The sequence below is a fragment of the Cupriavidus sp. IK-TO18 genome (assembly GCF_015549295.1).
Lineage (GTDB): Bacteria > Pseudomonadota > Gammaproteobacteria > Burkholderiales > Burkholderiaceae > Cupriavidus > Cupriavidus oxalaticus_A.
This window is the reverse complement of record NZ_JADGMP010000046.1, coordinates 1-57,226: the sequence shown is the minus strand read 5'-3', so window position 1 is coordinate 57,226 and position 57,226 is coordinate 1. Positions and strand designations below refer to the sequence as shown.

Below are 57,226 nucleotides of genomic sequence, written 5' to 3'. Positions count from 1 at the left end.
CGAAGTCGGGCTCGACCGCACCGCGCTGGGGCGCTATCCGCACGAGTTCTCCGGCGGCCAGCGCCAGCGCATCGCGATCGCGCGGGTGCTGATCCTCAAGCCCCAGGTGCTGGTGCTGGACGAACCGACCTCGGCGCTGGACGTCTCGATCCAGCAGCAGGTGCTGGCGCTGCTGTCCCAGCTGCAGCACAAGTACAACCTGAGCTATCTCTTTATCAGCCACGACCTGGCGGTGATCCGGGCCATGGCGCACCGCGTCATCGTGATGAAGGCGGGGGAGGTGGTAGAGACCGGGGAAACCGAGGCCGTGCTCGGTGCGCCGCAGCATCCCTATACCCGCAAGCTGATGGCCGCGGCGCAGGTTGGTGCTGCCTGACCGCAGTGCCTCGCAGCATCGCTTTTTGCGCCGCCGGACTGGCGGCGTTTTGATATGCGCAATCCGATAAACAAGATGCAAAATTCGGCCTATATCGTTGATTCGCAAGTCAAATCCGGCGAATTTGTAACGAACTTTGACATGTGAATGACAACCCTTTACCATCCGGCGAGTACTACTTTCGGGGGTGGTGTGTCCGACGCATTGAATCGCGCAGTGCACGTTGACGGTGCGATTGTCGGCGCGGTTTATCGGCGCGGTTTCGGCGCGGTCGTGACGCAATAGCGTCACCTCTGCCTGGCGCGGATGTTGCGTTACGTCCTCCCCGTAGTACCGGCGTGGTGCACACGCTGTACACAGATACCCAGCAGCCCCGGACTTTGTGCCGGGGCTTGCTTTGGAAACGTTCAACGGGAGAACCAATGCAGCGATCGGTGCTTCATTCCCTGGCGCGCGCCGCCGTCGGAATTGCCATTGCCTGCGGTGCGACTGTGTCGAATGGAGTGCTGGCGGACACGGTGTTCAAGGACGCCGACGCCCGTATCGATGCCACGGCCCCGGCCGCGGACTCGCATGCGGAAGGCAAGCGTGGCTTGCTGTCGTCGATGGTGAATTCCACCAGCAACGTTGCCAGCAAGGCTGGCGACCTGGTCATGAACGCGCTGGGCCTGATCGGCGTGCGTTACCGCTTCGGCGGCAACAGCCCCGAATCCGGCCTCGACTGCAGCGGCTTTGTCCGCTACGTGTTCCATGACACCTTCGGCTTCATGCTGCCGCGCCGCTCTGTCGAAATCAGCCGTGTCGGCACCAACGTGGCGACCAGCGACCTGCGTCCGGGCGACCTGGTGTTCTTCAACACCATGCGCCAGACCTTCTCGCACGTCGGCATCTATATCGGCGACAACAAGTTCGTGCACGCCCCCTCGACGGGCAGCAAGATCCGTGTCGACGACATGCGCGCCGCGTACTGGGTGACGCGCTACAACGGCGCGCGCCGTATCGAGGACGATGGCAACAGCCGCAGCGAAAGCCTCGGCGACATGGTCGAGACGCTCAAGCGCTACGATCCCAAGGCCGTACGGGCCACCATGTACGGCGGCTGAGCTTCAACGCAACGCCACAAAGGAAAAGGACTGCCGCGGCAGTCCTTTTTGTTTTCCGCGTCGGGCGCCGCTATGCGTCGCTATTGCGCCGCCAACGTGCCGGCCGGCTGTAGCCGCGCCTGCTCCAGCTTGTGCCGCAGCGTGGCCATCACCGCGGCGGTCGCCTGTTCGCCCGCCAGCACCGCGCGGTTGCGGGCGTTGAAGTCGCTGCCGCTCATGTCGGGCAGTTCGGGGCGGATCACCACGTCGGCGCGCGACAGCGCCATCTTGTTGATCGACTGGCCCATGATCGCGGTGGTCTGCAGCAGTACGCCGCTCTGGCCGGCGTTCTTCTGTGCCGACGGGTCGGCGGAGATATTCACCGCGATGACGAAGTCGGCGCCCATGGCGCGCGCCGAGTCGACCGGCACCGGCTCGACCAGGCCGCCGTCGACGTAGTCATGTCCCTGGATCGACACCGGCTGGAATACGCCCGGCACGCTGCTCGACGCACGCACGGCCTGTCCGGTATTGCCGCGGCGGAACAGGATCTTTTCACCGGTCTTCAGGTCGGTGGCGACGATGCCCAGCGGCAGCTTCATTGCCTCGATCGGCCGGTTCAGCACCTGTCGGTTGACGTAGTTCTGCAGCGCCTCGCCCTTGAGCCAGCCGCCGAAGCGGGTGCCGAAGGGCAGGGCCCAGTCGGCGATCGACGCCTCGTCCATGGTCAGCGCCAGCTTGTTCAGCCTGAAGCCGTCCAGGCCGCTCGCATACAGCGCGGCCACGACCGCGCCGGCGCTGGTGCCGGTCACCAGGTCGGCATGGATCCCCTGTGCCTCGAGCGCCTTGATCACGCCGATATGGGCAAAGCCGCGCGCGGCGCCGCCGCCAAGCGCCAGGCCGATCTTGACCGGACGCGGAGTGGGTGGGACGGCGGGCGTGGTCGCTACCGGCGGCGCAGTGCGCGGGCCGAAGGCGCAGCCCGCCAGCAGGGCGGCCGCGGAGAGGCCGAGGAAATGACGTCGTTGCATGAAGCGGGATCAGTAAATCGGGGGTGGCCGGGACTGCTGTGGCATGTGATGTCAACGCTGCTTTATGCGTCTTGCGCCGGCATGCCTGTCGACCGGCACGATCTCAGACCGGCGCAAGCATAAATGATTCCGCGCACGATTCCGCGCACGCCCGGCGCCATGCGGAGGGCGGCAGGAACGTGCTTGTATAATGCAAAGCCTGCACACACCAGCCCGCGCGCCGCTGCGCGCGGGCTTTCTTGTTTCTGCCCCTGACCATGACCCAACGCGTCCGCACCCGCTTTGCGCCGAGCCCGACCGGCTTTATCCACCTCGGCAATATCCGCTCCGCGCTCTATCCCTGGGCCTTCGCCCGCCGCATGAAGGGCGACTTCATCCTGCGTATCGAAGACACCGACGTCGAGCGTTCGTCGCAGGAAGCGGTCGACGTGATCCTGGAAAGCATGGCCTGGCTGGACATGGACATCGACGAAGGCCCGTTCTACCAGATGCAGCGCATGGACCGCTACCGTGAGGTCGTGGCGCAGATGGTCGACGCCGGCCTGGCCTACCGCTGCTACATGAGCACCGCGGAACTCGACGCACTGCGCGAAGCGCAGCGCGAGCGCGGCGAGAAGCCGCGCTACAACGGCTTCTGGCGTCCGGAAGAGGGCAAGGTCCTGCCCGAGCCGCCGGCCGGCGTGGATCCGGTGATCCGCTTCAGGAACCCGATCGGCGGCAGCGTGGTGTGGGACGACGCGGTCAAGGGCCGCATAGAGATCTCCAACGACGAGCTCGATGACCTGGTGATCGCGCGCCCGGACGGCACGCCCACGTACAACTTCTGCGTGGTGGTGGACGACCTCGACATGAAGATCACGCACGTGATCCGCGGCGACGACCACGTCAACAATACCCCGCGCCAGATCAACATCATCCGCGCGCTCGGCGGCACCGCGCCGGTCTACGCGCACCTGCCGACCGTGCTGAACGAGCAGGGCGAGAAGATGAGCAAGCGCCACGGCGCCATGGCCGTGACCGGCTACCGCGACGAAGGCTATCTGCCCGAAGCCGTGCTGAACTACCTGGCCCGCCTGGGCTGGGCCCACGGCGACGCCGAGATCTTCTCGCGCGAGCAGTTCATCGAATGGTTCGATCTGGAGCACCTGGGCAAATCGCCGGCGCAGTACAACCCGGAAAAACTGGCCTGGCTGAACAACCACTACATCAAGGTCGGCGACAACCAGCGCCTGGCAGGGCTCACGCAGCCGTTCATTGAAGCGCTCGGCGGCAAGGTGGAAGGCGCCGACCTGGTCGGCGTGGTGGCCCTGGTGAAGGACCGCGCCAACACGCTGAAGGAAGTCGCACAGGCCGCGCTGCTGTTCTATCGCGGCGAGCCGCAGGCGGATGCCGCGCTCAAGGCCGAGCACCTGACGCCGGAGATCCAGCCCGCGCTGGCCGCGCTGTCCAGCCAGCTGGGCGCGCTGCCTGAGTGGAAGCGCGAGGCCATCAGCGCGACCTTCAAGGTAGTGCTGGCCGAGTTCGGCCTGAAGATGCCCAAGCTGGCCATGCCGGTGCGCCTGCTGGTGGCGGGCCAGCTGCAAACGCCGAGCATTGACGCGGTGCTCGAACTGTTCGGCCGCGACACGGTGCTGCGCCGTCTGGGCGCCGGTATCGCCGCGTAAAAAATCTCGCAAAAATCCGCGCCTGGGGCTTGCGCTCCGGGCCGGAGTTGCGCATAATCTCGTTCTCCCTGCGGCGCGGTCCCTGACCAAGCGGGCTGACGGATCCGCAAGGGTCTACGCGGTCTCCATGCTTTTTAGAAAGCAAGGAGAAAAGCGAAAAAAGTTAAATAGGGAGCTTGCAAAGATTAGTAGTTGATATATAATCTTGGCTTCGCTTGAAACGGTAGTTAAATCAAGCGAAAATAACGCAAGTTGCAGTAAATGGCAGTACCATGGGGCTATAGCTCAGCTGGGAGAGCGCTTGCATGGCATGCAAGAGGTCAGCGGTTCGATCCCGCTTAGCTCCACCAAGATTTAGGTGGCATCCAGTCAGTATCGGGTGGCGCCAGACGGAACGTGTTGAAAGACAAGTTTCTGTCCCCTTCGTCTAGAGGCCTAGGACATCACCCTTTCACGGTGAGTACAGGGGTTCGAATCCCCTAGGGGACGCCAAAATAGCAGGGCGTAATCAAACGTCCAGCGCGTCGCCAAGAGCTTTGCTCGAGGTGGCAGCCGACTAAGGAGTGGTAGTTCAGTCGGTTAGAATACCGGCCTGTCACGCCGGGGGTCGCGGGTTCGAGTCCCGTCCACTCCGCCAAAACTAAACCCGCATGGTTAATCGCCATGCGGGTTTTTCTTTTAGTGTGAGGGATTATGTTGATAATCGCCGCGGCAACAGTAAAAAATGTTGCAATCGTTGCGGAAATCGATATATAATTCTGACTTCGCTGCAAATACAGCAGTTTGTGAAAGCCGCGAAAGCAGTATCAGGCAGTTATCCGAGGGGGGATTAGCTCAGCTGGGAGAGCACCTGCTTTGCAAGCAGGGGGTCGTCGGTTCGATCCCGTCATCCTCCACCAAGGATTCGGGAGGCGTCAAAAAAGATGCTTCCCAGGCGCGAAAAAGTCTGTTAGAATGGCGGACTTTCCAGCGCAAGACAGAAAAAACGCGTTGTAAAACAAGTTCCTGTCCCCTTCGTCTAGAGGCCTAGGACATCACCCTTTCACGGTGAGTACAGGGGTTCGAATCCCCTAGGGGACGCCAAAATAGCAGGGCGTAATCAAACGTCCAGCGCGTCGCCAAGAGCTTTGCTCGAGGTGGCAGCCGACTAAGGAGTGGTAGTTCAGTCGGTTAGAATACCGGCCTGTCACGCCGGGGGTCGCGGGTTCGAGTCCCGTCCACTCCGCCAAATTAAACGCCCGCGCAAGCGGGCGTTTTTCTTTTCAGCTCCAGGATTTTCACCCCCACATCGGTAGAGTGGCGCGCCTGCGGCAAGCGCAGGCGCTTAGCGCCGGGCTCAGTGCTTCACGTCGGCGCTGCTTACCCGCGCGAAATACCGCACCAGCAATCCGCCGGCAATGGCGAGGCTTATGCTGTTGGCCAGCCAGAACCCGCTGGCCCCGTGCGTGAACGCCGGCAGGCCTTCAATCAGTCCGAACCCGAGCACATAGCCGCCACCCAGCCCGATGCCCCACAGCGATCCCGCATAGATCAGCGTCGGAATCACCGCGATCTTGTAGGCGCGCAGGATAAACGCCGTCAGCACCTGCACGGCATCGAACGCCTGGTAGAAGGCCACGAACAGCACCAGCGGCAGCGCGGCCGCCACCACGGCGGGGTCGCTCGCATAGGCGTGCAGGATCGGTTCGCGCAGCAGCCACAGCAGCGCGCCGGTCAGCATGGCCAGTGCCACGGCTGCGCGGATGCCGCGCCAGGCAATGCGGCTTGCGCCGGCGAGATCGCGTGCGCCGATATGCTGAGCGACCAGTGTCGAGGTGGCGATGCCCAGCGACAGCGGCAGCATGTAGGCAACGGCGCCCAGGTTGGCGATGATCTGGTGCCCCGCCAGCGTGACCGTGCCCAGGCGCGTGATAAAGATCGACATCAGGGTGAACGAGGTGATCTCGATCAGGTAGGTCAGCCCCATCGGCACGCCCAGGCGCAGCAGCGCGCGCAACGGCGCGGTTGCCGGCCAGCTCCATGTCGCAAAGATCCGCAGCGGCTGGTAGGCGGCGCCATAGCGCAGGATCAGCAGCGCGGCGATGCACCATGCCCAGCTGATCAGCGTCGAGGCCAGCCCGCAGCCGGGCCCGCCCATGGCGGTCACGCCCAGGCCGCCGTGGATAAACCAGGCATTGAGCGGAATCTTCAGCGCCAGGCCGCCGACCTGCAGCACCGTGACCATGATCGGGCGCGACATCGCATTGTTGAGCGCCGAATAGATGCGGAAGCCGAGCGCCGCGGGCAGCCCGAACGCGGCGAAATGCAGGTAGGCGGTGGCCTTGTCGACCAGTTCGGGCGGCGCCTTGGCAAAGGCCAGCAGCGGCGCCGGGAAGGCCAGCAGCAGCACGCCGGGGAGCGCCAGCGCGGCGCCGAGCCACGCGGCCTGGCGCACCTCCGCACCAATCGCCTCAAGGCGGCCGGCGCCATAGAGCTGGCCGGCGACGGGCGCCAGCGCCTGCAGCACGCCCATCAGGCTGATATAGACGGTAACGTAGATCGAACCGCCCAGGCCGACGGCGGCGAGGTCGGTGGCGGAGGCGCGGCCGGCCATCACGGTGTCGATGACACCAAAGGCGATCACTGCCAGCTGCCCGGCCAGTACCGGGGCCGCCAGGCTGAAGATGCGGCGAAGGTCTTGGAGCAGGGTCATTCAGGCCTCAGGGGCAATGTCAGGGGCGTTGACCGGGCACGATGCCCGCAGCCGCCTGCGGCCGGAATGGATCGATGGCGCTGCGGTGCGCTGCGGAGGCTCGTGCCGGTGGGGTCAGGGCTGCCGCGGCAGGCGGCGGCGCGGCAGGTCGGGGCGCGGGTGCACCGCGCGCGCGGTATCGACCAGCCGGTACATGCGGAAGCGCTCGTCGCGGTCCGCGGGGCGGCGGCCTTCCCAGATCAGCCGCCATTCGAAATGCGAGATATTGCCGGGCTCGCCATAGTCCACCGCATCGTGGCGCAGCAGCACGTCGCAACCGTCGCTTGGGCCGCCAAAGCGGATATGGCCGAAGTAGGCGAACGACGCGAGCTGCGCGTCGCCCATGCGGATCGGCTGCACGCACCGGTATGCGGGCGGCAGCGCCATCGCGGCGGCCTGGGCCACGTCACGATAGGTCTTGCCGTAGTTGATCGACGGCAGCCACAGCGTCATCGCCATCACCCACATCAGCGTGGTGCCGGCGGCCGAGATCACCACCGGGCGCCAGATCTGCTTGGGCGCGCGCGACAGGCGCCAGCGCACGATCAGCACCCAGGCAATGGTGGCCGCCAGCGCGATCAGCACCGCGGTGATCGTGAACTCATGCTGGTAGCCGGGCAGCTGGCGGAACACATTGCGCGCTACGCGCGGCGGCCAGCCGGTGGTCTTTGCGATCCACATGAACCAGACCGTGCCGCCGAAGATGGTGAAGAACAGCAGCGCGAACCAGTCGATCGCGTTGATCACGCCGCGCGCCAGCGTGGGCAGTGCGAAGGCTGCCAGCACCGCCATCGGCGGCAGCAGCAGGATGAACTGCACGTCGCCGCCGCTGCGTTGCAGAAACAGCAGCACCACGACAGGCAGCAGCACCGCCAGCGGCATGGCCACATGGGCGGCGCGGCGCATTCCGGCCCAGGCAACCCATGCCCATGCCGCGATCGGCCAGACCGGCCACGTGTACAGGAACAGGTTGCGCATGTTGAAGCCGAACGTCTGCATGTTCGGCGAACCATAGTTGCGCCGGTCGTAGCGTGCCCATTCGCGGATAAAGGTGACAGCCTCGGTGCGGTCCGTCGCGCCGAAATAAGTCGAAGCCAGCCAGGCCGCGACGATCAGCAACGCCAGCGGAATGCCGATGGCGGCGAGCCGCTGCCACGGCAAGGGCTTGCACACCAGCGCGCAGACGACGGTGCCGAACAGCAGCGCCAGCGGCAGGATGGGGCCGCTGGCCAGCGCCAGGCCGCCAAGCGCGGCGCCATAGACCAGGCTGCCCATCAGCGGCTTGTCGAGGCTGCGCACCAGCGCGTACAGCGCCAGCGCGATAAAGGCCACCTGGCCGACCTGCGGCGTGGTCTCGTGCCCGCGCATGGCCAGGCCGACGCAGGCCAGGAAGATCAGCAGTGCGCCATCGGCCAGCGTGCGGCCATAGTCGCGCGCATTGGGCTGGCCGCCGAACGCATAGGCGAACGGCTGGACCTCGTCGCGCCGGCCCAGCAGGTAAGTGCTGTACCAGATGCAGGCGCAGGTCGAGAAGAAGAACAGGGCGGTGGCAAGGCGCGCGGCGTCGGTGGGTCCCAGCCAGCCGCCGAAGCCGCGGATCATCAGCGCGCCGATCCAGAACACCAGCGGGCCGTCCTCCGTAAACGGCCGGCCGACGATGTTCGGCATCAGCCAGTCATGCAGGCCGCCGGTGGCCAATTGCCACATCACGCCGAAGCCGGCGGCGTCCTCGTTCTTCCACGGATCGCGGCCGAACAGGCCGACCAGGCCGTAGATGATGCAGATCGCCAGCAGCAGGGCGCGCGGCAGGGCGCCGGTCGCGGCAGCGGTCAACTGGACGGGTGAGGTATTGGCTTGACGCATCGATGCTCAGGTCGGGCCGTGGCGCAATGGCGCGAAGGCCACAGTATCGCGCATGCGGCGGCCGCGAGGGCCGTGACATGCCGTAGAAGCCTCACGCGGGTGAGGGATTCCGGTGGATACAACAGTGCCGGCGCCGCTCGGCCGGTGGCACGCAAACGGCGGGCACAAAAGAAAAGAGGCAGCCGATGCTGCCTCTTTGCTGGTTCGCGCCGGCCTGGAGCATCTGTCCGCAGGCCGCGCGAAGCGGGGTTCGCCGAAAGCGATTACTTCGCGACCTTGCCCAGCTTGCTGCCGAACTTCTGGCGGAACTTCTCGACGCGGCCGGCCGTGTCCATGATCTTCTGGGTGCCGGTGTAGAACGGGTGCGATTCCGACGAGACTTCGATCTTGGCCAGCGGGTATTCCTTGCCGTCCTTCACGATCGTGTCCTTGGTCTGGATGGTCGAGCGGGTGATGAAGCTGAAGTCGCTGGACATGTCCTGGAACACGACTTCGCGGTAATTCGGGTGAATGCCTTCTTTCATGATGAGTCCTTTCTGGTTGGGTAGCCAGTCCGTTGCGATCCGCGCTTTACTGCTGAATTCACCGCTGAAAACACGACGCGTCGACGAACGAACCACTTGCCGGTAACGGGCAAACCGGGATTATGGCAGAAAAACAATAACTTGGGGAAGGGGAACAGGTATATCGCGCGCCGTCTGCCTGCAAGGCTTGATATGCCTTTTTACTCACATCGCAGCGGGGTGCTGGCGGTAAAAAGAGGCGAGCGACTGGTAGACAACCGGCCAATGGCGAGCCAGCCCGCCCGGCTCAACAAAAAATGCCTCGGAGGTCACTGCAAAGAATTCGCTGGGTGCCTCGCCACCGTACGGGTCGATGACGCGCAGCGCCGGCGGCAGCCGTTCGGGATGCTCCCAATCCGATTCCTTGCGTGCCTCCCATGCCTCGGCAAAGCGGTCGTATTCGGTGAGGAAAGTGTCCGCCCACGCTTCCGCATCGATATCCGGATGCAGCACGCGCGAGAAGGGCGGCACGCCGTCCGGCTCGCCGTCGAGCATGTCCAGCTTGTGGGCAAATTCATGGATGACCACGTTGTAGGTGTCTGCCGGCAGCTCGTGTTCGCTGTCGATGCCGGCGCCCGGCGTATGCACGTCCGGCCAGGACAGGATCACGGGGCCATGCTCCCAGGCTTCGCCGCTGGCTTCCTCCACCACGCCGTGCACCAGGCCGATCTCGTCCTGCACGGTCCGGCGGATGATGAATTCACCGGGATACAGCACGATGCCATGCCAGCCGCGGTACCACGCCAGCCCCAGCTTCAGTATCGGCACGCACGCTTGCACGGCGACGCTGACGACCATGTCGTCGTCCAGCGGCAGCTCGTGCGCGGTGGAGTATTCCTTCTCCGCAATGAATAGCGTGGCCAGCTCGCGCAGCGCGGCCAGATCTTCGCTTCCATAGCGTTGCACGAACGGCAGCGCGGCGACGGTGCGTTCCCACAGGTCGTCGGGGATCGCGTAGTGCTCCAGCTTGCGGGCCCTGGAGCGGGTGCGCAGGAATGCAGTCAGTTTGCCGAGCATAGGAAACCCATCGGGCAACAAAAAAGGCGTGCCGTGGCACGCCTTCTTGTTCATCTTGCGGCGCGTCCGTAAGCGGTACGCCGCACCGAGGCTTAGCCGCCTCTGCGCATCATATCGAAAAACTCCGCGTTGTTCTTCGTGGCCTTCATCTTGTCCATGATGAATTCCATGGCCTGCACTTCGTCCATGTCGGAGATGAACTTGCGCAGCACCCAGATCTTCTGCAGGATTTCCGGCTTGATCAGCAGTTCTTCGCGGCGCGTGCCGGACTTGTTCAGGTTGATCGACGGGTAGACCCGCTTTTCGGCCAGGCGGCGTTCCAGGTGCACTTCCATGTTGCCGGTGCCCTTGAACTCTTCATAGATCACGTCGTCCATGCGGCTGCCGGTTTCGATCAGCGCGGTGGCGATGATGGTCAGCGAACCGCCTTCTTCCAGGTTGCGCGCGGCGCCGAAGAAGCGCTTCGGACGCTGCAGCGCGTTGGCGTCGACACCGCCGGTCAGCACCTTGCCCGAGGCCGGCACCACCGTGTTGTAGGCACGCGCCAGGCGGGTGATCGAGTCCAGCAGGATCACCACGTCGCGCTTCAGCTCGACCAGGCGCTTGGCCTTCTCGATCACCATTTCGGCAACCTGCACGTGGCGGATGGCCGGTTCGTCGAAGGTGGACGCTACCACTTCGCCGCGCACCGAACGCTGCATCTCGGTCACTTCTTCCGGACGCTCATCGATCAGCAGCACGAACAGGTCGGCTTCCGGATGATTGTTGGCGATCGCGTGTGCAATGTGCTGCAGCATCACGGTCTTGCCGGACTTGGGCGAGGCCACCAGCAGCGCGCGCTGGCCGCGGCCGATCGGCGCGATCATGTCGATGATGCGGCCGGTGATGTTCTCTTCCGCCTTGATGTCGCGTTCGAGCGTGAGCGGCCGATTCGGATGCAGCGGCGTCAGGTTCTCGAACATGATGCGGTTCTTGACCGCTTCGGGAGGCTGCCCGTTGACCTTGTCCACCTTCACCAGCGCAAAGTAGCGCTCGCCGTCCTTGGGCGTGCGCACTTCACCTTCGATCGAGTCGCCGGTATGCAGGTTGAAGCGGCGGATCTGCGACGGGCTGATGTAGATATCGTCCGTGCTGGCCAGGTACGAAGTCTCCGGCGAGCGCAGGAAGCCGAAGCCGTCCGGCAGAACTTCCAGCGTGCCGTCTCCGAAGATGGTTTCGCCCATCTTGGCGCGCTTCTTCAGGATCGCAAACATCAGTTCCTGTTTGCGCATCCGCTGTGCGTTGTCGATCTCGAGCGTTGCCGCCATTTCGAGAAGCGCAGACACGTGAAGCGATTTGAGTTCTGTCAGGTGCATAGACGAGGGGTACAGATTTGCCCGGACGGGCGAGACTGAAAGAGAAGGGGGAAAAATGAGCGAACGCTCGGGGAGTTGTTGGTGGCATCTTAGCACAATCCGACCGGTGCGCCAGGGTGTGGCGCACGCACGTCGGATCGTGACAAAACCGGAGCGGCTGGTCTGGCTCCGGTGCGCAGCTTACAGGTTGCCGTCGAGGAAGGCAGTCAGTTGCGACTTGGACAGCGCGCCGACCTTCTGGGCCGCGACCGCGCCGTTCTTGAACAGGATCAGCGTCGGGATGCCGCGGATGCCGAACTTGGCCGGGACCTGCTGGTTTTCATCGACATTGATCTTGGCGACCTGCAGCTTGTCGCCATAGTCCTTGGCGACTTCGTCCAGGATCGGGGCGATCATCTTGCAGGGGCCGCACCATTCGGCCCAGAAATCGAGCAGGACGGGCTTGTCGGACTGGAGGACGTCGGCGTCGAAGGAGGCGTCGCTCACATACTTGATTTGTTCGCTCATGGCGGAAAACCTCTGGTTTCGCTCTGTTTATGTTGAAGGCCGGGAAACTGGGTAGGGCAGAACCGTAACCTTACACGAGATTGCGCGGACCCGCCGGGGACGCCATTGCCGCCTGCCGGCTGGCTCTGGCGGCCGTAGCCGCGCCCGTTGCTGCCGATATGTTACCAGTTTGCCGATTTTCAAGACCGGCACCGGTGTGGGGCTGAAAACCCGCCGGCAACGGTAATGATTCTGCTGCAATCGGGTGATTAGTAGAAATGCTTATTTTCAATGGCGCCAAGAGATTCAGCCAATCGGGGTGGGTGCCATGGCGTGCACATGGGGGCGCGGCGCAGTGCCGGATCCGCGTTGCGTGCGCGTAGAATAGAAAGCGGGCCGCGCGCCGGCCGGCCGATCCTCACGAACCCTGCTCTCCCCAGAAGGCCATCGACAAGGCGGCCATCGACAAGGTCATCGATATGAACACCGATCCCCGCAAGCCTACCCAGCCCGAGTCCGGCCAGGCGCCGGACGTGGACCACCTGAGCGATGCGCTGGACCATATCAGCAGCGCGGTCGAGACCAACAGCATTGCCAGCGGCGCCGCCAAGGGCCTGGTCTACAGCATCATCGAGACGCTGGGTACCCTGGTGGGCGACCCGGACCTGCCCGAGCATGCGCGCTCCGGCTACGAGGGCCTGCTCGAGACCGCGCGCGAGATCCGCGCCAGGCTGGAGGGCGGCACGCACTGAGCGGCCCGCCCGCGCGCAAGCCGCTCCGCCCACCGGGGCCCTTCCATGAATCGCCGCCGGCCGTGCTGGCCGGCGGCGTGCGGTATTCTCTTTGCCCCCTGACGCCCTGACGCCTGACTTCTTCCCCGACCGATGCAGTTACCGCAGCCACGCCGCGCTGCGGCTCAAGAGCCCATGACGTCGCTGAGTTTTCGCCCTGGCCCTGATTTCCTCGAGCAGGCGGCCACTGCTGCCTGGTTTTTCCTGGACCGCTGCGGCGCGCCCGAAGCCGGCGCACACGTAGTGGTGCCGACCGCCGCGCAGATTCCTGGCGTGCGCGAGGCGCTCGATGCCGCCGCGCGTGCGGCCGGACGGCCGCGCCTGTTGCCGCGCGTGCTGACGCTGGGCCACTGGCTGCTGGACCTGCCGCCCGACGGCACGCCGTTACGCAGCCATGCGGCGCGGCTGTTGGCGGTGCAACAGGCCGTGCGCGGGCAAGAATGGCTGCGCCGCGCCTTCGGCGCGCAGAACGAGACCGCGGCGTGGGGCCTGTCGCAAACGCTGCTTGCGATTTGCGACGAGCTGAATGCGCGCTGGCTCGAGGACGCCGCCATCCGCGATGACGACGACATTGACGGCGACGACCGCGCCGCGTTGCTGCAGGGCGCGCTGGAACGCACCTACTCGCACCTGTCCGAACGCTTCCTCGGCGAAGAGGCGCGCATCGTGCTGGCGTTCTGGCAGGCGCTGTCGGGGCCCGACGATCCGCTGCCGGCGCGGCGCCGCGCGCTGCGCGAACTGTCGCAGCAGCTGCGCGGCCCGGTGGTGTGGATCGCGCCGACGCCCCCTACGCCGCTCGAAGCCGCGTTCCTGCGCGATGCCGCCGAACTGGTGCCGGTACTGCAGGTCGGGTACGACTGGGCGGGGCAGGGAGATGTGGACTCCGATGCGGACGCCGCCGACTGGTACCAGACGCTGCTGTCGCTGTGGCCCGAAGCACGGATTGCCGAAGATGGAGACGTCACTGCGCCGCCCGCCATGCCGGCACTGCCCGAACAACGCCCGGCCATCCGCGTGATCGGCAGCGCGCGCTTCGAGGACGAAGCCGCGGCCGCAGCGGCGCAGCTGGTGCAATGGCTCAACGAAGGCCGCCGCCAGGTTGCGCTGGTGGCCCATGACCGCGTGGTGGCGCGGCGCGCGCGGGCGCTGCTGGCGCGTGCCGGCGCACCGGTGCGCGACGAGACCGGCTGGAAGCTGTCGACCACACGCGCGGCCGCCGCGCTGATGCGCTGGTTCGACCTGCTGGTGCGCGACGGCGATACCGCGGCGCTGCTCGACCTGTTGAAAAGCCCGTTCTGCCTGCCCGATTTCGCCGAGCGCGGCGCGGCCATCGCGCTGCTGGAGCGCCAGGTGCGGCGCGAGGGCATCACCGGCGGCTGGCCGCGCCTTCGGCAATTGTTCGGCAGCGTACCGACCAGCGCGCCCGAGCCTGGCAGCTACGAGGACGAACAGGCGGACGAACAGGCGGACGAGGCAGCCCAGGCGCCGCGTCGCGCCGCACGTGCATTGGTCGCCGTGTTGGCCGACGAGGCGGCACGCTGGCCGCGCGGCCTTGCGCAGCATCCGCTGGCAACGTGGCTGGAGCGGCTCGACGGCATGCTCGACGGCCTTGGCATGCGCGCCGCGCTGGCCGCCGACGATGCCGGCAGCCAGCTGCTCGACGCACTGGCCCGGCTGCAGGAGCTGCCGCACGATGAAACCGGCGGCCACGCCACGCTGTCGCAGGGCGAGTTCCGCGCCATGTTGTCGGCGCTGCTCGAATCGGTCGCATACAAGGAGCCTTCGGCAAGCGGCCCGGCGCGCATCACCATCCTGCCGCTGAACGGCGCGCGCATGCGCCGTTTCGAGGGCGTGGTGATCGTAGGTTGCGACGATGCGCAATTGCCGTCGAGCGCGGCCGAGCTGATGTTCTTCTCCAACCAGATGCGCCGCGAGCTGGACCTCGAAGACCGCGAGGCGCGCTTCGCCCAGCAGGCGCGCGACCTGGCGGAGGTGCTGCTGAACAACGCCGACGTGGTGATGACCTGGCAGCGCTTCGGCGGCCGCGGCGAACCGCATCACGTGTCGGGCTGGATCGAGCGGCTGGCGGCATGCTGCGCACGCAGCGGCGTCGTCATCGACGGCAACGCCGTGCCGCAGGCCCATGAAACCTTCGCCGAACCGCAAGGCATGCCCGCGCCGTCCGCGTTGCCGGAGCTGGTGCCGCAGCGCTGGAGCGCGCAGGCCTACAACATGCTGCGCCGCTGCCCATACCAGTTCTTCGCCGGCCGCATGCTCGGCCTCGCCGGGCTCGAGACCGTCAGCGACGAACTGGAAAAGCGCGAGATCGGCGAGCACCTGCACCGCGTGCTGCTGCGCTACCACAAGGACCTGCACGCGCGCCGCGAGCGCGGCGAAACGCTGCCGCAAGACCAGCGCCTGGCGCGGCTGCGCGAGATTTCGGACGATGTGTTCGGCGCGCTGATGGCCGAGGACGGCAATGCCATTGCCTATTACCGGCGCTGGTGCGAGGTGCTGCCGTCGTATGTCGCCTGGCAGTCGGCGCGCGAGGCCGAGGGCTGGTTCTGGCGCGGCGGCGAGCTCGATGCCGGCATCGACCTGCCCATGCCCGACGGCCAGCCCTTGCGGCTGACCGGACGCATCGACCGGCTCGACCAGGGGCCGGACGGCGCGCATGCGGTGCTCGACTACAAGACGCAGAGTGCCACGCGGCTCAAGCGCAAGCTGGCCGAGGTCGAGGAAGACTGCCAGCTGCCGTTCTACGGGCTGTTGCGCGCCGATGCGGTGGACGGCAGCTGGGTGTCGCTTGAAGGCGCGAAGGAAAGCGCGCGCGACACCTCGGCGGCAGCGCAACGCGAGGTCGGGCTGCCCGACTTCCAGGCCGCCGTCACCTGGCTCGAACGGCAGATGCGCCATGACGTGATGCGAATGCGGCAGGGGGCTAAGCTTCCAGCATTTGGCGATGCCTCGGCCTGCGTGTATTGCACCGCCCGCGGCCTGTGCCGCAAGGGCTTCTGGGAATCCACCGCCGTGCCGGTGCTGAAAACATGATGGTCCACGATCCGCTCAATACCCAGGTCCAGCCTTACCAGCGCGATGGCCATCCCGTGTCGGAGGCCGAGTTCACCCGCGCGGCCTGCGATCCTGCGCGCTCCGTCGTGGTCGAGGCCTGCGCCGGCAGCGGCAAGACCTGGCTGCTGGTGGCGCGCCTGGTGCGCCTGCTGCTGGCCGGCGCCGCGCCGCACGAGATCCTCGCGATCACCTTCACGCGCAAGGCCGCCGAAGAAATGCGCGACCGCCTGCTGGAAGTGCTGGCGCAACTGTCGCGCGATCCCGACGACGACGTCATCGCCGCGCTGGTGCAGCGCGGCCTGAGCCCGGAGGCCGCCCGTGAGGCGCTGCCGCGCGCGCGCCGCTTGCACGCGCAGGTGCTGGCCGCGCCCGGGCGCATGGCCATCGATACCTTCCACGGCTGGTTCGGCACGCTGCTGCGCGGCGCGCCGCTGGCGTCGGGCATCGTGCCCGGCGCGTCGCTGCGCGAAGATGCGTTGCGCATGAAGCGTGAAGCGTGGGCGCCGGTCTGGCGCGCGCTGGCCACGCCGCAATACGAAGACCTGCGCGCCGCATGGGAAACGCTGGTCGACACCGTGGGGGACTTCCAGGCGCGCGCGCTGCTCGACGCCATGTTCCACGCCCGCAGCGAATGGTGGGCGATGCAGGAGGGCGGCAGCCCGCTGCAGGCGCTGTCCGACTGCCTTGGTGAAGACGCCCAGGGCGACGTGCTGCTGCAGGCGCTGGCCGACGAAGGCTGGCGCGATGCCTGCGAGACGCTGGCACTGCGCCTGGGCGGCGGCGGCAAGACCGAGCAGACCCATGCCACGCGCATCACCGACGCGCTGATGGCCATTACTGCCTGGCGCGAAGCCGGCGCGGCGCCGGGCAAGGCCGCCGAACGCGTGTTCGCACAATTGCGCGCGGCGTTCTTCACCACCACGGGCGAGCCGCGCTCGCTGCGCCGGACCAACGCCCTCGTCAAGGCCGCGGGAGGCGAGGGCATGGTCGATACGCTGCTCGACCAGCACGCGTCCATCTGCGCGATGCTCGACGAGATCAGCGCCCGCTGCTGCGAGGCCGCGGTGCTCGCCATCAACCAGGCGCTGTTCTGCATCGGCGACGCGTTGCTGACGCGCTACCAGCAGCACAAGCAGGAACAGCGCGCGATGGACTTCGCCGACCTGGAATGGCAGGCCGCGCAGCTGATGTCCGACGAAGAGACCGCGACCTACCTGCAGGTGCGGCTCGATGCGCGCTACCGCCACCTGCTGCTCGACGAATTCCAGGACACCAACCCGCTGCAGTGGCGCATCCTGCAGGGCTGGCTGGCTGGCTACGCAGGCCTGGGCGAGCGCCCGACGGTGTTCCTTGTGGGCGATCCCAAGCAGTCGATCTACCGCTTCCGCCGCGCCGACGCGCGCCTGTTCGGCGCTGCCGGCGAGATGCTGCGCGACGCGTTCGGGGCGACGGTGCTGCGCACCAACCGCACCCGGCGCAATCGCGCCGAGGTGCTGGAGTGGGTCAATGCCGTGTTCGACGCGGCGCGCGCGGAAGGGCGCTACCCGCTGTACGAGACGCAGACCTCGGCGCTGGCCGAAGGCGGCGGTCCGGTGTGGCTGCTGCCGCTGGTAGAGGCCGAAGAGAAAGCCGAAGGCAAGGCGGGCGACAGCGAAGCGAGCGAGACGGAAGCGCAGGCCGGCGACGGCGCCATGCACCGCGACACGCTGCTGCAGCCGCGCCGGCAGGCCGGCGATTCGCTGCGCCTGGAGGAAGGCCGGCGTGTGGCCGCGTGGCTGCGCCATGTGCGCGACACCGTGCCGGTCCACGAGAACGGCGCCACGCGCCCCGCCCGCTGGAGCGACATGCACCTGCTGGTGCGCCGCAAGACCCATCTCGCCGACTACGAGCGCGCGCTGCGCGAGGGAGGCATCCCATGCCTGAGCCCGCGCCGCGGCGGCCTGCTGGCCACGCTGGAAGCGCTGGACCTGTCGGCCTTGCTGGCCTTCCTGATGACACCGGAGTCCGATCTCGATCTCGCCCATGTGCTCAAGAGCCCGCTGGTCGGCGCGACCGACGATGACCTGCTGGCCCTGGCGCAGCTGGAAGGCGAGGGCGGCTGGTGGGCGCGCATCGAAGCCAGCGGCCTGCCCGGGCACGTCTCGGACGCATTGCGCGAAGGCGTGCCGCGGCTGCGCCAGTGGCTGCGCGTCGCGCCGCACCAGCCGGTGCACGACCTGATCGACCAGATCTTCCACGGCGGCGAAGTCCGGCGCCGTTATGCCGAAGCCGCGCCGCCGGATATCCGCGAGCAGGTGCTGGCCAATCTTGATGCCTTCCTGAAGCTGTCGCTGGATCTGGACGGCGGCCGTTACCCGAGCCTGCCCAAGTTCATCGACGAGCTGCAGGAGATCCGCCGTGGCGACGAGGGCGAGAGCCCCGACGAAGGCGGCATGGGCGACAACGCCGAAGACGTCGAACCGGCGGAGGACGATGCCGCCTTTGCCGGCCTCGACGCAGTTCACATCCTGACCGTGCATGCGGCCAAGGGCCTGGAGGCGCCGTTCGTGGTGCTTCTCGATGCCAACCACAGCGATCCCGCCGCGGACAAGGGCGGGATCCTGGTCGACTGGCCGCCGTCGTCGCCGGTGCCGCGGCATTTCTCGGCGTATGGCAAGCGCAGCGAACGCGGACTGGCGCGCGCGCCGATGTTCGAGGCCGAGGCTGCGCTGGGCGAGCGGGAGAATTGGAACCTGCTCTACGTCGCCATGACGCGGGCGCAGCAGGGCCTGCTGGTCAGCGGCGTGAAGGGCCGCGCCAGTCGCGCCGCCGCCGGCGAGAACAACGCGGAAATCGCCGGCAGCTGGTACGTGCGGCTGCAGGGCGCGGGCGTGGGCGAGATGTTGCCCGCGTACCCAGGGCAACCGGAACAAGCGGGCGACAGCGAGGCGCCAGTACTGGCACGCCTGAGCGAGCCGGTGCGCTTCACCGACTTCCGCCTGCGCTACCGCGACGCCGGGGCGCTGCCATCGTTCGAGGACGACGCGCGGGCCGAGGAGGGTCCGTCGGCAGACGACGGCATCGTCTTCAACGCCGCGGCAGCCCGCCACGGCGAACTGGTGCACGCCCTGCTGGAGCGGCTGACGCGCTATCCGGAAGCCTTTGCCGGCATTCCGGACATCGACACGGTGCTGCGCTGGTTCCCGCTCACCGGCGCGCATACCGTCGAGGCACGGCAAGCGTGGCGCGAGCAGGTAGATGAAGCGCTCGCGGCGGTGCGCGCGATGCTGGGCGCGCCGGCGCTGGCGCCACTGCTGTCGTCGGACGAGGCCGGCAGCGCGCGCAATGAAGTCGAGCTGTATGACGCGCGCGGCCGGCTGCTGCGCATCGACCGGCTGGTCGAGTTCGACGACCGCGTCGTCATCGTCGACTACAAGCTGAGGCTGCTGCCGCAGGAGCACGCCGCCTATCGCGCGCAGCTGGGGCGCTACGTGGCGGCGGTCGCGCCGCTGTTCCCGGGCAAGCGCATCGAGGCCGGCGTGGCCACTGCCGACGGCCAGTGGATTCCCGCCGAGCGGCTGGCGCCGCCGATGCTGACGCAGCAGGGTTCGCTATTCTGAGTGGCGATCGCGCCGGACAGCTTCCGCAAATCGGCGCAGAATGGGCCGTGGGTGCGCCGGGTCCGGCGCGCGCCAGATGGCATGCTGTACTAAAGTGACAGGGACGGCGCTGCAGGCGGCGTGCGCATGTCGATGCGGAAACGATGCGGAAAGCTGTTCGCGTAAGCGTGGGGTGAAGCGGTGGAAGGGTGAAGCAGGAGGGATAGCGGGGAGGTGGACGAGCCTGACCCTCGGCACTGGTGGAAAACGGCTGTGGCTGCTTCGTTCCCGACCTGACCAGGTTGACCGCGCCACCATGCGAGGAGGCCCGTCCGAGCGGCATTGTAACCTAGTCCGAGGCATCGCGTCGAATTGCCTTGTCCGCCATGGGTCATTGCAAGCGGCAAGGCGCCGGCTTGATCTGGCGCAGGCAGTGCAGGCCGCGCTGGCCCGACCATGACAGGCCGCCGCATTGCAGCGGCGCGGCGCGCCGGCGATGCGCGTCCCGGATCCACCGATTCACCCAACCTCGGAGCGTGGTGAGCCCAGACATGAACGCAAACGACCAGATCATTCACGGTGCCATGGCGCCGCAGGAAATCTCCACCGAAGTCCTGATCGAAAAATACGCCAAAGGCGAAGAAGGCAGCATTGCCGACGTCAGGCAGCGTGTGGCGCTGGCGCTGGCCCAGGCCGAGCCGGAGGACCAGCGCGAGGCCTGGAGCGCGCGCTTCCTGTGGGCGCAGGAAAACGGCTTCGTGCCCGCCGGGCGCATCAATTCCGCCGCCGGCACCGGTATCCAGGCCACGCTGATCAACTGCTTCGTGCAACCGGTGGGCGACTCGGTGTCGGAAGCGCGCGACGGCCGGCCCAGCATCTACACCGCGGTGGCGCAGGCGGCCGAAACCATGCGCCGCGGCGGCGGCGTCGGCTATGACTTCTCGGCGATCCGGCCGGCGGGCGCGCTGGTGCGTGCGACGCATTCGCGCGCGTCGGGGCCGGTGTCGTTCATGAAGGTATTCGATGCCTCGTGCGCGACGGTGGAATCCGCCGGCGCGCGCCGCGGCGCGCAGATGGGCGTGCTGCGCTGCGACCATCCCGATATCGAGAGCTTCATCCACGCCAAGGACAAGGGCGACCTCACCAACTTCAATATCTCGATCGGCGTCACCGACGAATTCATGCGCGCGGTGCAGGCCGACGGCGAGGTCGAGCTGATCCATGAAGCCGAGCCCGGCGCCGACATGATCGCCGCCGGCGCCTATCGCCGCGACGACGACCAGTGGGTGTACCGCCGCCTGCCGGCACGGCAGCTGTGGGATCAGGTGATGCAGGCCACCTACGACCACGCCGAGCCTGGCATCCTGTTCCTGTCGCGCATCAATGCCGACAACAATCTCTATTACTGCGAGCGCATCGAGGCCACCAATCCCTGCGCCGAGCAGCCGCTGCCGCCGTATGGCTGCTGCTGCCTGGGTTCTATCAACCTGACGCGTTTCGTGCGCCAGCCGTTCTCGCCGCAGGCTGAATTCGACTTCGATGCCTTTGCCGAAGTGGTGCGCGTGGCCACGCGCATGCTCGACAACGTGCTCGACGTGACCTTCTGGCCGTTGCCCGAGCAGCAGGCCGAGGCCCACGCCAAGCGCCGCGTCGGCCTGGGTTTCCTGGGGCTGGGCAGCGCGCTGGTGATGCTGGGCCTGCGCTACGACACCGAGCCGGCGCGGCAACTGGCGGCGCGCATTGCCGAGCGCATGCGCGACGAGGCCTACCTGGCCTCGACCGAACTGGCGGCGCTGAAGGGCGCCTTCCCGCTGCTGGATGTCGACGCCTACCTGCAGAGCGGCTTCGCCAGCCGGCTGCCGCAGGCCGTGCGCGATGCCATTGCGCGCAACGGCCTGCGCAATTCGCACCTGCTGTCGATCGCGCCGACCGGCACGATCACGCTTGCCTTTGCCGACAATGCCTCCAACGGCATCGAGCCGGCCTTCTCCTGGACCTACAACCGCCGCAAGCGGATGCCGGACAACAGCTACCGCTCGTTCGAGGTGGCGGACCACGCCTGGCGCCTCTACCGTCACATGGGCGCCGACATGGCGCAGCTGCCGGACAGCTTTGTCACGGCGCTGCAGATGTCGGCGCTGGACCATATGCGCATGCTGGAAGCGGTGCAGCCGTATATCGACACCAGCATCAGCAAGACCGTCAACGTGCCGGAGGACTATCCGTACGAGGCCTTCCGCCACCTGTACCTGGAGGCCTGGCAGGCGGGGCTGAAGGGGCTGGCGACCTATCGCCCCAATCCGGTGCTTGGCGCGGTGCTGTCGGTCGACGCCCCGGCGGCAGCGCCTGCTGCGGTGGCCGACGACAACCCGCTGGTGCGCCCGTTCAACAGCCGGCCGGTCGGCGACCTGGAGGGCGTGACCTCCAAGGTCGAATACCTGACCTACGAAGGCCACAAGACCGTCTACCTGACCGTCAATTTCATGCGCGTGGCGGGCGTCGCCGACGGCAGGCCCGTGGCCATCGAGCGGCCGGTGGAGTTCTTCATGCCGGCGGGGCAGCGCAGCGAGGGCCAGCAGTGGATCACCTCGACCATGCGGCTGCTGTCGATGGTGGCGCGCTCGGGCGGCTCGGTCGCCAAGGCGCTGGCCGACATGCGCAACGTGGTGTGGGACAAGGGCACCGTGCGCTATGGCTCGCTGGTGCGGCAGGACGGCACCGAGGTGCCGCGTTTCCATGACTCGGAGGTGGCGGCGCTCGGCTATGCGCTGCAGCGCATCCTGATCAAGCGCGGCTTCCTTGATGCGGAAGGCGGGCAGGTGCCGGTGGCGGCGCTGGCAGCCCGCCTGGCGCAGCGCGAGGCGGGCGGGGCGGCGGCCGCGGAGGCCGGGATCGCGGTCCAGGCCGGCGCCGGCGTGGCCACTCCCGGCGTGGGCACCGGCAAGCCTTGCCCGGAGTGTGGCGCGCACGCCCTGCACAAGGTCGACGGCTGTGCGAAATGCGCCAATTGCGGCTACGTGGGCGAATGCGGCTGAGGCCGTCCCGCGCCTGAAACCCGCCAGCGGCGCGGCGCCGCTGGCAGGCCTGCGCTCCAGGCCGCAAACTCCGGCCCCGCCGCGGGTTGCGGGCGGTCGCCATTTGCTACAATCGCCGCCATGAGTTATCAAGTTCTAGCGCGCAAATGGCGCCCCAGGGATTTCACCACGCTGGTCGGCCAGGAGCACGTGGTCCGCGCGCTCACGCACGCGCTGGAACAGCAGCGGCTGCACCACGCCTACCTGTTCACCGGCACGCGCGGGGTCGGCAAGACCACGCTCTCGCGGATCCTGGCCAAGGCCCTGAATTGCACCGGCGCTGACGGTAACGGCGGCATCACCGCCCAGCCATGCGGGGTGTGCAAGGCCTGCACCGAGATCGACAGCGGCCGCTTCGTCGACTACATCGAGATGGACGCCGCCTCCAACCGCGGCGTCGACGAGATGGCGCAGCTGCTCGACAAGGCGGTCTACGCGCCGGGCACCGGGCGCTTCAAGGTCTACATGATCGACGAAGTGCACATGCTCACCAACCACGCCTTCAACGCCATGCTGAAGACGCTGGAAGAGCCGCCCGGGCACGTCAAGTTCATCCTCGCCACCACCGATCCGCAGAAGATCCCGGTCACGGTGCTGTCGCGCTGCCTGCAGTTCAACCTCAAGCAGATGCCGCCAGGGCATATCGTCTCGCACCTGGACCATATCCTGGCGCAGGAAGGCATTGCCCATGACGGCAACGCGCTGCGGCTGCTGGCGCAGGCCGCGCACGGCTCGATGCGAGATGCGCTGTCGCTGACCGACCAGGCCATCGCCTACAGCGCGGGACAGGTCTCCGAGGAAGCAGTGCGCGGCATGCTGGGCGCGATCGACCAGGGTTTCCTGGTGCAGCTGCTCGATGCGCTCGCCGCCGAAGATGGTGCCGCCATGCTGGGCATCGCCGATGCCATGGCCGACCGCAGCCTGTCGTTTGCCGGCGCGCTGCAGGACCTGGCTTCGCTGCTGCACAAGGTGGCGCTGGCGCAGGCCGTGCCGGCTTCGGTGCAGGAGGAATGGCCGGAGGCGGACGATGTGCGCCGCCTCGCCGGCGTGTTCGACGCGCAGGAGGTGCAGCTCTTCTACCAGATTGCCAACCTCGGCCGCAATGAGCTGGCGCTGGCGCCGGACGAGTACGCCGGCTTCACCATGACGCTGCTGCGCATGCTGGCGTTCCGGCCCTCGGCGTCGCCGGAGCCGACGCCCCCGACCGTGGCGCAAGGGCAGGGCGGCGGCGCCGCGCCGTCGCGGCCGCGCAGTGCGGCGCTGGCGGCCGATCCGGCCACGCCCCGGCATGCCGCCGTGGCGGCAGCACCGGCTGCACCTTCCGCTGCACCTTCCGCTGCACCTTCCGCTGCACCTTCCGCTGTAGCGGCGCCGATGCCCGTGGCGGCAAAGCCGGCGGCGCCGGCGCCCGTATCCGAACCGGTGGCCGAGCCCGTTGCAACCACCGCACCGGCTGCGCCCGCCGCACCCGCGCGCCCAGCGCCGGATGCTGCCATGTCGCCGGCCCGTGCCGCGCTGGCGGCCGCCCGTGCCGCATCCGCGCGCGGTGGCGCGCGCAATGCCCCGCCGCCTGCCGCGCCCGCCGCCGCAGCGGCTCCCGCGCAGCGTCCGCCGGCACAGCCCTTGCGCGCGCCCGGTGCATCTGCCGTCAGCCGTCCCGCCGCCGCGCCCGCCAGGCCAGGTCCGGCCGCTCGCCAGCCCGAACCCGAATCGGTGCCGCCGTGGGAGATGTCCGGCGGCAGCGATGTGCCGCCATGGGAAGACCTGCCGCCGGACTTGCCGGTGATCGGCCCCTATGACAGCGACCCCGGTTTTCGTGCGGACGAGCGAGACAACGGCTTCAGCGACAACGGTTTCAGCGAGCGGCCGGCCCGCGTCAATCCACGCAGCGGCGCCACCAGCGCGCCCGTACGCGAAGCCGAACCTGTGCGTGAGGCCGCTGCGCCCGCGGCACCGGCCGAGGGTGCCAAGTACGTCGCCCCGCGCCCGCCCGCGCCGGCCGAAGACGGCTCGCCGCCGGTCTTCGCCGGCGACTGGCCGGTGCTGGCTGCCGGCCTGCCGCTCAAGGGCCTGGCGCAACAGCTGGCGTACCAGAGCGAACTGACGCAGGTGGTCGGCAAGACCTTCAACCTGCGCATCCCGGTGGCCGCCCTCGGCGAGAACGGCGTCGCCGAACGCCTGCAGCAAGTTCTGTGCGACCACTTCGGCCAGCCCGTGCGCGTGCTGTGCGAAGTCGGCGCGGTCGCGGTCACCGCCGCGGCGGCCGATGCCCAGGCCCGTGCCGAGCGCCAGCGCGAAGCCGAGGCCGCGATCGAGGCCGATCCGTTTGTGCAAGGGCTGCTGCGCGACTTTGGCGGCCAGATCGTGCCGGGCTCGATCCAGCCGCGCGCGGCCTGACAGCCCCAGTCCGCGCCATCCGCCACGAATTTCCACCACCGAATTTTTTTACCGAATCCAGGAGCGTTCCATCATGATGAAAGGTCAACTCGCCGGGCTGATGAAGCAAGCCCAGCAGATGCAGGAAAACATGAAGAAGATGCAGGAGCAACTGGCCCAGATCGAGGTCGAGGGCCAGTCCGGCGCCGGTCTCGTCAAGGTGGTCATGACCTGCAAGAACGACGTCAAGCGCGTCACCATCGACCCCAGCCTGCTGGCCGAGGGCGAGGACAAGGACCTGCTGGAAGACCTGGTCGCCGCCGCCTTCAACGACGCCGTGCGCAAGGCCGAGGCCACCACGCAGGAAAAGATGGGCTCGATGACCTCCGGCCTGCCGCTGCCCCCGGGCTTCAAGCTGCCGTTCTGAAGGCAAGCGTGAAAGCGGGGGGGAAGGGTTCCGCGCCGACTTCGCTGCAGGCGCTGGTCGAGGCGCTGCGGGTGCTGCCGGGCGTCGGGCCGAAGTCGGCCCAGCGCATGGCGTACCACCTGCTGCAGCACGACCGCGAGGGCGCGCGCAAGCTGGGCGACGCGCTGCGCGGCGCGGCGGACCATATCCGCCACTGCCAGCGCTGCAACACCTTCACCGAGCAGGAAATCTGCGAGACCTGCCTGGATGACCGCCGCGACGCCGCGCTGCTGTGCGTGGTGGAAACGCCGGCCGACCAGGTCATGATCGAGCAGACCCTCACTTACCGCGGCAAGTACTTCGTGCTGATGGGCCGGCTGTCGCCGCTGGACGGCATCGGCCCGCGCGAGATCCACCTGGACCGGCTGCTGGCGCGCGCCACCGAGCCGGAGCTGGGCGGGCCGGTCGGCGAAGTCATCGTCGCCACCAACTTCACCAGTGAAGGCGAGGCCACCGCGCACTACATCGGCGAAATGCTGAAGGCGCGCGGCCTCAAGGTGTCGCGCCTGGCGCGCGGAGTGCCGGTCGGCGGCGAGCTGGAATACGTCGACGCCGGCACCATCGCGCGCGCGGTGATGGACCGCCGCAACCTCTGATCCCTGCGGCGCTGGGCGGCATGCCCGCGCCGGACTTTTTCGCGTCCGCCTGTCCCATGAACCTGGCCCGCTTCGATCTCGTCACGCTTGGCTTGTTCGTTGCCGTGGCGCGCCAAGGCAGCATCTCGGCCGGCGCGCGCCAGTCGCACCTGGCGGTGGCGGCCGCCAGCAAGCGCATCTCGGACCTTGAGACCGCGGTGGGCGCGCCGCTGTTTTTCCGCCATGCCGCCGGCGTGCAGCTGACCGAGGCCGGGCAGGCCTGCTTCCACCACGCGCTGACCATCCTGCAGGACGTGGAGCGCATGGCTGGCGTGATGTCCGACTATGCGTCCGGCGTGCGCGGGCAGGTGCGCGTCTGCGCCAACACGTCGGCGATCACGCAGTTCCTGCCCGACGACCTGGCGTCGTTCATGCAGCGCCATCCCACCATCCGCATCGAGCTGGAAGAACAGAACAGCCGCGACATCGTCGCCGCGCTGGTGGAGAACCGCGCCGACGTCGGCATCTTTGCCGACCGCACGCCAGCGGCGGGGCTGATGACGGTCGAGTACCGCCAGGACGAACTGGTCATCATCACGCCGCCCAACCATCCGTTGGCTGCACGCGGCCCGGTGCGGTATGCCGATACGCTCGAATTCGACTTCGTCAGCCTGCCGCAGGAAACTTCGCTGGCGGCGCGTCTGCTCGAAGAAAGCAGCCGGCTCGACCGGCCCTTCCGGCTGCGCATCCAGGTGCGCAGCTTCGACGCCATGTGCCGCATGGTGATGGCCGGCCTCGGCGTGGGCGTGCTGCCGCGCATCGCGGCCGAGCCGCACGTCAAGTCGATGGGTTTGTCGCTGGTGTCGCTGCAGGATGCGTGGGCGCGCCGCTCGCTGCTGATCGGGCTGCGCGATCCTGCAGGCCTGACGGTGTCGGCGCGTCTGCTGATCACCCATCTTTGCGGGGACAAGGCGCCGTTCTGACGTCCTGGGGCGCCAGGTGCCCCCCGGAGCCTTTCGCGTTCCGAGAAAGCCCGCTTCTCCGATTGCCGATTCCTGGCTCGCCCCTCGCTGGGGCACACTCCGTGCCAATGACAGACGCGGCGGTATCGATCACCAGATCGAATTTCCGCGGCGCAACGAATCCCCCGCATTGCACGGAGACACGCCATGGCGCAACAGATCCTCGAGGGCATCCGCGTCCTCGAACTCGGACAACTTATCGCCGGCCCCTTTGCCGCGAAAACCCTGGCCGATTTCGGCGCCCACATCATCAAGGTAGAGCCGCCCGGGCAGGGCGACCCGCTGCGCAAATGGCGCATGCTGCATGAGGGCACGTCGGTGTGGTGGGAAGCGCAGTCGCGCAACAAGGAATCGATCTGCATCGACCTGCGCCAGCCGGAAGGGCAGGCGCTGGTGCGAAAGCTGGCCGCCGAGGCCGATGTGCTGATCGAGAACTTCCGCCCCGGCACCATGGAAAAGTGGGGCCTGGGCTGGGACGTGCTGCATGCCGACAACCCGCGCCTGATCATGCTGCGCGTGTCGGGCTACGGCCAGACCGGCCCCAAGAAAGACGAGCCGGGCTTTGCCGCGGTGGCCGAGGCCATGGCGGGACTGCGTCACCTGACCGGCGAGCCGGGCCGCGCGCCGGTGCGCGCCGGATTGTCGCTGGGCGACACCATCGCCGGGCTGCACGGCGCCATGGGCGTGCTGCTGGCGCTGTACCAGCGCGATGCGCGCGGCGGCGAGGGCCAGGTGATCGACGTGGCGCTGTATGAATCGCTGTTCAACCTGAGTGAAAGCCTGCTGCCGGAATACTCCGCCTTTGGCGCGGTGCGCCAGCCCGCCGGCGGCGCGCTGCCGGGCATCGCCCCGTCCAACGCCTATCCCTGCAGCAGCGGCGAATACGTGCTGGTGGCGGCCAACGGCGATGCCATCTTCAAGCGCATGATGCTGGCCATCGGCCGGCCCGACCTGGCCGATGACCCGGCGCTGGCCCAGAACGACGGCCGCGTGAAACGTGTCGACGAGATCGATGCCGCCATCGCCGACTGGACCCGCACGCAGACGGTGGAATCGGTGCTGGCGGTGCTGCGCGAGGCGCAGGTGCCGTCGGGCCGCATCTATACCGTCAAGGATATTGCCGAAGACCCGCACTACCGCGCCCGCGGCGTGATCGAGTCGGTGACCTCGGCCGGCGGCCTGACCGTGGAAGTGCCGGGCGTGGTGCCCAAGCTGTCGGCCAGCCCGGGCGGCATCCATGACCGCGCGCCCACGTTGGGCGAGCATACCGATGCAGTGCTGAAGCAGGCGGGCTTCGACGATGCCGCCATCGCCGACCTGCGCGCGCGCAAGGTGATCGCATGAGCGCCGCCGCCCAGCTGCGCGGCCCGGCCCGCGTCGAAATCAATGAAGTCGCGCCGCGCGACGGCCTGCAGATCGAGCCGGTGGTGGTGCCCACCGACGGCAAGGTCGCCTTTGTCGATGCGCTGTCGGCCTGCGGCTTCGCCCGCATCGAAGCCACCTCGTTCACGTCGGCACGCGCCATCCCCGCGCTCGCCGATGCCGAAGCGGTGATGCACCAGATCCAGCGCTTCCCCGGCGTGCGCTACACCGTGCTGGTGCCCAACCTGCGCGGGCTGGAACGCGCGCTGTCGTGCCGGCCGGACGAGGTCAACCTGGTGATGTCGGCCAGCGAGACGCATAACCGCGCCAACCTGCGCATGACGCGCGAGCAGTCGCAGGCGCAGTTGCTGGCGATGATCGAAGCCGCCAGCGCCGCCGGCGTGCCGGTCAATATCTCGCTGTCGACGGTGTTCGGCTGCCCCTTTGAGGGCGAGGTCGAGGCCGACGCGGTGATGGCGCTGGCCACGCGCTTCGCCGAAGCCGGCGCGGCGGGCATTACGCTGTGCGACACCACCGGCATGGCCTATCCCACGCAAGTGGCCGCGCTGTGCGAGCGCTTCCAGGCGGCGCTGCCCGGCACCGGCCTGACCATCCACCTGCACAACACGCGCGGCATGGGCCTGGCCAACGCGCTGGCGGCATGGGAGACCGGCGTAACCCGCTTCGACGCGGCCGCCGGCGGCCTCGGCGGCTGCCCCTATGCACCCGGGGCCAGCGGCAATGTCAGCACCGAGGACCTGGTCCACATGTTCGACTGCATGGGCGTGCAGACCGGGGTCAGCCTCGGCGCGCTGCTCGGCGCGGTGGCCGGCCTGCCGGCGCTGGTCGGGCGCGACATCCACAGCCAGTTGCTCAGCGCCGGCCCGCGCCTGCGCACGCACCAGCCGCCGGGATGGATGGCGGAGCATTTCGCGGTGCAGGCCTAGCGCCGCACCCCGACAACAACAAGACAGCAATACAAATGGAGACCCTCATGAAGCAAGCCCTTCAACGCAACGCTGCCAAGCCGGCCACGTCCACCCTTATCGCCCGGCGCAAGGCCGTCGCTGCCACGCTGGCCGCGCTCGGTACCGCGTGGCTGGCGCCTGCCGCGCTGGCGCAGGACGCCTATCCCAGCCGCCCGGTCACGCTGGTGGTATCCGCCGCGGCAGGCGGCACCACCGACATCGCGGCACGGATGATTTCCGAGCCGCTGTCCAAGGCGCTTGGCCAGCCGGTGGTGGTCGACAACAAGCCCGGCGGCAATGGCGGAATTGCCGCGCAGCTGGTGGCGCGCGCCAAGCCGGACGGCTACACGCTGATGCTGCAGTACTCGGGCTTCCACGTGATCACGCCGCTGCTGATGAAGAACCTGTCGTGGGATCCGGTCAAGGACTTCGCGCCGGTGGCCAATATCCTGTCGGCGCCGCAGGTGCTGGTGGTGCGCCAGAACCTGCCAGTCAAGTCGCTGAAGGAACTGGTCGCATACGCCAAGGCCAACCCGGACAAGCTCAACTACGCGTCGTCGGGCAACGGTTCGCTGCAGCACGTCTCGACCGAGCTGCTGAACCAGATGGCCGGCACCAAGATCGCGCACGTTCCTTACAAGGGCACCGGGCCGGCCATCACCGACCTGCTGGGCGGCACGGTCGACCTGACCATGACCACGCCGCCGCCGCTGATGGGGCATATCGCCGCCGGCAAGCTGCGCCCGCTGGTGGTGACCAGCAAGACGCGCCTGCCCAGCTTGAAGGACGTGCCGTCGGCGCCCGAGGCGGGCTATCCCGACCTCGACGTGTCGTCGTGGTTCGCGATGTATGCGCCGGCCGGCACGCCCAAGGCCGTGGTCGACAAGCTGACCGGCGAGATCGAGAAGATCATGCGCACCGCAGCCTTCCGCAAGAAGGCGGAGGAACTGGGTGCCGAGGCGAAGTACATGAACCCACAGCAACTGGCGCAGTACCAGAAGGCCGAACTGGCGCGCTGGGGCAAGGTGATCAAGTCTGCGGATATTCACGCTGAGTAAGCATTGAAGCGCGGATGTTGTCTCCCCTCTCCCGCATGCGGGAGAGGGGAGCACACCAGGAGCCCGCCTAGGTATAGATACCGATGCGGACCCTCCATCCACCCGGTAGCATCGCAACTTGCCGCACGGCGGCACGCCGTGCTTTCGCGCATCGCCGTCCGAATCCAAATGGACAACAAACGGACAGGAAACGGGTAGGAGACAAGCATGTATAACAAGAAATTCTGGAAGCAGTTCCTGATCGCGCTGGCGCTGTTCCTGGCCGGCTGGTTCACCTTCGGTCATGCGCAGGCGCAGGGCAAGCCGGAGAAAACCAAGGTCACCATCGCGGTCGGCGGCAAGAACCTGTTCTACTACCTGCCGCTGACCATCGCCGAGCGCCAGGGCTATTTCAAGGACGAAGGCCTGGACGTCGAGATCGTCGACTTCGCCGGCGGCGCCAAGGCGCTGCAGGCCGTGGTGGGCGGCAGCGCCGACGTGGTTTCGGGCGCCTACGAGCACACCATCAACCTGCAGGCCAAGGGCCAGCGCTACCAGGAATTCGTGCTGCAGGGCCGTGCGCCGCAGATCGTGCTGGTGGTGTCGAACAAGACCATGCCTAACTTCAAGTCGATCGCCGACCTGAAGGGCAAGAAGATCGGCGTGACCGCGCCGGGGTCGTCGACCAACATGATGGCCAACTTTGTGCTGGCCAAGCATGGCCTGAAGCCGTCGGACGTGTCGTTCATCGGCGTGGGCGCCAGCGCCGGCGCGGTGGCGGCGATGCGTTCGGGCCAGATCGATGCGATGGCCAACCTCGACCCGGTGATCTCGATGCTGATGCAGAAGAACGAGGTGCGCATCGCCTCGGACACGCGCACGCTCAAGGACACGCAGGCGGTGTTTGGCGGCAACATGCCGTCGGGCTGCCTGTATGCATCGCAGGCCTTTATCCAGCAGAACCCCAACACCACCCAGGCGCTGACCAATGCCATGGTGCGCGCGCTGAAGTGGCTGCAGAAGGCCGGCCCGTCCGACATCGTCAAGACCGTGCCGGAAAGCTACCTGCTTGGCGACCGCGCGCTGTACCTGGCCGCGTGGGACAAGGTCAAGGAAGCGATCTCGCCGGACGGCACCATGCCGGCCGATGGTCCGCGCACCGCGCTGAACACGCTGCAGCAGTTCGACGCCGAACTGAAGGGCAAGCCGATCAAGCTGGAAGAGACCTATACCAACGCCTTCGTGCAGAAGGCCAACGCCAAGTACAAGTAAGACCGCGTCGCGCACGCCACCGGCCCGCTGCCCGCAGCGGGCCTTTGCTTTGCGGCAGCGGCAGGCATTCCCTCATCACTCGCCAGCGGCACGAATGGCGAACGACACGGTGCACCATGAGCATTCCCGCACTTTCCCTCGACAAGGTCACCTGCACCTTTGTCTCGCGCGATGACCGCAGTCAGCGCTATACCGCGGTCAAGGACGTCACGCTGTCGATCCAGCCGGGCGAGTTCGTCTCGGTGGTCGGCCCGACCGGCTGCGGCAAGTCGACGTTGCTGAACGTCGGGGCGGGCCTGCTGGAGCCTTCCAGCGGCGAGGTACGCGTGTTCGGCGAGCCGCTGCGCGGCATCAACCGGCGCGCCGGCTACATGTTCCAGACCGAGGCGCTGATGCCGTGGCGCAGCGCGCTCGACAACGTCGTCGCCGGGCTCGAATTCCGCGGCGTGGCGCGCGCCGAGGCCGTGCGGCAGGGCGAGGACTGGCTGCGCCGCGTGGGCCTGGGCGGCTTCGGCGACCGCTATCCGCACCAGCTCTCCGGCGGCATGCGCAAGCGCGTGGCGCTGGCGCAGACGCTGGTGCTGGACCCGGACATCATCCTGATGGACGAGCCGTTCTCGGCGCTCGATATCCAGACGCGACAACTGATGGAGAACGAGGTGCTGGACCTGTGGGCCGCGAAGCGCAAGGCGGTGCTGTTCATCACCCACGACCTCGACGAGGCCATCGCCATGAGCGACCGCGTGGTGGTGCTGTCGGCAGGCCCGGCCACGCATCCGATCGGCGAGTTCGCCATCGACCTGCCGCGCCCGCGCGACGTGGCCGAGATCCGCAATCATCCGCGCTTTGTCGAACTGCACGCCGCGATCTGGGACGTGCTGCGCGAGGAAGTGCTCAAGGGCTATGCGCAGCAGCTCAAGGTGGCCTGAGCCTGCCATTGCTACGTCATCACAACGACAACCGAACGACAACCGAACCCTGATGGCATTCCGCAACGACTCCAAGGGCATGCTGCGCGTCTGGCAGCTGCTGGTGCTGGTGGTGATCCTGAGCATCTGGCACATCGCCACGCGTTCGCAGCAGGTCGCCTTCTTCTTTGGCGAACCGCTGATGGTCGCGCAGCGGATCTGGAACTGGTTTTTCATCGAGCGCGATATCTACCTGCACCTGGGCGTGACGCTGCTCGAGACCGTGCTGGCCTTCGGCATCGGCACGCTGGCGGGTCTCGGCGTAGGCCTGTGGCTGGCGCTGAGCCCGATGACCTCGGCCATCCTGGATCCCTACGTCAAGGCGATGAACTCGATGCCGCGCGTGATCCTGGCGCCGATCTTCGCGGTGTGGTTCGGCCTGGGGATCTGGTCGAAGGTGGCGCTGGCGGTGACGCTGGTGTTCTTTATCGTCTTCTTTAACGTCTACCAGGGCGTGAAGGAAGTGAGCCCGGTGGTGCTGGCCAACGCGCGCATGCTGGGCGCAAACCAGCATCAGCTGCTGCGCCATGTGTACCTGCCGAGTGCAACCAGCTGGGTGTTTTCGTCGCTGCATACCTCGGTGGGACTGGCCTTCGTCGGTGCAGTCGTGGGCGAGTACCTGGGCTCGGCGCGCGGCGTGGGCTACCTGATCCTGCAGGCCGAGGGCACCTTCGACATCAACACGGTGTTTGCCGGCATCGTGGTGCTGACGGCATTCGCGCTGATGCTGGACTGGATGGTCGGCATCGGCGAGAAGCGGCTGATGAAGTGGCAGCCCAGGAGCGGGGAGACGGAGAAGCTCTGACCTCCGGGTCCGCGCTGGTTTGCTTCCTTTGCCTTAAGCGAGAGACGGGCACACAGTCCTGTGGCCCCGAAACAGACCGACACCGTCAGCAGCGGGCGCAGGGCGTTGCCGCATGTCCTGCGCCTCTCTTATCGGCGGCGGGCAGGGCGCCCGCCGCCTGGCGCGTGCTTCAGCGCACGCCGAGGGCACGATTAGGGCACGATCACGATCTTGCCGGTCACCTTGCGCGCTTCCATGTCCTTGAGCGCCTGCGGCGCCTGTTCCAGCGGATAGCGCGCCGAGATATGCGGACGGATCTTGCCTTCCTTCATCCAGCCCAGCATCTGCGCCATGTTGGCCTGGTTGGCCTTAGGCTCGCGGCGCACGAAGTCGCCCCAGAACACGCCCACCAGCGATGCGCCCTTGAGCAGCGCCAGGTTCAGCGGCAGCCTCGGGATCTCGCCATTGGCAAAACCCACCACCAGGTAGCGGCCGCGCCAGCCGATCGAGCGGAACGCCGGCTCGGCATAGATGCCGCCCACCGGATCGTAGACCACATCCGGGCCCTTGCCGTCGGTCAGCGCCTTGACGCGCTCGCGGAGGTCTTCGGTGCTGTAGTTGATCAGCGCATCGGCTCCGTGCTCCTTGCACACCGCCAGCTTTTCGTCGGTAGACGCGGCGGCGATCACGCGCGCGCCGATGGCCTTGCCGATCTCGATCGCCGCGATGCCCACGCCGCCGGCCGCACCCAGCACGAGCATGGTCTGGCCCGCCTTCAGCTCGCCGCGGTCGATCACCGCATGGTGCGAAGTGCCGTAGGTCAGCGTGAAGGCCGCGGCGGTCTCGAAGTCGATGCCCGGCGGCATCGGCACCACCGAGGCGGCGGGCGCCTTGGCCTGCGTGGCAAATGCGCCATTGCCCAGGTAGGCGATGACCTTGTCGCCCGGCTTGACGTGGGTGACGCCTTCGCCCACAGCATTGACCACGCCGGCCAGCTCGGAGCCGGGGCTGAACGGCAGCGCAGGCTTGGCCTGGTATTTGTTCTGGATGATGAGCACATCCGGGAAGTTGACGGCGGCCGCCTTCACGTCGATGACCACTTCGCCAGCGCCCGGCACCAGGTCAGGCAGGGTTTCCACGGTCAGGGAATCAGGGGGGCCCCAGGCTTTGCACAGTACGGCTTTCATCTTGTCTCCGTTTCGATGTGTATGGCTTCCGCGCCAGTCAAGCTTAAGCGGGCGGGCAGGGCAAGTGTAGCGTACAAATAGCACGGTCGTTCTGTTCCATGCCGAACCCGCGGGGGCGGTTATTTGCGCCCTGCATACCGGCTCGCGGCGTGCGCCCGGACGGGATTCCGGCGCGGCGCACGGGGCGCTTGTGCGGCGCGCGCTCAGGTACAATCGCGCCATGCATATCCTCCTTGCCAACGATGACGGTTATCTCGCGCCGGGATTGGCCGTTCTGCATGCTGCGCTCGCCCCGCTGGGCCGGATTACGGTCATTGCGCCCGAGCAGAACCACAGCGGCGCTTCCAACTCCCTGACGCTGCAGCGCCCGCTGTCGATCTACGAAGCGCGCGAAGGCGTGCAGAAGGGATTCCGCTTCGTCAACGGCACGCCGACCGACTGCGTGCACATCGCGCTGACCGGGCTGCTGGATGAGAAGCCCGACCTGGTGGTGTCCGGCATCAACCAGGGACAGAACATGGGCGAGGACGTGCTGTATTCCGGCACCGTCGCCGCCGCCATCGAAGGCTATCTGCTCGGCATCCCGTCGGTGGCCTTCTCGCAGGTCGACAAGGGCTGGGAGCATCTCGATGCAGCCGCGCGCATCGCGCGCACCGTGGTCGAGCGCATCATCAGCCAGCCGCCCGCCGAGCCCTTCCTGCTCAACGTCAATATCCCGAGCCTGCCGTTCGAACATATCAAGGGCTATCGCGCCACGCGCCTGGGCAAGCGCCATCCTTCCCAGCCGGTGATCACGCAGGTGAATCCGCGCGGCGACACCAACTACTGGATCGGCCCGGCCGGCGATGCGCGCGATGCCAGCGAAGGCACGGACTTCCATGCCACTGCCGCCGGCTATGTCTCGCTGACGCCGTTGCAGCTCGACCTGACCCACCGCGGGCAGCTCGACGCGCTCGACCAGTGGCTGAAATAGGCAGCCGCTCCGCAGTGTCGCGCCCCCGATGAGTTCCACGCCCCGACGCAACAAGTTCCCCCTGCCGCTGGACGCGGTCGTCGAACGCAAGCCCGCACCGGCACGCACCGCTGGCATGCCTGCCGTCGACGCGCGGCGCACGGGGACGGCAGCCGCGCCGCCCCCGAAACCCGCCAAGCCAAGGCTGCCGCGTACAGCCGCGCCTGCGCCGGCGCCCGCACCCGCGAGCGCCGTGGAGCAGCGCGCCTCGGCGGCTACGGCCGGCGGCGGGGGCATGGCTTCCGCGCGTGCGCGTGCCGCGCTGGCGGGCCGACTGCGCGCCGGCGGCATCCGCGACGAGCGCGTGCTGTCGGCCATCGCCACGGTGCCGCGCCACCTGTTCGTCGAGCCGGGGCTGGCCTCGCAGGCGTATGAAGACGCCGCGCTGCCGATCGGCCACCAGCAGACCATTTCCAAACCGTCGGTGGTGGCGCGCATGATCGAACTGCTGCGCGACGGCCTGGCCGCCGACACGCCGCTGGAGCGCGTGCTGGAGATCGGCACCGGCTGCGGCTACCAGGCCGCGGTGCTGAGCCAGGTGGCGCGCGAAGTCTTCTCGATCGAGCGCATCCGGCCGCTGCACGAACAGGCCAAGGCGAACCTGCGCCCGCTGCGCGTACCCAACCTGCGCCTGCACTATGGCGACGGCATGCTCGGGCTGCCGCAGGCGGCCCCGTTCTCGGCCATCATCCTGGCCGCTGCCGGCATGGAGGTGCCACAGGCGCTGCTGGAACAGCTGGAGGTAGGCGGGCGGCTGATCGCCCCGGTGGCCGTGGTGCCGCCGGCGGGCGTGCCCGGCCAGACGGTGACGCAGCAGCTGCTGCTGATCGAGCGGCGCAACCGCCATCGCTTTCACCGAACCGCGCTTGAAGCCGTTTTCTTTGTGCCCTTAAAATCGGGCACCATCTGAGTCGAACTATGCACAACATCGTGAAATCGCAATATTTCGCACGCGCCGGTCAACTTTTTACGGCTTCCGCGCTGACGGCCCTGCTGGCCGCCTGCGCTAATTCGCCGATGCCGGCCCCTGTCGTTGACCGCACCTCCACCTCGGGCGCTGCCGCCGCGTCGATGGAGCCGGCACCGCCTGGATACTATCGGGTCAAGCGAGGCGATACGCTTTATCGAATCGCCCTGGAAAACGGCCAGTCGTACCGTGACGTCGCGACCTGGAACAACCTGTCCAATGTGAACCAGATCGAAGTTGGCCAGTTGTTGCGCATCGTGCCTCCGGGTGCCGACGTCAACGCTGCGCCCGGGGTTTCCACCACGCCGATCGCCCCGGCCACGGTGCAGTCCCAGCCGATCGACCAGGCGCGCCCGGTGGGCACGCCCGCAGCACCGCCTGCCGCCGCAGCGGCGGCGCCGGCAACGCCCGCGGCAGCGGCCGCCACCCCCGCCGCGCCGGCCGCTGACGGCGCGATCAAGCTGGCCTGGCCGGCAGCCGGCCAGATGGTCGGTAAATTCGATGACAAGGGCAATAAAGGCATCGATATTGCGGGCAAGAAGGGCGATGCGGTGCTGGCCGCCGACGATGGCCGAGTGATTCACGTTGGCCCCTTGCGCGGCTACGGGAATCTTGTCATCATCAAACACAACGAGACATTTCTTACTGCGTACGGGCACAACGAAAAGGTGCTCGTGGCAGAGCAATCCGCGGTCCGCAAGGGCCAGAAGATTGCGGAGATGGGCAACAGTGATACCGACCGGGTGAAGCTTCACTTCGAAGTTCGCAAGAACGGAAAACCGGTTGATCCGATGCGGTACCTGCCGCCACAGTGAGGGTTCATGCCACGCCAGAAAACCGTCTCCTCCGGAACAACTGTCAGCAGGGCTCGCCGTCCCAAGCAGCCGGAAGTGAAGGCTGGTGTGGCACATCCCGACGAGCACGCCGACGCGCAAGCGTTCGAGCCCGATCTCGCTGCCGACCTGATTCCCGCGACCGACGAGCCGATCGCCACGTCCACTTCGGTGGGCCTGCGCGAAGCGGACCTGCTCGCCGACGACAACGACCGCCATCTGCGCGATGATGACGATGACGAGTCCGAGGACGAGGAAGACAGCGAAGGCGAGAACGGCAGCGACGGCGCAGCGGCCGAGCACGATGACTTCCGCACGGTGCTGCATACCGAGCTGGCCGCCGACACCGTCCAGCATTACCTGAACCGCATCAGCATCAAGCCGCTGCTGTCCGCGCCGGAGGAACTGCATTTTTCCACGCTGGCCAAGGACGGCGACTTTGCCGCGCGCCAGGTCATGATCGAGCGCAACCTGCGGCTGGTGGTCAGCATCGCCAAGGGTTACCTCAATCGCGGCGTGCCGCTGCTCGACCTGATCGAGGAAGGCAACCTGGGCCTGATGCACGCGATCGAGAAATTCGATCCGTCGCGCGGGTTCCGCTTCTCGACCTATGCGACCTGGTGGATCCGCCAGAGCATCGAGCGCGCCATCATGAACCAGGCCCGCACCGTTCGCCTGCCGGTGCACGTGATCCGTGAACTGAACCAGGTGCTGCGCGCCAAGCGCCATCTGGAGAAGGGCGGCACCGACGGGCGCGATGCCAGCCTGGAAGACATCGCCCACCTGCTGGGCAAGACGCCGGACGAAGTGCAGGACGTCCTGGCACTCAACGAACATACCACCTCGCTCGATACGCCGTTCGACCTCGATCCCGGCTCGAGCCTCCTGGATTTCCTCTCCGACGAGCACAACGCCGCCCCCGACCAGGAGGTGGCGCACCGCGAGCTGGAAGGGCTGATGAAGCTCTGGCTGGCACGCCTGTCGGAAAAGCATCGCTATGTGGTGGAGCGCCGCTTCGGCCTCAACCATATCGAGCCCGCCACGCTGGAAGAGCTCGCCGAGGAGATGGGCCTCACGCGCGAGCGCGTACGCCAGATCCAGCAGGAGGCGCTGGTCAAGCTCAAGCGGCATTTCGCTTCGCAAGGTGTCAGGAAGGACGCCGTTTTATGACCCCTGTGCTGGTATTCGACATCGAGACCATTCCCGATGTCGCCGGCCTGCGCCGTTTGCATGACCACCCCGATGCAATGAGCGACGGCGAAGTCGCCGAACACGCCTTCGCCGCCCGCCGCGAGAAAACCGGCAGCGATTTCCTGCCGCACTACCTTCAGCGTGTCGCCGCGATTTCCTGCGTGCTGCGGCGCACGCACCGCGATGGCTCGGCGGTGTTCCATGTGGGCTCGCTCGGCACCATCGAGGACAACGAAGCCACGCTGATCCAGAAGTTCTACGAACTGATCGCCCGCTACAGCCCGCAACTGGTTTCATGGAACGGTGGCGGATTCGATCTCCCCGTGCTGCATTACCGCGGCCTGGTCAACGGCGTCACCGCGCCGCGCTACTGGGAGATGGGCGAGGGCCGCGACGAAGATAGCCGTGACTTCAAGTGGAACAACTACATCAGCCGCTACCACATGCGGCACCTGGACTTGATGGACCTGCTGGCGATGTACCAGCCGCGCGCCAGCGCGCCGCTGGATGACCTCGCCAAGCTCTGCGGTTTCCCGGGCAAGATGGGGATGGATGGCAGCAAGGTCTGGCATGCTTACCAGGCTGGCCAGCTCGACGAGATCCGCGCCTACTGCGAGACCGACGTCGTCAATACCTACCTGATGTACTGCCGTTTCCAGCTGATGCGCGGCGGCATGTCGCCGCGCGAGTTCGACATGGAGATGGAACTCGTTCAGGAATCGCTGGCGGAACTGCCTGGCGAACAGTGGATGGAATACCTGCAGGCCTTCCGCCTGCAGCGCCTCACGCCCGAAGCCGACGACTTCGAGGACTGATCGCGCCTGCGCCCGCGGACACCCGCCGGCGGGCGCCACGGCCTTAAAGGTCCAGCGATAGCAGGATCGGCTGGTGGTCCGAGTCGGCCGTATCTGCGTTGATCTCGCAACGCCGGATCCGCGCGGCCAGGTTGTCCGTGACGAACATGAAGTCGCAGGCGAACGGTGGCTCGGGCCATTGCTCCTTGTCATGGATGGCGCAGGTCGGCGCGTGCGGCTGGCCGGGATGTGTGAGCAGCCAGGCGTCGCGCCATGGCGTGGTGGCGTCGTCGAACGGCTCCAGCATGCGCCGATAGGCAATGTCGTCGGGTTTGCTGTTGAAATCGCCGCACAGGATGGCTTCGGCGGGGCGCGGTTCCGGCGTGAACGGCCCGGGCCACTTCTCGCTGCGGCCCGGGCGACGCGCGTGGTCGCAGGCCTGGGCATGCCAGTCGCGCAGGGCTTCGGCCTGCGCCGCGCGCTGGAGCGCCGAGTAATACTCAAGGTGCGTGCAGATCACGCGCAGCGACTGCGTGCCGGCTTCGACAGTGACTTCCAGCGCAACGCGCGGCATCGACGCCACTTGCGGGTCCGCCGGCCACGGCAAGGCGTGCCGGAATACCTCGCGTACTGGTAGCCGCGTGGCGATCAGGTTGCCGAATTGCTTGTGTGTGCCGTTGCGGTCGCGCCGGTCCACGCCTGACGCAAAGAGCAGGTGATAGCCTGGCAGCAGGGCGGTCAGTTCGGCAACCTGGTCGATGCCTGGCTCGCCGCGCAGTTCACCGAATCCGCGCGTGACTTCCTGCAGGCAGATCACATCGACATCGGCCATCGCGTGCAGTGTGTCCACCTGCCGCGCCAGGTCCACACGCCCGTCCGCGCCGCGGCCCCATTGGATATTCCAAGAAATCAGTTCCATGCGACGCCTCCATCGTTGACCCGGCCGGTCTGGCATACAATCGCGCTTTCGTAAAACAATACGTCAGGTTTTATCTGGTGTCCCAAGCCGTGTCCTCCCCACAAGAAACGACCGCCGTCGCGCCCGAATCAGCTGCACCGGGTGCCGCTCCCGCCGCAAAAGAGCCCCGTGGCCGTGGCAATGCCAATGGCAATGCTCCGGGCGTCGACCCCGTGGTGTCGATCGACAGCCTCGACATGGAGGCACGCGGCGTCGGCCGCCTGGTGAACGAGGACGGCACGCCTGGCAAGGTGATCTTCGTCGAAGGCGCATTGCCGGGCGAGACCGTCAGTTATCGCAGCTACCGGCGCAAGCCCAGCTTCGAGCAGGCGCACCTCGGCGAAGTCCTGCAAGAATCGGTGATGCGCGTAAAGCCGGGCTGCCAGCATTTCGGTGTCTGCGGCGGGTGCTCGATGCAGCATCTGGATTCGCGCGCGCAGCTTGCGATCAAGCAGCGCGTGCTGGAAGACAACTTGTGGCACCTGTCCAAGGTGAAGCCCGACGTGGTGTTCCGGCCGATCGCCGGTCCGGACTGGGGCTACCGCTACCGCGCGCGCCTGACCGTGCGCCACGTGGTGAAGAAGGGCGGCGTGCTGGTGGGCTTCCATGAGCGCAAGAGCAGCTATGTCGCCGACATGACGCGTTGTGAAATCCTGCCGCCGCATGTCTCGGCGATGCTGGTGCCGCTGCGCGAACTGGTGGCGGGCCTGTCGATCCGCGACCGCATGCCGCAGATCGAGCTGGCCGTCGGGCATGAAGTGACGGCGCTGGTGCTGCGCATCCTCGAGCCGCTGACCGATGCCGACAAGGACCTGCTGCGCGCCTTCGCCGATAAATACAAGGTGCAGTTCTGGCTGCAGCCGAAGGGGCCGGACACGGTCTACCCGTTCTACCCGACCGACGTCGAGCTGGCCTATACGCTGCCGGAATTCGGCATCCGCATGCCGTTCAAGCCGACCGACTTCACGCAGGTGAACCACCAGATCAATCGCGTGCTGATCGGCCGCGCGCTGCGCCTGCTCGATGCGCAGCCGGGCGACCGCCTGCTCGACCTGTTCTGCGGCATCGGCAATTTCACGCTGCCGCTGGCCACGCAGGGCAAGTCGGTGATGGGCATCGAGGGCAGCGAGGCGCTGACCACGCGCGCACTGGCCAATGCGGAATACAACGGGCTGGCCGCCAAAACCGAGTTCGCGTGCCGCAACCTGTTCGAAGTCACTGCCGACGACATCGCCGCGCTGGGCCGCTTCGACCGCTGGCTGGTCGATCCGCCGCGCGAAGGCGCGCTCGCGGTGAGCAAGGCGCTCGGCGAGCTGGCGCAGCAGGGCAGCCACGTGCTGCCGCGGCGCATCGTCTACGTGTCGTGCAGTCCCGCCACGCTGGCGCGCGATGCCGGCCTGCTGGTGCACGAGGCGGGCTACCGCCTGAGCGGCGCCGGCGTGGTCAATATGTTCCCCCACACGTCGCACGTGGAGTCGATTGCGGTATTCGACCGCGACTGACCGCGCCGTGCGCCAAAAGAAAAAGCCGGCCTTGGCCGGCTTTTTTCATGCCGCGGCGTTTGCCGTCATTCCCGGCTGCCGCCGAAGATGCCCAGCAGCGCCAGCAGGTTGGCGAAGACGTTGTACACGTCGAGGTAGATCGCCAGCGTGGCGGTGATGTAGTTGGTCTCGCCGCCGTTCACCACGCGCTGTACATCGAACAGGATGTAAGCCGAGAAGATACCGATCGCGATCACCGACACCGTGATCATCAGCGACGGCAGCTGCAGCCAGATATTGGCAACGCTGGCCAGGATCAGCAGGATCAGGCCGACGAACAGGAACTTGCCCAGGCCGGAAAAATCGCGCTTGCTGACGGTGGCGATGGTCGCCATCGCGCCGAACACTGCCGCCGTGCCGCCAAAGGCGTACATGATCAGCGCCGGTCCGTTGGAAAACGCCAGCGTTGCGCTGATCAGGCGCGACAGCATCAGTCCCATGAAGAACGTGAATGCCAGCAACAGCACCACGCCCATGCTGCTGTTCTTGGTTTTCTCGATGGCGAAGAAGAACCCGAACGCGATGGCCAGGAACAGGATTAGCGACAGGCCGGGGCTGCCCGCCATGAAGCTGAAGCCGGTGGCCACGCCGACCCATGCACCCAGCACGGTGGGGATCATCGAAAGGGCCAGCAGCCAGTAAGTGTTGCGCAAGACCCGGTTGCGAACGACGACGTCAGTGACGGTCGACGCACTGTTGCCGAAACCGTAGGTATTCAGCTTGTTATCCATGGTGACTCCTGTCTCGAAACGGTGAGGCGCCGGGCCTGTCCGAAATAAAGAGAATTTTCGGATCGACCGCGGACGGAACCATCGTCAATGTGGCATCTGGTTGGCCGAATTGCAAGGGCGGGGTAATCCCGCAGGCACCCGCGCCCCTGTTTCGGCCTGTTCCGTGCTGCCTTCGTTTGACGGACGCCGGGGCGCCACGTTCCAGACATGACGAGGATGTAATGTGCAGCCAGTGCTACTTGCGGCCAGGATGTGGCTTTTGACCGGTGACACCCGCGCCAGAGCGGCCCAGACCCTCGAAAGGGTCATCGTCTTCGTGCTAGAATTGCACGTTTAATCCATTTGTAACCCCTTCATTTTTCGGAGTTTTTCATGGCGATCGAACGCACCCTGTCGATTATCAAGCCGGATGCCGTGGCCAAGAACGTCATCGGCCAGATCTACGCCCGTTTCGAGGCCGCCGGCCTGAAGATCGTTGCTGCCAAGATGGTGCACCTGTCGCGCGGTGAAGCCGAGCAGTTCTATGCTGTGCACAAGGAGCGTCCGTTCTTCAAGGATCTGGTCGACTTCATGGTTTCCGGCCCGGTCATGATCCAGGCCCTGGAAGGCGAAAACGCCATCGCCAAGAACCGTGACCTGATGGGCGCCACCGACCCGAAGAAGGCCGAGAAGGGCACCATCCGCGCCGACTTCGCCGACAGCATCGACGCCAACGCCGTGCACGGCTCGGACGCCGCCGAAACCGCTGCCGTGGAAGTTTCCTTCTTCTTCCCGGGCATGAACGTCTACAGCCGCTAATTGGCTGCTGACTGAACTGAAGCCGAGTTTGCCGTCATGAACGATCTCGTCAACCTGCTCGACCTCGACGCGGACGCGCTCACCGCCTATTGCGGCGAGCTCGGCGAGAAGCCGTTCCGTGCGCGGCAACTGCAACGCTGGATCCACCACTACGGTGCCAGCCGTTTCGACGCCATGTCGGATCTCGCCAAGTCGCTGCGCGAAAAGCTCTCGACCCGGGCCGAGATCCGCGCGCCTGCCGCCATCACCGACAACCTGTCGGCCGACGGCACGCGCAAGTGGCTGCTCGACGTCGGTGAGGGCAATGCGGTGGAAACGGTGTACATCCCCGAGGAAACGCGCGGCACGCTGTGCGTCTCCTCGCAGGCGGGCTGCGCGGTCAACTGCCGCTTCTGCTCGACCGGCAAGCAGGGCTTTTCGCGCAACCTGACCACGGGCGAAATCATTGGCCAGCTGTGGATGGCGGAGTTTGCCATGCGCGAGCAGCTGGGCCGAGGCCCCAAGGACGACCGCGTCATCTCCAACGTGGTGATGATGGGCATGGGCGAGCCGCTGCTGAACTACGATGCCGTGGTGCCGGCCATGCGGCTGATGCTGGACGACAACGCCTACGGCCTGTCGCGCCGCCGCGTGACCCTGTCCACTTCCGGCGTGGTGCCGATGATGGACCGGCTGTCCAAGGACCTGCCGGTGGCGCTCGCCGTGTCGCTGCACGCGTCCAACGACGCCTTGCGCGACGTGCTGGTGCCGCTGAACAAGAAATACCCGCTGGCCGAACTGATGGCGGCATGCCGCCGCTACCTGGAATTCGCGCCGCGCGATTTCATTACTTTCGAATACTGCATGCTGGACGGCGTCAACGATGGCGTCGAGCATGCGCGGGAACTGCTGAAGCTTGTCGCCGACGTGCCGTGCAAGTTCAACCTGATCCCGTTCAACCCGTTCCCCGAATCGGGCCTGAAGCGTTCCAACAACGAGCAGATCCGGCGCTTCGCGCAGGTGCTGATGGACGCGGGCATCGTGACCACCATCCGCAAGACGCGCGGCGACGATATCGACGCCGCCTGCGGACAGCTGGCCGGGGAAGTGAAGGACCGTACCCGCCTGGCCGAGCGCGGCAAGTTCGGCAAGATCACGCCACTGGTGCCGGTCAACAGCGCCGGCCAGCCTCGGGAGGCTCGCCCTGCATGATCCGTCTGATCGCTGCGGCCCTGTTCGGGCTGCTGATGTTGTCCGGCTGCCAGCTGCCGCACTCGCCGGCTCAGGATCTCCAGACCGCTTCCGACCAGACCGATGCAAGGCGCCGCGCCGGCATCCGGCTGCAGCTGGCCACCAACTATCTCGAAGCCGGCCAGAATGCGGTCGCGCTTGACGAGATCAAGCAGGCGATCGCCATCGATCCGTCGCTCGCGGATGCCTACCATGTGCGCGCGCTGATCTACATGAATATGAACGAGCAGGCGCTGGCCGACGACAGCTTCCGCACCGCGGTATCGATGCGCGGCAACGACGGCGACCTGCTCAACAACTATGGCTGGTTCCTGTGCCAGTCGGGCCGCTATGGCGAGGCCGTGCCGATGCTGCAGCGCGCCGTGTCGGCGCCGTCGGCCGGTGGTCCGGTGAAACCGCTGATCAGCCTGGGTGCGTGCGAGCTGCGTCGCGGCAACAGCGCCGAGGCGGAAAAGAATCTGAAGGCCGCACTAGGCTACGACCGCAACAATCCGGTGGCAAACACCAATCTGGCGCTGGTCTACTACCGGCGCGGCGATTTCGCGCAGGCCCGGCAGTATGCCCAGCGCGTCAACAGCAGCCAATTTGCCAGTGCGCAATCCCTCTGGCTGGGAGCGCGCATTGCACACCGCCAGGGCGATGGCCGCACGCAGGATGCGCTGGTCGCGCAGCTGCGCAGCCGCTTCCCCGATTCGCGTGAGTTGACCGCATACGAACAAGGAGCATGGGATGAGTGAGCACGACCGCGCCGCAGGCCAGGCCGTACCGACGCAATACGTCGGCGGTGGCGCGCACGAAGGAGAACGCGAAGCCGCAGCGCGCGAGATTGGCGCGGCACTGGCGCGCGAGCGCGAAGCGCAGCGGCTGTCGGTGGAAGATGTCAGCGCACGCCTGAAAGTGGCGGCGCCAAAGCTGCGCGCGATCGAAGCCGGCGACCTGCAGTCGCTGCCCGACGTCACTTTCGCCAAGGGCGTGATGCGGGCCTACGCGCGCATGCTGCATGTCGATATCGACGCGCTGCTGGCGCGCTTCCAGCCTCCGGTGGCACCGGTCAACGAAATCGCGCGCCAGCGCGAGGGCAGCCTCAATGCGGCGTTCGACGACCGCAAGCGCTTCCGCAGCGGCGGAGCTGGCGGCCGCTGGGTCTGGCTGGCGCTGGTGGCGGTGGTGCTGGCCGCCGGTGGCTGGTTCGGCCTGGACCATATCCGCCAGTGGATCGAGACCCGCAGCAGCGCGACCGAGACTGCCGTGACGGAAGAACATGCCGCCGCGCAACCGACCGAGCCCGGCACGGTGACCGCAGCGCTGCCGCCGGTAATGGCCGCCGCCGACTCGCCGGCGCCCTCGGCCGAAACCACGCCGGTCAGCGCCGCGGTCGCGACTGCCGCGCCGGCATCGGCCGTGGCTGCCGTGCCAGTTGTTGCGCCCATTGTTGCGCCGGCCGCAGCAACGCCCGCGCCGGTGCCCGCAGCGCCTGCGGGCGCCGGCGAACTGCAGATCCGCTTCGCCGCCGACACCTGGTATGAAGTCCGCGACAGCAGCGGCAAGATCGTGCTGGGCGGCACGGCCAAGGCCGGCCAGGCCGTGGCCGGCGGCGGCAAGGCCCCGTACAAGGTGGTGATCGGCAACGTCAAGGGTGTCGAGTCGATGACGCGCAACGGCGAGCCGGTCGACCTGAAGGCAGCCAACCGCAACAACGTGGCGCGCCTGACGCTGCCCTGATCCGGGCCGGCGAAAGGTGCGGCGCAGTGCGTCTTTGCAAGGTGGTAATGCTATGAACCAACAGCTCTGTCTCCCGGTCCTGCCCGGCTCGCTGCCGCGCCGCCAGACGCGCCAGGCGCGCGTCGTGTGGGGCGATAACGTGGTGACCATCGGCGGCGATGCGCCGGTGCGCGTGCAGTCGATGACCAACACGGACACGGTCGACGCCATCGGCACGGCGATCCAGGTGAAGGACCTGGCGCGCGCGGGTTCGGAAATCGTGCGCATCACGGTGAACACGCCCGAGGCCGCCGCCGCGGTGCCGTCGATCCGTGAGCAGCTCGACCGCATGGGCGTCGACGTGCCGCTGGTGGGCGACTTCCACTACAACGGCCACAAGCTGCTGCAGGACTATCCGGCCTGCGCCGAGGCGCTGTCCAAGTACCGCATCAACCCGGGCAACGTGGGGCAGGGCGCCAAGCGCGACACGCAGTTCGCGCAGATGATCGAGATGGCGTGCCGCTACAACAAGCCGGTGCGCATTGGCGTGAACTGGGGCAGCCTGGACCAGGACCTGCTGGCGCGCATCATGGACGAGAACGCGTCGCGCGCCGAGCCTTGGCCGGCGCAGAGCGTGATGATCGAGGCGCTGATCACCTCGGCGATCGATTCGGCGAAAAAGGCTGAAGAGATCGGCCTGCCGGGCAGCCAGATCATCCTGTCGTGCAAGGTATCGCAGGTGCAGGAGCTGATCGCGGTCTACCGCGAACTGGCGCGCCGCTGCGACTATGCGCTGCACCTGGGCCTGACCGAGGCCGGCATGGGCAGCAAGGGCATCGTCGCCTCCACGGCGGCGCTGTCGGTGCTGCTGCAGGAAGGCATCGGCGACACGGTCCGCATCTCGCTGACGCCGGAACCCGGCGCGCCGCGCGAGAAGGAAGTGTATGTGGGGCAGGAAATCCTGCAGACCATGGGCCTGCGCAACTTCACCCCGATGGTGATTGCATGCCCGGGATGTGGCCGCACCACCAGCACGGTGTTCCAGGAGCTCGCGGCAAGCATCCAGACGTACCTGCGCGAGCAGATGCCGCATTGGAAAACCGCCTATCCGGGCGTCGAGGAAATGGATGTGGCCGTGATGGGCTGCATCGTCAACGGCCCGGGCGAGAGCAAGCACGCCAATATCGGCATTTCGCTGCCGGGCTCGGGCGAGTCGCCCGCGGCGCCGGTGTTCGTCGACGGCGTCAAGGTAAAGACGCTGCGCGGCGAGCGCATTGCCGAGGAATTTCAGGCGATCGTCGACGAGTACGTTCGCACGCATTACGGCCCGGGTGCTGCACGGGCCGATAAAGAAGTGGCAGCCTGAGCCGCACCGGCCAGGCCCCAGAAGCTGACAAGAACAGAATGACGCAATCCGACAACGCAGCCGCCGCCGGCGCTGCCAAGACTGAACCGAAGGCTGAACTGAAAGCCGAGCAGAAGGTGAAGCCCGCCAAGGCGCTGCAGGGCGTGAAGGGCATGAACGACATGCTTCCGGCCGACGCGCCGCTGTGGGAGCATTTCGAGAATGCCGCCCGCGCCATGTTGCGCGCCTACGGCTACCAGCAGCTGCGCACGCCGATCGTCGAGCACACGCAGCTGTTCGTGCGCGGCATCGGCGAGGTGACCGACATCGTCGAGAAGGAGATGTACTCCTTCACCGATGCGCTCAACGGCGAGCAGCTGACGTTGCGTCCCGAAGGGACCGCCGCCGCCGTGCGCGCGACCATCGAGCACAACCTTCTGTACGACGGCCCCAAGCGCCTGTGGTACACCGGCCCGATGTTCCGCCACGAGCGCCCGCAGCGCGGCCGCTATCGCCAGTTCCACCAGCTGGGCGCCGAGGCGCTGGGCTTTGCCGGTCCGGACGTCGACGCCGAGATCATCCTGATGTGCCAGCGCCTGTGGGACGACCTGGGCCTGGTCGGCGTGCGCCTGGAGATCAATTCGCTGGGGCAGGCCAATGAGCGTGCCGCCCACCGCGAGGAGCTGATCAAGTACCTGGAGGGCTTCCAGGACATCCTGGACGATGACAGCAAGCGCCGCCTGTACACCAACCCGCTGCGCGTGCTGGATACCAAGAATCCGGCGCTGCAGGAAATGGCCGCCAATGCGCCCAAGCTGATCGACTTCCTGGGCGAAGAGTCGCTGGCTCACTTCGAGGGCGTGCAGCGCCTGCTCAAGGCCAACAACATCCCCTTCAAGATCAATCCGCGCCTGGTGCGCGGGCTGGACTACTACAACCTGACGGTGTTCGAGTGGATCACCGACAAGCTCGGCGCGCAGGGCACCATCGCCGGCGGCGGCCGCTATGACCCGCTGATCGCGCAGATGGGCGGCAAGCCGGCACCGGCTTGCGGCTGGGCCATGGGCGTCGAGCGCATCATCGAGCTGATCCGCGAAGAGGGCGTGGTGCCCGACGCCGCGGGTTGCGATGTCTACCTCGTGCACCAGGGCGAAGCCGCCGCGCAGCAGGCGATGGTCGCGGCCGAGCGGCTGCGCGACGCCGGCCTGGACGTGGTGCTCCACGCCAGCCCCGACGGCAAGGGCGGCAGCTTTAAGTCGCAGATGAAGCGCGCCGACGCAAGCGGCGCGGCCTATGCCGTTATCATTGGCGACGACGAAGTGGCCGCTGGCGTGGTCCAGGTCAAGGAACTTCGCCAGCGCGATCAGGCCGAAGGCGGTGGGCAACAGGCCACCGTGCAGGCCGAGGGCCTGGTCGACTACCTGATCGACGCCATGGTCGGCGCCAGCGAATAAGCGCGCCCGCCGCACCGTCATCCAAGACGCCCGTATCCAACCAACGCAGGTGATTGCCTCGACATGGCTTACGATCTAGAAGAACAGGAACAGCTTGAGAATCTGAAGGCCTGGTGGCGCCAGTACGGCAATGCGCTGACCTGGGTGGTCATCGCCGCGCTGCTGGCGTTTGCCGGCTGGAACGGCTGGAAGTACTGGGAGCGCAAGCAGGCCGGCGAGGCCGCGGTGCTGTACGAGCAGGTGCTCAAGGCCGCCGAGGCACGCGATGTCGAACGCATCAAGCGTGCGGCAACCGACCTCGAGGACAAGTACGGGCGTACCGCCTATGGCCAGATGAGCGCACTGGTCGCCGGCCGCGTGTTGTATGACGCGGGCGACCTGGCCGCGGCCAAGACCCAGCTGCAGTGGGCCATCGACCACGGCGACGAAGAATACGCGCATCTGGCGCGGGTGCGCCTGGCCGGCGTGCTGCTCGACGAAAAGGCTTATGACAAAGGCCTGGCGTTGCTGAAGGACGAACCGCCGGCAGCGTTCATGTCGCTGTATGCCGACCGCCGCGGCGACCTGCTCGCCGCGCAGGACAAGCGCGACGACGCGCGCGCCGCCTATCGCAAGGCGCTGGACAAGCTGGGCGAGGCCGAGCCGGCCACGCGCCAGATCATCCAGTTCAAGCTCGATGCGCTGGGCGCGGCCTGATGCGGCCGCGCGCGCTTTATAGCATCACGCAAAACCAGGACCGTAACCTTATGACGTCAGTGCTTTCCCGTGCCGTACACCGCCAGCGCGCCCGCGCCGTGACCCGTGCGCTGGTGGCGGCTGCCTGCCTGGCCGCGCTGGGCGGCTGCTCGCTGTTCAGCAAGGAAAACAAGCACCCGCCCGCCGAACTCAAGCCGGTCTCGGCCACGCTGACCGTGCGCCAGGCGTGGAAGGCCGATGTGGGCAAGAGCGGCCCGTATTCGATGCAGCCCGCCGCGGCGGGCAACAATGTCTATGTGTCGTCCAACAACGGCAACGTGATGGCGCTGGAAGGCGCCTCCGGGCGCGTGCTGTGGAAGGCCAAGACCGACCTGGACCTGACCTCCGGCCCGGGCAGCGATGGCTCGGTGACCGCGGTCGCCGGCGAGAAGGGCGCGATCTACGCCTTCGACGCCAGCGGCAAGCAGATCTGGAAGAAGCAGGTCAACGGCGAGGTGCTGTCCGCGCCGCTGGTCGGCAACGGCCTGGTGGTGGTGCGCACCACCGACACGCGCGTGTTCGGCCTCGACGCCGGGACCGGCGAGCGCCGCTGGATCTACCAGCGCTCGCAGACGCCGCTGAACCTGCGTGCCGCGATGGGGATGGTGTTTGCCGGTGACGGCATCGTGATGGGCTTTCCCGGCGGCAAGCTGGGCGTGCTGACGCCGGGCAACGGCGTGCTGCGTTGGGAAAGCACGATCTCCTATCCCAAGGGCGTATCCGAGATCGAGCGCCTGAACGATGTCACCGGCCAGCCGATGATCAGCGGCCGCCAGGTCTGCGCCACCACCTTCCAGGGACGCGTGGCCTGCCTTGAGCTGGCCAGCGGCCAGCCACAGTGGGGCAAGGATTTCTCGTCGCCGAGCGGCCCCGCGCAGGATGACAATGCCATCTATGCCAGCGACGAGCAGTCGGTGGTGCATGCCTTCGACCGCCAGAACGGCACCGAGCGCTGGAAGAACGACCAGATGCGCAACCGCCGCCTGGGTGCGCCGCTGGCACTGGGCCGCTCGGTGGTGATGGGCGACTTCGAAGGCTATGTCCACTTCCTGTCGCGCGAGGACGGCCAGGTCGTCGCCCGCATGAAGACCGATGGCAGCGCCATCACCGCCGCGCCGGTGGTGGCGGGGCAGACGCTGGTGATCCAGACCCGCGACGGCGACGTCTTCGGGTTCCAGCCGGGCTGACCAGCAAGCAGTGCGCGCTGCCGTACACCTGTCGGTACGGTGCGCGCCGAATCCGGTAGCATGATCCCTGGTCGTGCGGCAAATTGCGCAGCGGGTTGCTGACCGGCGCCGCGCCCCGACAGGACAAGCGGCAAGGGCGCCCACGGGTGCGCGTGCCGTTGGATCCATTGACTCCGGAGTAACCGGGGGGGCGGCAGGTGCCGGCCCCCGTTTCCGTTTATTGCATGAAACCAGTTATCGCACTTGTCGGCCGTCCCAATGTGGGGAAGTCGACGCTATTCAACCGCATGACCCGCTCGCGCGACGCCCTCGTCGCCGACCTGCCGGGCCTGACGCGCGACCGCCACTATGGCGAGGGCCGCGTCGGCGAGCGTCCGTTCATCGCCATCGACACCGGCGGCTTCGAGCCGGTGGTCAAGGAAGGCATCGTCGCCGAGATGGCCAAGCAGACCAAGCAGGCGGTGGTCGAGGCCGACGTGGTGATCTTTATCGTCGACGGCCGCCTCGGCCTGGCGCCGCAGGACCGCGCCATTGCCGACTACCTGCGCAAGACCGGCCGGCGCATCATGCTGGCGGTGAACAAGGCCGAGGGCATGAAGTACACCTCGGTTGCCGCGGATTTCTACGAGCTCGGCATGGGCGATCCGTACGCGATCTCCGCTGCCCACGGCGACGGCGTGCGCGAGCTGGTCGACGAAGCGATCGAGCTGGCGGTGCAGGAGCGCCCGGAACTGGCCGCCGAAGAGCCCGTGGACGGCAAGGGCGTCAAGATCGCCATCGTCGGGCGCCCCAATGTGGGGAAGTCCACGCTGGTCAATACGCTGATCGGCGAGGAGCGCGTGATCGCGTTCGACATGCCAGGCACGACCCGCGACGCCATCTACGTGGAATTCGAACGCGGCGGCAAGCCTTATACGCTGATCGACACGGCGGGCCTGCGCCGGCGCGGCAAGGTGTTCGAGGCGATTGAAAAATTTTCAGTGGTCAAGACGCTGCAATCGATCGCCGATGCCAACGTCGTGATCCTGCTGCTGGATGCGCAACAGGACATCTCCGACCAGGACGCGCATATCGCGGGCTTTATCGTTGAATCCGGCCGCGCGCTGGTGGTCGGCGTCAATAAATGGGACGGGCTGGACGGCCATACCCGCGACCGCATCAAGCACGACCTCGAGCGCAAGCTGCAATTCCTGAATTTCGCGAATTTCCACTTTGTGTCGGCGCGCGAGCGCACCGGCATCGGCGCGCTGATGCGTTCCGTCGACGACGCCTATGCCGCGGCCATGGTCAAGCTGCCGACGCCGCAGCTGACGCGCGTGCTGCAGGAAGCGGTCGAATTCCAGCAGCCCAAGCGCGTCGGCGCATCGCGTCCCAAGCTGCGCTATGCGCACCAGGGGGGCTCGAATCCGCCGATCATCGTGATCCATGGCAACGCGCTGTCAGGGGTTGCAGAGACCTATCGGCGGTATCTGGAAAACCGTTTCCGTGCGGCCTTCAAGCTCAAGGGCACCCCCCTGCGCATCGAATTCCGTACGAACAAAAATCCGTACGCGGACTCGAAGGATTGAGTCCGGAATCGGATCCTTGGCGGGGCCAGTTTTCGTTTGCGTTCGTTTGGAACTGCGGCTAAATTCACGGTAGCAGGGGGTTCCCTGTGCATTGACGCCGACTTGGTACCGTTTTTGATCTTTTTTCTGGCGCGTTTTTGCGCCGCTTGACTTGAACCGGGGAGTTCCATCCCCATCATTCACCACTAAACCTATAAATTTGGAGTGTGCCATGAGCAACAAAGGGCAACTGCTACAAGACCCGTTCCTGAACGCGCTGCGCAAAGAGCACGTGCCGGTGTCCATCTACCTCGTCAATGGCATCAAGCTGCAAGGCAATATCGAATCGTTCGATCAGTACGTCGTGCTGCTGCGTAACACTGTGACGCAGATGGTTTACAAGCATGCGATTTCCACCGTCGTTCCGGCGCGCGCGGTCAATTTCCGCGTGGATGATTCCTCCGAGAACTGATCTGCCTCACGGCCGCGGCAACCCGCGGTCGCGGACCCAAGGCATCGGCCTGGCGCCCTTCAGGGTTGCACCGGTGCCCGGTACCGGTGCGCCAGCGCGGCCGGTGCCTGCCGGACCGGCCGCGCATCTCGCCGCCGTGGCTTCCCGCCCGGTGCGGGCAGCCATCCCGGCCGGGGACAGGGCAGGGCGGGACTTCCGCCGGCCATCCCTGGAAACCATCGGAAAGCGTTCCGCTATTCCTTGCTATTCCTCTCGCTACCGCTAATTCCCAGCGCATTCGCGCCATCCCTTGGATCCCAGAGCTACTTCCAACACTGCCCCGTCGCGCGCCATCCTCGTCGGCGTCGATTTCGGCAAGCATGATTTCGAGGAAAGCCTCAGCGAGCTCGCCTTGCTGACCTCCACCGCCGGCTCGCTGCCGGTGCATACGCTGACGGGCCGCCGCTCGCGGCCGGATCCGGCGCTGTTTATCGGCTCGGGCAAGGCCGAGGAACTGAAGGAAGCCGCCGACGCGCTCGATGCCGACGTGGTCGTGTTCAACCACGCACTCAGCCCGGCGCAGCAGCGTAACCTCGAGCGCTTCCTGAACCGCCACGTGATCGACCGTACCGGCCTGATCCTGGACATCTTCGGGCAGCGCGCGCAGAGCCACGTCGGCAAGGTGCAGGTCGAGCTGGCGCAGGTGACGTACCGCGCCTCGCGGCTGGTGCGCGCGTGGAGCCACCTGGAGCGGCAGAAGGGCGGTATCGGCATGCGCGGCGGCCCCGGCGAGCGCCAGCTCGAGCTGGACCGGCGCATGCTGGACGACCGTGCCAAGCGGCTCAGGGCGGACCTCTCGCGGCTGCAGCGCCAGCACAGCACGCAGCGGCGCGCACGCGCGCGCAACGATACGCTCAGCATTTCGCTGGTGGGCTATACCAATGCCGGCAAGTCGACGCTGTTCAACGCGCTGACCAAGGCGCGCGCCTATGCCGCCGACCAGCTGTTCGCCACGCTCGATACCACCTCGCGGCGGCTGTTCCTGGACGGGCTGGGCAACGTGGTGCTGAGCGACACGGTCGGATTTATCCGCGACCTGCCCACGCAGCTGGTGGCGGCGTTCCGTGCCACGCTCGAGGAAACGGTCCATGCCGACCTGCTGCTCCATGTGGTCGATGCATCCAGTCCGGTGCGCCATGAGCAGATCGAACAGGTCAACCGCGTGCTGGCCGAGATCGACGCGTCCGACATCCCGCAGATCGTGGTGATGAACAAGATCGATGCGGCGCCCGAGTTGCTGGACCAGGGCCCGCGCACCGAGCGCGATGAAGACGGCATTCCCACCCGGGTGTTCCTGAGCGCGCGCGAAGGGATCGGCCTGGATGCGCTGCGCGAAGCGGTGGTCGAGGTGGCCCAGTGGCTGGCCAGCCGCCCGCCGGAGCCAGCGCCCTACGACCAGAGGCTGGGCGACGCCCATCTGTATGAGGGCAACGGCGACAGCGGCGATCTGGCAGGCGATGGCGCCGACGACGACCAGCTGGGGGCCAGGCCCTGAGCCGGGCCAGCGCGGAGTCTTGCGCGGCTCAGGTGCCGCAGTGGTGCCGCAGCGGCGCATCTGCGGCCCGATTCGGAGCGCCTTTCCACGGATTGGTCGCGATTTGGGTAAATGTGGCGCAGATGACTGCTAGAATCCCCCTGTTACAAACTTCCCCGGACCCGTGCACTTCATGCCCCAGTTTCCACGGAATGCTGATTCGAGCCTGACACCAGGCAGCCGCTTCGCGCCACGCGCGGGCTGGCAGCGCCTGCGCGCCATCTTCTCGCTGAACGATCCGCGCTGGGGTCGCAATGGTGACGACGACGACAAGAAGGACGGCCGCGACGACAACCGCCAGCAGAACCAGCGCCCGCAGCAGGATGGCGGCCCGCCGGATCTGGACGAACTGTGGCGCGACTTCAACCGCCGCCTGAACGGCCTGCTCGGCCGCAAGGAAAACGGCGGTGGCGGCAACCAGGGATTCGGCGGCCCGCGCACCCCGGGCAAGGGCTCGGGCGTGGGCGTCGGCGTGATCGTGGCCGCGGTGGTCGGCATCTGGCTGGCCAGCGGCTTCTTCATGGTGCAGGAAGGCCAGACCGCCGTGATCCTGCAGTTCGGCAAGTTCAAGTATTCGGCCGGTCCCGGCATCAACTGGCGGCTGCCCTGGCCGATCCAGTCGGCCGAGGTTGTCAACCTGTCGGCGGTGCGCTCGGTCGAAGTGGGCCGTTCCACCTCGATCAAGGACAGCAACCTGAAAGACTCGTCGATGCTGACGCAGGACGAGAACATCATCGACGTGCGCTTCACCGTGCAGTACGTCATCCAGGACGCGACCGAGTTCCTGTTCTTCAACAAGACCGACCGCGGCGGCGACGAGGAGCTGGTGACCCAGGCCGCCGAGACCTCGGTGCGCGAGATCGTCGGCCGCAACAAGATGGATGCGGTGCTGTACGAGAACCGCGAGCAGATCGCGCAGGGGCTGGCCAAGTCGATCCAGGCCATCCTGTCGGCCTACAAGACTGGCATCCGCGTGCTGTCGGTCAACGTGCAGAGCGTGCAGCCGCCCGAGCAGGTGCAGGCCGCGTTCGATGACGTCAACAAGGCCAGCCAGGACCGCGAGCGCGCGATCAGCGAAGGCCAGGCCTATGCCAATGACATCATCCCCCGCGCCAAGGGTACCGCGGCGCGCCTGATGGAAGAGGCCGAAGCCTACCGCTCGCGCGTGGTGGCGCAGGCCGAGGGCGATGCCTCGCGCTTCCGCTCGGTGCAGGCCGAATACGCCAAGGCGCCGCAGGTGACGCGCGACCGGATCTATCTCGAAACCATGCAGCAGATCTACACCAATTCGACCAAGGTGCTGGTGGACGCGCGCCAGGGCAACAATCTTCTTTACCTGCCGCTGGACAAGCTGATGGCGCAAGCTGGCGACGGCCGAGCGGCCACCCCTGGCCAGCCGGGAGCCGGCACGCCGGCGCCGGCTCCCGAGACTTCGCCGGATACCCGGTCGCGCGAATCGCTGCGCAACCGTGACCGCGACTCGCGCTGAGGAGACCCGTCATGAACCGACTGATTTCCTTCGCGATCGGCTTTTTCATCCTGCTGGCCGTGCTGTCGTCGATGCTGTTCGTGGTCGACCAGCGCCAGTACGCCGTGGTGTTCGCCTTCGGCGAGATCAAGCAGGTGGTGCGCGAGCCCGGCCTGCATTTCAAGCTGCCGCCGCCGTTCCAGAACGTGGTCTTCATGGACCGCCGCCTGCAGACCATCGACGTGGCCGCCAACGAGCGCTTCCTGACCGCCGAGAAGAAGAGCATGGTGGTGGACTGGTTCGTCAAGTGGCGCATCACCGATCCGCGCAAGTTCTTCGTCGCCTTCGGCGGCAACCTGCGCGGCGCCCAGGACCGCATGACCCAGCGTATCGATGCCGTGGCGCGCGAGGAGTTCGGCAGGCGCACCGTGGCCGACGTGGTCGCGGGCGAGCGCGAGCAGGTGATGCAGGCCATCCGCAGCGGCATGGTCGAATACGCCAAGTCGGTGGGTGTCGAGATCCTGGACGTGCGCCTGAAGCGCGTCGACCTGCTGCCGGCGATCAGCGAATCGGTGTACCGCCGCATGGAGGCCGAGCGCAAGCGCGTGGCCAACGAGCTGCGCTCCACCGGCGCCGCCGAGGGCGAAAAGATCCGCGCCGACGCCGACCGCCAGCGCGAAGTGGTGCTGGCCGAGGCCTATCGCGATGCCCAGGTGATCAAGGGCAACGGCGATGCCAAGGCGTCGCAGATCTACGGCGATGCCTTTGGCCGCGACCCGCAGTTCGCGCAGTTCTGGCGCAGCATGGAAGCGTATCGCAACACCTTCCGCGACAAGCGCGACGTGCTGGTGCTGGAGCCCAATTCCGAGTTCTTCCGCTATATGCGTTCCAGCGGGGGCGCCGCGGCGGCCGCGTCCGGCGGGTCCGGAGGCAAGCGCTAGAACGTCCGCTTGTCCGTGTGGCGAATTGACAAAACCCCGGCTTGCCGG

At 67.0% G+C, this 57,226-nt stretch carries 46 protein-coding genes, 6 tRNA genes and 1 other RNA gene (1 of these 53 cut by a window edge); 42 read left to right on the top strand and 11 right to left on the bottom strand.

All coding sequences use genetic code 11. The features are described from left to right. Nucleotides 1-376 carry the final stretch of an ABC transporter ATP-binding protein gene (locus IPF36_RS35040; protein WP_135705523.1) on the top strand. The gene continues 1,292 nt to the left of window position 1, outside the view, so only the last 376 of its 1,668 coding nucleotides appear in the window; its start codon lies beyond the left edge, outside the window; its stop codon occupies nt 374-376. Nucleotides 377-798: 422 nt separating this feature from the next. Then, entirely contained in the window at nt 799-1,479 is a 681-nt protein-coding gene (locus IPF36_RS31535) for a C40 family peptidase (protein WP_135705522.1), read from the top strand. 80 nt (nt 1,480-1,559) lie between these two features. Here the strand turns inward: IPF36_RS31535 and IPF36_RS31530 are convergent, their stop codons facing one another. Then, entirely contained in the window at nt 1,560-2,489 is a 930-nt protein-coding gene (locus IPF36_RS31530) for a patatin-like phospholipase family protein (RefSeq protein WP_195431968.1), read from the bottom strand. Between the two features lie 257 nt (nt 2,490-2,746). Here IPF36_RS31530 and gltX point away from each other — a divergent pair, with 257 nt between their 5' ends. The 7 genes from gltX (at nt 2,747) to IPF36_RS31495 (ending at nt 5,381) form a co-directional block, all read left to right on the top strand. Beyond that, complete coding sequence (gltX, locus tag IPF36_RS31525) at nt 2,747-4,153, top strand: glutamate--tRNA ligase (protein WP_133096121.1); 1,407 nt, start codon at nt 2,747-2,749, stop codon at nt 4,151-4,153. A 274-nt stretch (nt 4,154-4,427) separates the two neighbouring features. Then, nucleotides 4,428-4,503: transfer RNA gene (locus IPF36_RS31520), tRNA-Ala, on the top strand. Between the two features lie 66 nt (nt 4,504-4,569). Then, nucleotides 4,570-4,645, top strand: a tRNA-Glu gene (locus tag IPF36_RS31515). Nucleotides 4,646-4,713: 68 nt separating this feature from the next. Next, nucleotides 4,714-4,790 (top strand) — tRNA-Asp (locus tag IPF36_RS31510). 186 nt (nt 4,791-4,976) lie between these two features. Further along, nucleotides 4,977-5,052 (top strand) — tRNA-Ala (locus IPF36_RS31505). Nucleotides 5,053-5,160: 108 nt separating this feature from the next. Continuing rightward, nucleotides 5,161-5,236, top strand: a tRNA-Glu gene (locus IPF36_RS31500). A gap of 68 nt (nt 5,237-5,304) precedes the next feature. Next, a tRNA-Asp gene (locus IPF36_RS31495) sits at nt 5,305-5,381 on the top strand. A 108-nt stretch (nt 5,382-5,489) separates the two neighbouring features. On the opposite strand, the gene IPF36_RS31490 is transcribed toward IPF36_RS31495, so the two are convergent. The 6 genes from IPF36_RS31490 to trxA all read right to left on the bottom strand — a co-directional run bounded on the left by IPF36_RS31490 (nt 5,490) and on the right by trxA (nt 12,189). Beyond that, nucleotides 5,490-6,845, bottom strand: coding sequence for an MATE family efflux transporter (locus IPF36_RS31490; protein ID WP_195431967.1), 1,356 nt, complete (start codon nt 6,843-6,845; stop codon nt 5,490-5,492). Between the two features lie 114 nt (nt 6,846-6,959). Then, nucleotides 6,960-8,747, bottom strand: coding sequence for a glycosyltransferase family 39 protein (locus tag IPF36_RS31485; protein WP_133096123.1), 1,788 nt, complete (start codon nt 8,745-8,747; stop codon nt 6,960-6,962). 263 nt (nt 8,748-9,010) lie between these two features. Then, the gene (locus tag IPF36_RS31480; protein WP_133096124.1) at nt 9,011-9,271 is read right to left on the bottom strand and encodes a type B 50S ribosomal protein L31; all 261 of its coding nucleotides are present in this window, start codon (nt 9,269-9,271) and stop codon (nt 9,011-9,013) included. Nucleotides 9,272-9,475: 204 nt separating this feature from the next. Beyond that, a complete protein-coding gene (locus IPF36_RS31475; RefSeq protein WP_195431966.1) occupies nt 9,476-10,327 on the bottom strand; it encodes a M90 family metallopeptidase in 852 nt (283 codons plus the stop codon). A gap of 92 nt (nt 10,328-10,419) precedes the next feature. Beyond that, complete coding sequence (rho, locus tag IPF36_RS31470) at nt 10,420-11,682, bottom strand: transcription termination factor Rho (RefSeq protein ID WP_042886485.1); 1,263 nt, start codon at nt 11,680-11,682, stop codon at nt 10,420-10,422. Between the two features lie 180 nt (nt 11,683-11,862). Next, nucleotides 11,863-12,189, bottom strand: coding sequence for a thioredoxin TrxA (gene trxA / locus IPF36_RS31465; RefSeq protein ID WP_029046118.1), 327 nt, complete (start codon nt 12,187-12,189; stop codon nt 11,863-11,865). A gap of 458 nt (nt 12,190-12,647) precedes the next feature. On the opposite strand from trxA, the gene IPF36_RS31460 reads away from it, so the two are divergent. The 3 genes from IPF36_RS31460 (at nt 12,648) to IPF36_RS31450 (ending at nt 19,630) form a co-directional block, all read left to right on the top strand. After that, nucleotides 12,648-12,920 carry a hypothetical protein gene (locus IPF36_RS31460; RefSeq protein ID WP_116322035.1) on the top strand — a complete coding sequence of 91 codons (273 nt, stop codon included), beginning with the start codon at nt 12,648-12,650 and terminating at the stop codon, nt 12,918-12,920. 174 nt (nt 12,921-13,094) lie between these two features. Then, on the top strand, nt 13,095-16,010 hold the full coding sequence (locus IPF36_RS31455) for a PD-(D/E)XK nuclease family protein (protein WP_195431965.1): 2,916 nt from the start codon (nt 13,095-13,097) through the stop codon (nt 16,008-16,010). Beyond that, nucleotides 16,007-19,630, top strand: a complete 3,624-nt coding sequence (locus IPF36_RS31450; RefSeq protein WP_255519957.1) for an exodeoxyribonuclease V subunit beta — start codon at nt 16,007-16,009, stop codon at nt 19,628-19,630. The genes IPF36_RS31455 and IPF36_RS31450 overlap by 4 nt, the downstream gene beginning before the upstream one ends. 213 nt (nt 19,631-19,843) lie before the next feature. Here the strand turns inward: IPF36_RS31450 and ffs are convergent. Continuing rightward, nucleotides 19,844-19,942, bottom strand: an RNA gene (ffs, locus tag IPF36_RS31445) — signal recognition particle sRNA small type. Between the two features lie 218 nt (nt 19,943-20,160). Between ffs and IPF36_RS31440 the strand changes: the two genes are divergently transcribed. The 11 genes from IPF36_RS31440 to IPF36_RS31390 all read left to right on the top strand — a co-directional run bounded on the left by IPF36_RS31440 (nt 20,161) and on the right by IPF36_RS31390 (nt 33,534). Beyond that, a complete protein-coding gene (locus IPF36_RS31440; RefSeq protein ID WP_195431964.1) occupies nt 20,161-22,644 on the top strand; it encodes an adenosylcobalamin-dependent ribonucleoside-diphosphate reductase in 2,484 nt (827 codons plus the stop codon). A 120-nt stretch (nt 22,645-22,764) separates the two neighbouring features. Next, nucleotides 22,765-25,080 carry a DNA polymerase III subunit gamma/tau gene (locus tag IPF36_RS31435; protein ID WP_195431962.1) on the top strand — a complete coding sequence of 772 codons (2,316 nt, stop codon included), beginning with the start codon at nt 22,765-22,767 and terminating at the stop codon, nt 25,078-25,080. 73 nt (nt 25,081-25,153) lie between these two features. Continuing rightward, complete coding sequence (locus IPF36_RS31430) at nt 25,154-25,486, top strand: YbaB/EbfC family nucleoid-associated protein (protein WP_012353187.1); 333 nt, start codon at nt 25,154-25,156, stop codon at nt 25,484-25,486. Nucleotides 25,487-25,494: 8 nt separating this feature from the next. Then, on the top strand, nt 25,495-26,121 hold the full coding sequence (recR, locus tag IPF36_RS31425; protein WP_133096548.1) for a recombination mediator RecR: 627 nt from the start codon (nt 25,495-25,497) through the stop codon (nt 26,119-26,121). A gap of 56 nt (nt 26,122-26,177) precedes the next feature. Then, nucleotides 26,178-27,083, top strand: coding sequence for a LysR substrate-binding domain-containing protein (locus IPF36_RS31420; RefSeq protein WP_063238140.1), 906 nt, complete (start codon nt 26,178-26,180; stop codon nt 27,081-27,083). Nucleotides 27,084-27,269: 186 nt separating this feature from the next. Further along, the gene (locus tag IPF36_RS31415) at nt 27,270-28,466 is read left to right on the top strand and encodes a CaiB/BaiF CoA-transferase family protein (RefSeq protein ID WP_135705515.1); all 1,197 of its coding nucleotides are present in this window, start codon (nt 27,270-27,272) and stop codon (nt 28,464-28,466) included. Then, nucleotides 28,463-29,431 carry a hydroxymethylglutaryl-CoA lyase gene (locus IPF36_RS31410; RefSeq protein WP_195431961.1) on the top strand — a complete coding sequence of 323 codons (969 nt, stop codon included), beginning with the start codon at nt 28,463-28,465 and terminating at the stop codon, nt 29,429-29,431. The genes IPF36_RS31415 and IPF36_RS31410 overlap by 4 nt, the downstream gene beginning before the upstream one ends. A gap of 47 nt (nt 29,432-29,478) precedes the next feature. Then, nucleotides 29,479-30,510: a tripartite tricarboxylate transporter substrate binding protein gene (locus IPF36_RS31405; protein WP_195431959.1), complete on the top strand. Its 1,032-nt coding sequence runs from the start codon at nt 29,479-29,481 to the stop codon at nt 30,508-30,510. 207 nt (nt 30,511-30,717) lie between these two features. Then, the gene (locus IPF36_RS31400) at nt 30,718-31,761 is read left to right on the top strand and encodes an ABC transporter substrate-binding protein (protein ID WP_135705512.1); all 1,044 of its coding nucleotides are present in this window, start codon (nt 30,718-30,720) and stop codon (nt 31,759-31,761) included. A 116-nt stretch (nt 31,762-31,877) separates the two neighbouring features. Then, a complete protein-coding gene (locus IPF36_RS31395) occupies nt 31,878-32,690 on the top strand; it encodes an ABC transporter ATP-binding protein (protein WP_135705511.1) in 813 nt (270 codons plus the stop codon). Nucleotides 32,691-32,742: 52 nt separating this feature from the next. After that, complete coding sequence (locus IPF36_RS31390; RefSeq protein ID WP_195431958.1) at nt 32,743-33,534, top strand: ABC transporter permease; 792 nt, start codon at nt 32,743-32,745, stop codon at nt 33,532-33,534. A 191-nt stretch (nt 33,535-33,725) separates the two neighbouring features. On the opposite strand, the gene IPF36_RS31385 is transcribed toward IPF36_RS31390, so the two are convergent. Then, nucleotides 33,726-34,700 carry an NADPH:quinone oxidoreductase family protein gene (locus IPF36_RS31385; RefSeq protein WP_063238131.1) on the bottom strand — a complete coding sequence of 325 codons (975 nt, stop codon included), beginning with the start codon at nt 34,698-34,700 and terminating at the stop codon, nt 33,726-33,728. Between the two features lie 220 nt (nt 34,701-34,920). Between IPF36_RS31385 and surE the strand changes: the two genes are divergently transcribed. The 5 genes from surE to IPF36_RS31360 are packed head-to-tail and all read left to right on the top strand — an operon-like array spanning nt 34,921 to nt 39,518. Further along, a complete protein-coding gene (gene surE / locus IPF36_RS31380; RefSeq protein ID WP_133096541.1) occupies nt 34,921-35,673 on the top strand; it encodes a 5'/3'-nucleotidase SurE in 753 nt (250 codons plus the stop codon). Between the two features lie 28 nt (nt 35,674-35,701). Beyond that, the gene (locus tag IPF36_RS31375; RefSeq protein WP_133096540.1) at nt 35,702-36,622 is read left to right on the top strand and encodes a protein-L-isoaspartate(D-aspartate) O-methyltransferase; all 921 of its coding nucleotides are present in this window, start codon (nt 35,702-35,704) and stop codon (nt 36,620-36,622) included. An 8-nt stretch (nt 36,623-36,630) separates the two neighbouring features. After that, on the top strand, nt 36,631-37,494 hold the full coding sequence (locus IPF36_RS31370) for a peptidoglycan DD-metalloendopeptidase family protein (RefSeq protein WP_195431956.1): 864 nt from the start codon (nt 36,631-36,633) through the stop codon (nt 37,492-37,494). A gap of 6 nt (nt 37,495-37,500) precedes the next feature. Then, a complete protein-coding gene (gene rpoS, locus IPF36_RS31365) occupies nt 37,501-38,682 on the top strand; it encodes an RNA polymerase sigma factor RpoS (protein WP_133096538.1) in 1,182 nt (393 codons plus the stop codon). Next, complete coding sequence (locus tag IPF36_RS31360) at nt 38,679-39,518, top strand: 3'-5' exonuclease (RefSeq protein WP_133096537.1); 840 nt, start codon at nt 38,679-38,681, stop codon at nt 39,516-39,518. Before rpoS ends, IPF36_RS31360 begins: the two co-directional genes overlap by 4 nt. Before the next feature lie 43 nt (nt 39,519-39,561). Here IPF36_RS31360 and IPF36_RS31355 read toward each other — a convergent pair whose 3' ends face one another. Next, complete coding sequence (locus IPF36_RS31355; RefSeq protein WP_195431955.1) at nt 39,562-40,416, bottom strand: endonuclease/exonuclease/phosphatase family protein; 855 nt, start codon at nt 40,414-40,416, stop codon at nt 39,562-39,564. Between the two features lie 236 nt (nt 40,417-40,652). Here IPF36_RS31355 and rlmD point away from each other — a divergent pair, with 236 nt between their 5' ends. After that, complete coding sequence (gene rlmD / locus IPF36_RS31350; protein ID WP_255519963.1) at nt 40,653-41,957, top strand: 23S rRNA (uracil(1939)-C(5))-methyltransferase RlmD; 1,305 nt, start codon at nt 40,653-40,655, stop codon at nt 41,955-41,957. 65 nt (nt 41,958-42,022) lie between these two features. Here the strand turns inward: rlmD and IPF36_RS31345 are convergent, their stop codons facing one another. Further along, complete coding sequence (locus IPF36_RS31345) at nt 42,023-42,727, bottom strand: Bax inhibitor-1/YccA family protein (RefSeq protein ID WP_133096535.1); 705 nt, start codon at nt 42,725-42,727, stop codon at nt 42,023-42,025. Nucleotides 42,728-43,099: 372 nt separating this feature from the next. On the opposite strand from IPF36_RS31345, the gene ndk reads away from it, so the two are divergent. From ndk to hflC, 13 genes are all read left to right on the top strand, one after another. Then, a complete protein-coding gene (gene ndk, locus IPF36_RS31340) occupies nt 43,100-43,525 on the top strand; it encodes a nucleoside-diphosphate kinase (protein WP_010809422.1) in 426 nt (141 codons plus the stop codon). A gap of 36 nt (nt 43,526-43,561) precedes the next feature. After that, nucleotides 43,562-44,716 carry a 23S rRNA (adenine(2503)-C(2))-methyltransferase RlmN gene (gene rlmN, locus IPF36_RS31335; protein WP_195431953.1) on the top strand — a complete coding sequence of 385 codons (1,155 nt, stop codon included), beginning with the start codon at nt 43,562-43,564 and terminating at the stop codon, nt 44,714-44,716. Beyond that, nucleotides 44,713-45,492: a type IV pilus biogenesis/stability protein PilW gene (gene pilW, locus IPF36_RS31330; protein WP_135705508.1), complete on the top strand. Its 780-nt coding sequence runs from the start codon at nt 44,713-44,715 to the stop codon at nt 45,490-45,492. The genes rlmN and pilW overlap by 4 nt, the downstream gene beginning before the upstream one ends. Continuing rightward, nucleotides 45,485-46,477: a RodZ domain-containing protein gene (locus tag IPF36_RS31325; protein ID WP_133096532.1), complete on the top strand. Its 993-nt coding sequence runs from the start codon at nt 45,485-45,487 to the stop codon at nt 46,475-46,477. Before pilW ends, IPF36_RS31325 begins: the two co-directional genes overlap by 8 nt. Before the next feature lie 52 nt (nt 46,478-46,529). Further along, on the top strand, nt 46,530-47,822 hold the full coding sequence (ispG, locus tag IPF36_RS31320) for a flavodoxin-dependent (E)-4-hydroxy-3-methylbut-2-enyl-diphosphate synthase (RefSeq protein ID WP_133096531.1): 1,293 nt from the start codon (nt 46,530-46,532) through the stop codon (nt 47,820-47,822). Nucleotides 47,823-47,860: 38 nt separating this feature from the next. Next, complete coding sequence (hisS, locus tag IPF36_RS31315) at nt 47,861-49,255, top strand: histidine--tRNA ligase (RefSeq protein WP_133096530.1); 1,395 nt, start codon at nt 47,861-47,863, stop codon at nt 49,253-49,255. A gap of 63 nt (nt 49,256-49,318) precedes the next feature. Beyond that, nucleotides 49,319-49,951, top strand: coding sequence for a tetratricopeptide repeat protein (locus IPF36_RS31310; RefSeq protein ID WP_135705507.1), 633 nt, complete (start codon nt 49,319-49,321; stop codon nt 49,949-49,951). Between the two features lie 50 nt (nt 49,952-50,001). Beyond that, the gene (bamB, locus tag IPF36_RS31305; RefSeq protein ID WP_133096528.1) at nt 50,002-51,177 is read left to right on the top strand and encodes an outer membrane protein assembly factor BamB; all 1,176 of its coding nucleotides are present in this window, start codon (nt 50,002-50,004) and stop codon (nt 51,175-51,177) included. 224 nt (nt 51,178-51,401) lie between these two features. Further along, nucleotides 51,402-52,745, top strand: coding sequence for a ribosome biogenesis GTPase Der (der, locus tag IPF36_RS31300; protein WP_133096527.1), 1,344 nt, complete (start codon nt 51,402-51,404; stop codon nt 52,743-52,745). A gap of 211 nt (nt 52,746-52,956) precedes the next feature. After that, nucleotides 52,957-53,196, top strand: coding sequence for an RNA chaperone Hfq (gene hfq, locus IPF36_RS31295; RefSeq protein ID WP_029046151.1), 240 nt, complete (start codon nt 52,957-52,959; stop codon nt 53,194-53,196). A 289-nt stretch (nt 53,197-53,485) separates the two neighbouring features. Next, on the top strand, nt 53,486-54,730 hold the full coding sequence (hflX, locus tag IPF36_RS31290; RefSeq protein ID WP_135705506.1) for a GTPase HflX: 1,245 nt from the start codon (nt 53,486-53,488) through the stop codon (nt 54,728-54,730). Between the two features lie 172 nt (nt 54,731-54,902). Continuing rightward, nucleotides 54,903-56,258, top strand: a complete 1,356-nt coding sequence (hflK, locus tag IPF36_RS31285; RefSeq protein ID WP_135705505.1) for an FtsH protease activity modulator HflK — start codon at nt 54,903-54,905, stop codon at nt 56,256-56,258. A gap of 11 nt (nt 56,259-56,269) precedes the next feature. Further along, nucleotides 56,270-57,178: a protease modulator HflC gene (gene hflC / locus IPF36_RS31280; RefSeq protein ID WP_133096524.1), complete on the top strand. Its 909-nt coding sequence runs from the start codon at nt 56,270-56,272 to the stop codon at nt 57,176-57,178. Nucleotides 57,179-57,226: the final 48 nt, after the last annotated feature.

Coding starts and splice junctions, on each gene's coding strand:
- trxA (WP_029046118.1), bottom strand. CDS start 12,189: ATGAGCGAACAAATCAAGTATGTGAGCGACGCCTCCTTCGACGCCGAC.
- IPF36_RS31490 (WP_195431967.1), bottom strand. CDS start 6,845: ATGACCCTGCTCCAAGACCTTCGCCGCATCTTCAGCCTGGCGGCCCCG.
- IPF36_RS31390 (WP_195431958.1), top strand. CDS start 32,743: ATGGCATTCCGCAACGACTCCAAGGGCATGCTGCGCGTCTGGCAGCTG.
- IPF36_RS31370 (WP_195431956.1), top strand. CDS start 36,631: ATGCACAACATCGTGAAATCGCAATATTTCGCACGCGCCGGTCAACTT.
- pilW (WP_135705508.1), top strand. CDS start 44,713: ATGATCCGTCTGATCGCTGCGGCCCTGTTCGGGCTGCTGATGTTGTCC.
- IPF36_RS31440 (WP_195431964.1), top strand. CDS start 20,161: ATGAACGCAAACGACCAGATCATTCACGGTGCCATGGCGCCGCAGGAA.
- hisS (WP_133096530.1), top strand. CDS start 47,861: ATGACGCAATCCGACAACGCAGCCGCCGCCGGCGCTGCCAAGACTGAA.
- IPF36_RS31310 (WP_135705507.1), top strand. CDS start 49,319: ATGGCTTACGATCTAGAAGAACAGGAACAGCTTGAGAATCTGAAGGCC.
- IPF36_RS31360 (WP_133096537.1), top strand. CDS start 38,679: ATGACCCCTGTGCTGGTATTCGACATCGAGACCATTCCCGATGTCGCC.
- IPF36_RS31405 (WP_195431959.1), top strand. CDS start 29,479: ATGAAGCAAGCCCTTCAACGCAACGCTGCCAAGCCGGCCACGTCCACC.
- IPF36_RS31355 (WP_195431955.1), bottom strand. CDS start 40,416: ATGGAACTGATTTCTTGGAATATCCAATGGGGCCGCGGCGCGGACGGG.
- IPF36_RS31430 (WP_012353187.1), top strand. CDS start 25,154: ATGATGAAAGGTCAACTCGCCGGGCTGATGAAGCAAGCCCAGCAGATG.
- rho (WP_042886485.1), bottom strand. CDS start 11,682: ATGCACCTGACAGAACTCAAATCGCTTCACGTGTCTGCGCTTCTCGAA.
- IPF36_RS31325 (WP_133096532.1), top strand. CDS start 45,485: ATGAGTGAGCACGACCGCGCCGCAGGCCAGGCCGTACCGACGCAATAC.
- IPF36_RS31410 (WP_195431961.1), top strand. CDS start 28,463: ATGAGCGCCGCCGCCCAGCTGCGCGGCCCGGCCCGCGTCGAAATCAAT.
- IPF36_RS31375 (WP_133096540.1), top strand. CDS start 35,702: ATGAGTTCCACGCCCCGACGCAACAAGTTCCCCCTGCCGCTGGACGCG.
- gltX (WP_133096121.1), top strand. CDS start 2,747: ATGACCCAACGCGTCCGCACCCGCTTTGCGCCGAGCCCGACCGGCTTT.
- surE (WP_133096541.1), top strand. CDS start 34,921: ATGCATATCCTCCTTGCCAACGATGACGGTTATCTCGCGCCGGGATTG.
- ndk (WP_010809422.1), top strand. CDS start 43,100: ATGGCGATCGAACGCACCCTGTCGATTATCAAGCCGGATGCCGTGGCC.
- IPF36_RS31485 (WP_133096123.1), bottom strand. CDS start 8,747: ATGCGTCAAGCCAATACCTCACCCGTCCAGTTGACCGCTGCCGCGACC.
- rpoS (WP_133096538.1), top strand. CDS start 37,501: ATGCCACGCCAGAAAACCGTCTCCTCCGGAACAACTGTCAGCAGGGCT.
- IPF36_RS31475 (WP_195431966.1), bottom strand. CDS start 10,327: ATGCTCGGCAAACTGACTGCATTCCTGCGCACCCGCTCCAGGGCCCGC.
- IPF36_RS31535 (WP_135705522.1), top strand. CDS start 799: ATGCAGCGATCGGTGCTTCATTCCCTGGCGCGCGCCGCCGTCGGAATT.
- IPF36_RS31395 (WP_135705511.1), top strand. CDS start 31,878: ATGAGCATTCCCGCACTTTCCCTCGACAAGGTCACCTGCACCTTTGTC.
- IPF36_RS31415 (WP_135705515.1), top strand. CDS start 27,270: ATGGCGCAACAGATCCTCGAGGGCATCCGCGTCCTCGAACTCGGACAA.
- IPF36_RS31345 (WP_133096535.1), bottom strand. CDS start 42,727: ATGGATAACAAGCTGAATACCTACGGTTTCGGCAACAGTGCGTCGACC.
- rlmD (WP_255519963.1), top strand. CDS start 40,653: ATGGAGGCACGCGGCGTCGGCCGCCTGGTGAACGAGGACGGCACGCCT.
- rlmN (WP_195431953.1), top strand. CDS start 43,562: ATGAACGATCTCGTCAACCTGCTCGACCTCGACGCGGACGCGCTCACC.
- bamB (WP_133096528.1), top strand. CDS start 50,002: ATGACGTCAGTGCTTTCCCGTGCCGTACACCGCCAGCGCGCCCGCGCC.
- IPF36_RS31460 (WP_116322035.1), top strand. CDS start 12,648: ATGAACACCGATCCCCGCAAGCCTACCCAGCCCGAGTCCGGCCAGGCG.
- IPF36_RS31435 (WP_195431962.1), top strand. CDS start 22,765: ATGAGTTATCAAGTTCTAGCGCGCAAATGGCGCCCCAGGGATTTCACC.
- ispG (WP_133096531.1), top strand. CDS start 46,530: ATGAACCAACAGCTCTGTCTCCCGGTCCTGCCCGGCTCGCTGCCGCGC.
- hflC (WP_133096524.1), top strand. CDS start 56,270: ATGAACCGACTGATTTCCTTCGCGATCGGCTTTTTCATCCTGCTGGCC.
- hfq (WP_029046151.1), top strand. CDS start 52,957: ATGAGCAACAAAGGGCAACTGCTACAAGACCCGTTCCTGAACGCGCTG.
- der (WP_133096527.1), top strand. CDS start 51,402: ATGAAACCAGTTATCGCACTTGTCGGCCGTCCCAATGTGGGGAAGTCG.
- hflK (WP_135705505.1), top strand. CDS start 54,903: ATGCCCCAGTTTCCACGGAATGCTGATTCGAGCCTGACACCAGGCAGC.
- IPF36_RS31385 (WP_063238131.1), bottom strand. CDS start 34,700: ATGAAAGCCGTACTGTGCAAAGCCTGGGGCCCCCCTGATTCCCTGACC.
- IPF36_RS31530 (WP_195431968.1), bottom strand. CDS start 2,489: ATGCAACGACGTCATTTCCTCGGCCTCTCCGCGGCCGCCCTGCTGGCG.
- IPF36_RS31450 (WP_255519957.1), top strand. CDS start 16,007: ATGATGGTCCACGATCCGCTCAATACCCAGGTCCAGCCTTACCAGCGC.
- IPF36_RS31400 (WP_135705512.1), top strand. CDS start 30,718: ATGTATAACAAGAAATTCTGGAAGCAGTTCCTGATCGCGCTGGCGCTG.
- IPF36_RS31455 (WP_195431965.1), top strand. CDS start 13,095: ATGACGTCGCTGAGTTTTCGCCCTGGCCCTGATTTCCTCGAGCAGGCG.
- IPF36_RS31420 (WP_063238140.1), top strand. CDS start 26,178: ATGAACCTGGCCCGCTTCGATCTCGTCACGCTTGGCTTGTTCGTTGCC.
- IPF36_RS31480 (WP_133096124.1), bottom strand. CDS start 9,271: ATGAAAGAAGGCATTCACCCGAATTACCGCGAAGTCGTGTTCCAGGAC.